The 57,671-nt window shown below is 61.8% G+C and carries 46 protein-coding genes; 20 read left to right on the forward strand and 26 right to left on the reverse strand.

Annotated elements, in window-relative coordinates; translation table 11 throughout:
- Window positions 1–115: 115 nt before the first annotated feature.
- The 3 genes from ehuB to ehuR form a co-directional block, all read right to left on the reverse strand.
- A complete protein-coding gene (gene ehuB, locus NKH21_RS15260) occupies window positions 116–967 on the reverse strand; it encodes an ectoine/hydroxyectoine ABC transporter substrate-binding protein EhuB (protein ID WP_352865927.1) in 852 nt (283 codons plus the stop codon).
- 65 nt (window positions 968–1,032) lie between these two features.
- Window positions 1,033–1,818 carry an ectoine/hydroxyectoine ABC transporter ATP-binding protein EhuA gene (ehuA, locus tag NKH21_RS15265; RefSeq protein WP_352661856.1) on the reverse strand — a complete coding sequence of 262 codons (786 nt, stop codon included), beginning with the start codon at window positions 1,816–1,818 and terminating at the stop codon, window positions 1,033–1,035.
- Between the two features lie 122 nt (window positions 1,819–1,940).
- Window positions 1,941–3,326 (reverse strand): MocR-like ectoine utilization transcription factor EhuR, encoded by a 1,386-nt coding sequence (ehuR, locus tag NKH21_RS15270; RefSeq protein ID WP_352661859.1) that lies wholly within the window; start codon window positions 3,324–3,326, stop codon window positions 1,941–1,943.
- An 82-nt stretch (window positions 3,327–3,408) separates the two neighbouring features.
- On the opposite strand from ehuR, the gene NKH21_RS15275 reads away from it, so the two are divergent.
- The 4 genes from NKH21_RS15275 to NKH21_RS15290 all read left to right on the forward strand — a co-directional run bounded on the left by NKH21_RS15275 (window position 3,409) and on the right by NKH21_RS15290 (window position 8,046).
- Entirely contained in the window at window positions 3,409–3,900 is a 492-nt protein-coding gene (locus NKH21_RS15275) for an Lrp/AsnC family transcriptional regulator (protein ID WP_352467670.1), read from the forward strand.
- Window positions 3,901–4,027: 127 nt separating this feature from the next.
- Window positions 4,028–5,521, forward strand: coding sequence for an NAD-dependent succinate-semialdehyde dehydrogenase (locus tag NKH21_RS15280; RefSeq protein ID WP_352865929.1), 1,494 nt, complete (start codon window positions 4,028–4,030; stop codon window positions 5,519–5,521).
- Between the two features lie 35 nt (window positions 5,522–5,556).
- Entirely contained in the window at window positions 5,557–6,936 is a 1,380-nt protein-coding gene (locus NKH21_RS15285) for an aspartate aminotransferase family protein (protein ID WP_352865931.1), read from the forward strand.
- Window positions 6,937–6,945: 9 nt separating this feature from the next.
- Window positions 6,946–8,046: an alcohol dehydrogenase family protein gene (locus tag NKH21_RS15290; protein ID WP_352865933.1), complete on the forward strand. Its 1,101-nt coding sequence runs from the start codon at window positions 6,946–6,948 to the stop codon at window positions 8,044–8,046.
- 5 nt (window positions 8,047–8,051) lie between these two features.
- Here NKH21_RS15290 and NKH21_RS15295 read toward each other — a convergent pair whose 3' ends face one another.
- The gene (locus tag NKH21_RS15295; RefSeq protein WP_352865936.1) at window positions 8,052–9,428 is read right to left on the reverse strand and encodes an aspartate aminotransferase family protein; all 1,377 of its coding nucleotides are present in this window, start codon (window positions 9,426–9,428) and stop codon (window positions 8,052–8,054) included.
- 166 nt (window positions 9,429–9,594) lie between these two features.
- On the opposite strand from NKH21_RS15295, the gene NKH21_RS15300 reads away from it, so the two are divergent.
- A complete protein-coding gene (locus tag NKH21_RS15300) occupies window positions 9,595–10,713 on the forward strand; it encodes an NAD(P)/FAD-dependent oxidoreductase (RefSeq protein WP_352865938.1) in 1,119 nt (372 codons plus the stop codon).
- Window positions 10,714–10,934: 221 nt separating this feature from the next.
- A complete protein-coding gene (gene ftsZ, locus NKH21_RS15305) occupies window positions 10,935–11,942 on the forward strand; it encodes a cell division protein FtsZ (RefSeq protein ID WP_352489868.1) in 1,008 nt (335 codons plus the stop codon).
- Window positions 11,943–11,985: 43 nt separating this feature from the next.
- Here the strand turns inward: ftsZ and NKH21_RS15310 are convergent, their stop codons facing one another.
- From NKH21_RS15310 to NKH21_RS15345, 8 genes are all read right to left on the reverse strand, one after another.
- The gene (locus NKH21_RS15310) at window positions 11,986–13,002 is read right to left on the reverse strand and encodes a phosphotransferase family protein (protein ID WP_352662377.1); all 1,017 of its coding nucleotides are present in this window, start codon (window positions 13,000–13,002) and stop codon (window positions 11,986–11,988) included.
- Window positions 13,003–13,009: 7 nt separating this feature from the next.
- Complete coding sequence (locus NKH21_RS15315; RefSeq protein WP_352662380.1) at window positions 13,010–14,251, reverse strand: acyl-CoA dehydrogenase family protein; 1,242 nt, start codon at window positions 14,249–14,251, stop codon at window positions 13,010–13,012.
- A gap of 262 nt (window positions 14,252–14,513) precedes the next feature.
- Complete coding sequence (locus tag NKH21_RS15320) at window positions 14,514–15,884, reverse strand: alpha-glucosidase/alpha-galactosidase (RefSeq protein ID WP_352661878.1); 1,371 nt, start codon at window positions 15,882–15,884, stop codon at window positions 14,514–14,516.
- A 21-nt stretch (window positions 15,885–15,905) separates the two neighbouring features.
- Complete coding sequence (locus NKH21_RS15325) at window positions 15,906–17,573, reverse strand: ABC transporter ATP-binding protein (RefSeq protein ID WP_352662383.1); 1,668 nt, start codon at window positions 17,571–17,573, stop codon at window positions 15,906–15,908.
- Window positions 17,574–17,583: 10 nt separating this feature from the next.
- Window positions 17,584–18,717 (reverse strand): ABC transporter permease, encoded by a 1,134-nt coding sequence (locus tag NKH21_RS15330; RefSeq protein ID WP_352661881.1) that lies wholly within the window; start codon window positions 18,715–18,717, stop codon window positions 17,584–17,586.
- A gap of 1 nt (window position 18,718) precedes the next feature.
- Window positions 18,719–19,726, reverse strand: coding sequence for an ABC transporter permease (locus NKH21_RS15335; RefSeq protein WP_352661884.1), 1,008 nt, complete (start codon window positions 19,724–19,726; stop codon window positions 18,719–18,721).
- A 104-nt stretch (window positions 19,727–19,830) separates the two neighbouring features.
- Window positions 19,831–21,915 (reverse strand): ABC transporter substrate-binding protein, encoded by a 2,085-nt coding sequence (locus NKH21_RS15340; protein WP_352865942.1) that lies wholly within the window; start codon window positions 21,913–21,915, stop codon window positions 19,831–19,833.
- Between the two features lie 118 nt (window positions 21,916–22,033).
- Window positions 22,034–23,500, reverse strand: a complete 1,467-nt coding sequence (locus tag NKH21_RS15345) for an alpha-glucosidase/alpha-galactosidase (RefSeq protein ID WP_352865944.1) — start codon at window positions 23,498–23,500, stop codon at window positions 22,034–22,036.
- Between the two features lie 200 nt (window positions 23,501–23,700).
- Here NKH21_RS15345 and NKH21_RS15350 point away from each other — a divergent pair, with 200 nt between their 5' ends.
- The 5 genes from NKH21_RS15350 (at window position 23,701) to NKH21_RS15370 (ending at window position 28,923) form a co-directional block, all read left to right on the forward strand.
- Window positions 23,701–24,576, forward strand: a complete 876-nt coding sequence (locus NKH21_RS15350) for an AraC family ligand binding domain-containing protein (RefSeq protein ID WP_502903354.1) — start codon at window positions 23,701–23,703, stop codon at window positions 24,574–24,576.
- A gap of 507 nt (window positions 24,577–25,083) precedes the next feature.
- Window positions 25,084–25,521: a CBS domain-containing protein gene (locus NKH21_RS15355; protein ID WP_352662389.1), complete on the forward strand. Its 438-nt coding sequence runs from the start codon at window positions 25,084–25,086 to the stop codon at window positions 25,519–25,521.
- Window positions 25,522–25,635: 114 nt separating this feature from the next.
- On the forward strand, window positions 25,636–26,562 hold the full coding sequence (locus NKH21_RS15360) for an NADP-dependent oxidoreductase (RefSeq protein WP_352661893.1): 927 nt from the start codon (window positions 25,636–25,638) through the stop codon (window positions 26,560–26,562).
- A gap of 361 nt (window positions 26,563–26,923) precedes the next feature.
- A complete protein-coding gene (locus NKH21_RS15365) occupies window positions 26,924–28,615 on the forward strand; it encodes an FAD-dependent oxidoreductase (protein WP_352661896.1) in 1,692 nt (563 codons plus the stop codon).
- Window positions 28,612–28,923, forward strand: coding sequence for a UBP-type zinc finger domain-containing protein (locus NKH21_RS15370; protein WP_352661899.1), 312 nt, complete (start codon window positions 28,612–28,614; stop codon window positions 28,921–28,923). Before NKH21_RS15365 ends, NKH21_RS15370 begins: the two co-directional genes overlap by 4 nt.
- Window positions 28,924–28,942: 19 nt before the next feature.
- Here the strand turns inward: NKH21_RS15370 and NKH21_RS15375 are convergent, their stop codons facing one another.
- From NKH21_RS15375 to NKH21_RS15385, 3 genes are all read right to left on the reverse strand, one after another.
- Window positions 28,943–30,112, reverse strand: a complete 1,170-nt coding sequence (locus NKH21_RS15375) for a GNAT family N-acetyltransferase (protein ID WP_352661902.1) — start codon at window positions 30,110–30,112, stop codon at window positions 28,943–28,945.
- On the reverse strand, window positions 30,109–31,104 hold the full coding sequence (locus NKH21_RS15380) for a sterol desaturase family protein (protein WP_352865948.1): 996 nt from the start codon (window positions 31,102–31,104) through the stop codon (window positions 30,109–30,111). The genes NKH21_RS15375 and NKH21_RS15380 overlap by 4 nt, the downstream gene beginning before the upstream one ends.
- 236 nt (window positions 31,105–31,340) lie before the next feature.
- Entirely contained in the window at window positions 31,341–33,269 is a 1,929-nt protein-coding gene (locus tag NKH21_RS15385) for a heparinase II/III family protein (RefSeq protein ID WP_352865950.1), read from the reverse strand.
- Window positions 33,270–33,385: 116 nt separating this feature from the next.
- On the opposite strand from NKH21_RS15385, the gene NKH21_RS15390 reads away from it, so the two are divergent.
- Together NKH21_RS15390 and asnB are read left to right on the forward strand one after the other, a co-directional pair.
- Window positions 33,386–34,627 (forward strand): glycoside hydrolase family 5 protein, encoded by a 1,242-nt coding sequence (locus tag NKH21_RS15390; protein ID WP_352661911.1) that lies wholly within the window; start codon window positions 33,386–33,388, stop codon window positions 34,625–34,627.
- Window positions 34,628–34,793: 166 nt separating this feature from the next.
- Complete coding sequence (gene asnB, locus NKH21_RS15395) at window positions 34,794–36,719, forward strand: asparagine synthase (glutamine-hydrolyzing) (protein WP_352865953.1); 1,926 nt, start codon at window positions 34,794–34,796, stop codon at window positions 36,717–36,719.
- On the opposite strand, the gene NKH21_RS15400 is transcribed toward asnB, so the two are convergent.
- A complete protein-coding gene (locus tag NKH21_RS15400) occupies window positions 36,693–37,811 on the reverse strand; it encodes a glycosyltransferase family 4 protein (protein WP_352661917.1) in 1,119 nt (372 codons plus the stop codon). The two genes, asnB and NKH21_RS15400, sit on opposite strands and share 27 nt — an antisense overlap.
- 169 nt (window positions 37,812–37,980) lie before the next feature.
- Here NKH21_RS15400 and NKH21_RS15405 point away from each other — a divergent pair, with 169 nt between their 5' ends.
- The gene (locus NKH21_RS15405; protein ID WP_352661920.1) at window positions 37,981–39,420 is read left to right on the forward strand and encodes a lipopolysaccharide biosynthesis protein; all 1,440 of its coding nucleotides are present in this window, start codon (window positions 37,981–37,983) and stop codon (window positions 39,418–39,420) included.
- A gap of 44 nt (window positions 39,421–39,464) precedes the next feature.
- Here NKH21_RS15405 and NKH21_RS15410 read toward each other — a convergent pair whose 3' ends face one another.
- From NKH21_RS15410 to wecB, 3 genes are read right to left on the reverse strand one after another with little or no spacing between them, the layout of a single operon-like run.
- Window positions 39,465–40,268, reverse strand: coding sequence for a WecB/TagA/CpsF family glycosyltransferase (locus tag NKH21_RS15410; RefSeq protein WP_352661923.1), 804 nt, complete (start codon window positions 40,266–40,268; stop codon window positions 39,465–39,467).
- Window positions 40,265–41,596: a UDP-N-acetyl-D-mannosamine dehydrogenase gene (gene wecC / locus NKH21_RS15415; RefSeq protein WP_352541698.1), complete on the reverse strand. Its 1,332-nt coding sequence runs from the start codon at window positions 41,594–41,596 to the stop codon at window positions 40,265–40,267. The genes NKH21_RS15410 and wecC overlap by 4 nt, the downstream gene beginning before the upstream one ends.
- Window positions 41,589–42,743 carry a non-hydrolyzing UDP-N-acetylglucosamine 2-epimerase gene (wecB, locus tag NKH21_RS15420; protein WP_352661926.1) on the reverse strand — a complete coding sequence of 385 codons (1,155 nt, stop codon included), beginning with the start codon at window positions 42,741–42,743 and terminating at the stop codon, window positions 41,589–41,591. Before wecB ends, wecC begins: the two co-directional genes overlap by 8 nt.
- Window positions 42,744–42,944: 201 nt before the next feature.
- On the opposite strand from wecB, the gene NKH21_RS15425 reads away from it, so the two are divergent.
- Window positions 42,945–44,387, forward strand: coding sequence for a glucosamine inositolphosphorylceramide transferase family protein (locus NKH21_RS15425; RefSeq protein WP_352661929.1), 1,443 nt, complete (start codon window positions 42,945–42,947; stop codon window positions 44,385–44,387).
- A gap of 18 nt (window positions 44,388–44,405) precedes the next feature.
- Here NKH21_RS15425 and NKH21_RS15430 read toward each other — a convergent pair whose 3' ends face one another.
- On the reverse strand, window positions 44,406–45,683 hold the full coding sequence (locus tag NKH21_RS15430) for a VpsF family polysaccharide biosynthesis protein (RefSeq protein WP_352661932.1): 1,278 nt from the start codon (window positions 45,681–45,683) through the stop codon (window positions 44,406–44,408).
- A gap of 339 nt (window positions 45,684–46,022) precedes the next feature.
- On the opposite strand from NKH21_RS15430, the gene NKH21_RS15435 reads away from it, so the two are divergent.
- Both NKH21_RS15435 and NKH21_RS15440 read left to right on the forward strand, forming a co-directional pair.
- Complete coding sequence (locus tag NKH21_RS15435) at window positions 46,023–47,405, forward strand: GumC family protein (protein ID WP_352865959.1); 1,383 nt, start codon at window positions 46,023–46,025, stop codon at window positions 47,403–47,405.
- Window positions 47,406–47,415: 10 nt separating this feature from the next.
- Complete coding sequence (locus tag NKH21_RS15440) at window positions 47,416–48,522, forward strand: glycosyltransferase (protein ID WP_352661938.1); 1,107 nt, start codon at window positions 47,416–47,418, stop codon at window positions 48,520–48,522.
- 93 nt (window positions 48,523–48,615) lie between these two features.
- On the opposite strand, the gene NKH21_RS15445 is transcribed toward NKH21_RS15440, so the two are convergent.
- Window positions 48,616–49,476, reverse strand: coding sequence for an alpha/beta hydrolase (locus tag NKH21_RS15445; protein WP_352661941.1), 861 nt, complete (start codon window positions 49,474–49,476; stop codon window positions 48,616–48,618).
- Window positions 49,477–49,714: 238 nt separating this feature from the next.
- Between NKH21_RS15445 and minC the strand changes: the two genes are divergently transcribed.
- Genes minC through minE form a run of 3 tightly spaced genes read left to right on the forward strand, consistent with a single transcriptional unit; the run spans window position 49,715 to window position 51,539 of the window.
- The gene (minC, locus tag NKH21_RS15450; protein ID WP_352661944.1) at window positions 49,715–50,434 is read left to right on the forward strand and encodes a septum site-determining protein MinC; all 720 of its coding nucleotides are present in this window, start codon (window positions 49,715–49,717) and stop codon (window positions 50,432–50,434) included.
- A 20-nt stretch (window positions 50,435–50,454) separates the two neighbouring features.
- Entirely contained in the window at window positions 50,455–51,270 is an 816-nt protein-coding gene (gene minD, locus NKH21_RS15455) for a septum site-determining protein MinD (protein WP_352661947.1), read from the forward strand.
- Complete coding sequence (gene minE, locus NKH21_RS15460) at window positions 51,267–51,539, forward strand: cell division topological specificity factor MinE (RefSeq protein ID WP_352661950.1); 273 nt, start codon at window positions 51,267–51,269, stop codon at window positions 51,537–51,539. Before minD ends, minE begins: the two co-directional genes overlap by 4 nt.
- Window positions 51,540–51,721: 182 nt before the next feature.
- Here the strand turns inward: minE and NKH21_RS15465 are convergent, their stop codons facing one another.
- From NKH21_RS15465 to arfA, 5 genes are all read right to left on the reverse strand, one after another.
- Window positions 51,722–53,041, reverse strand: coding sequence for an ABC transporter substrate-binding protein (locus NKH21_RS15465; protein WP_352661953.1), 1,320 nt, complete (start codon window positions 53,039–53,041; stop codon window positions 51,722–51,724).
- A gap of 95 nt (window positions 53,042–53,136) precedes the next feature.
- Window positions 53,137–53,985 (reverse strand): carbohydrate ABC transporter permease, encoded by an 849-nt coding sequence (locus NKH21_RS15470; protein ID WP_292653774.1) that lies wholly within the window; start codon window positions 53,983–53,985, stop codon window positions 53,137–53,139.
- Window positions 53,982–54,899 (reverse strand): carbohydrate ABC transporter permease, encoded by a 918-nt coding sequence (locus NKH21_RS15475; RefSeq protein WP_502903356.1) that lies wholly within the window; start codon window positions 54,897–54,899, stop codon window positions 53,982–53,984. The genes NKH21_RS15470 and NKH21_RS15475 overlap by 4 nt, the downstream gene beginning before the upstream one ends.
- A gap of 19 nt (window positions 54,900–54,918) precedes the next feature.
- Complete coding sequence (locus NKH21_RS15480; protein WP_352661959.1) at window positions 54,919–56,010, reverse strand: ABC transporter ATP-binding protein; 1,092 nt, start codon at window positions 56,008–56,010, stop codon at window positions 54,919–54,921.
- Window positions 56,011–56,059: 49 nt separating this feature from the next.
- Window positions 56,060–57,571, reverse strand: a complete 1,512-nt coding sequence (gene arfA / locus NKH21_RS15485) for an arabinosylfuranosidase ArfA (protein ID WP_352661962.1) — start codon at window positions 57,569–57,571, stop codon at window positions 56,060–56,062.
- Window positions 57,572–57,671 lie beyond the last annotated feature (100 nt).

The following is a 57,671-nucleotide window of genomic DNA, read 5'->3' on the forward strand; positions in this document are numbered from 1 at the left end:
AAGTTCCCATCAGCCATCGCATCAAGAAATGCGCCTGGAACGACGACTATCTCATCAATGCCATCACTCATATGCGATAGCCCTGCCGTGAACGGGGAGAAGGCAAAAGAGGCGCCTACTTCGCCGAGCAGAGCTTGTCGCGGCTCGTCGACATTGCCGCCGCCGCCGAGAAGCCGTAAGGCTCGATGATCTTGGCGAACTCGCCGGACTTCTTCAGTTTCGCCAGCTCGACATCATAGGCGTCGCGCAGCGCTTCGTCGCCCTTCTTGAAGGCCGCGCCGTCGCAATAGACCGGCGCACCGACCACCGGCGCGATAACTTCGAGGTTCGGATCATTGGCTTTCTTGACCAGGTCGTTGATCGACAGCACGGGCAGCGAATAGGCATCGATGCGGCCGTCCTGCAGCATCTTCAGGCCGCTCTGGCCGTCCGGCACGACGATGACGCGCTCGCGCGGCACACCTGCGGTAAGCGCCAGCTTTTCCTCGGTGCCGCCACCCGGTGCGCCGATCGTCGCGCTGGTGTCCTTGGCGACGTCCTCGTAGCTCTTGAAGCGCTTCGGGTTGCCCTTCTTCACCAGCATCGCCTCGGCGTCGCACAGCACCGGCTCCGAATAGGCGACCGCAGCACAACGTTCCGGCTTCATGAACAGGCCGGCGGTGACGACGTCGAAACGGCCGGCCTGCAGGCCGGGGATCATGGCACCATATTCCGAGATCGAGGCGAGGATGTCGTTGACGCCAAGGCGTTTGAAGATTTCACGGGCAACGTCAGGCGCCGCACCCGAAACCTTGCCGTCGGCAGCGACCGCCGTATAGGGCGGCTCGTTGGCGATGGCGACGCGGGCAAAGCCTTGCGCCTTGAGCTCTTCGAGCTTGCTGTCGTCGGCCGAACCGGGCGTCGAGGCGGCCAGTACCGCCGTCAGCGCAACACCGGCGACGCCGGCCAAAATGGCAAATTTCTTCATTGTTCCCAACTCCTTGTTTGTCGGTCTTCTTGGCTTGCTTGAGGCGTCGCCGCCTCGCATGGCAGTCAGACCCGATGTCCGGCCGCAATGATCTTCTTCAGGAAACCTTGCGTGCGCTCCTGTTTGGGATGGCGGAAAATCTCGTCGGGCTTGCCCTCCTCGACTATTCTGCCGCGATCGAAGAACAGCACCCGGTCGGCGAAGTCATGGGCGAAACCCATCTCGTGGGTGACCAGCAGCATGGTCATGTCGGTCTCGGCGGCGAGCTTGCGCATGACGTTGAGCACCTCGTCGACGAGTTCCGGGTCGAGCGCCGAGGTGACCTCGTCGAACAGCATGATCTTCGGCGACAGCGCCAGCGCCCGGGCAATCGCGACGCGCTGCTTCTGTCCGCCGGAAAGCTGCGCCGGCATCGCTTTGGCCTTGTCGACCATGCCGACCATGTCGAGCAGCTCCATCGCCCGCTTCTCGGCGGCGGCCCGCGGCACTGCTTTGGTCAGCATCGGTGCGAGCGTCACATTGTCGATGACGCATTTGTGCGGAAACAGATTGAACAGCTGGAAGACCATGCCGATCTTCTGGCGCATCTTTGCCAAATGCCGTTCATCGGCCGTCAGCAGGCGGCCGTTGCGCTCCATGTGGTACAGCTGTTCGCCGTCGACCTGGATGTGGCCGCTGTCGATACGCTCTAGCGTCATCAGGATGCGCAGGATCGTCGTTTTGCCGGAACCCGACGGGCCGATCAGTGCCAGCTTCTCGCCGGGCATGACCTGCATCGAGAGGCCGTCCAGCACCTTGAAGGTGCCGAAGCTTTTCGAAATGCCGTCGATATTGATGATGGGCGCCGACAATGAATTTCCCGTGCTGGAGAAGCGATGCCTTTAACGATGCGGATCGCGGCAAATCATGTCAATCAGGAAAATAATATCATGACAATATTTCGGACTCCGCACAATTTCCCGCCATTTGTCGCCTAGATCGCAAGCAGGAGATGCTCGGGATCGCCGAGCAGCAGCTTGGTGACAACGCCGAGACCGGCACGCAGTTCCCCCTCCGTAGTCGAGCCAAGCGAAATCCGTACAGCTGGATGCCAAGGCGTCTGCGAAATGCGGAACGACGTACCGGGCGCGATCGCCACGCCCTGCAGGCGGGCCTGGGAAACAAAGCTTTCCTCGCCGCGGTCATCCGGCAGTTGCAGCCAGACATGCAGCCCGTCGCGATGAGCCCGATAGTCCACTCCGGCGAGCACCTCGGCGGCGATGTCCAGACGCCGCCGCAAAGCCACGCGCTGCCATCGCACGAGTTCCATCGCGGTGCCGTCGGTCACCCATTTGGTGGCGATCTCGGCCACCAGCGGCGTCGCCATCCAGTTCGAGACGAGGTGGCGGTTGGCCACCGCGGCGACATAACGATCGGGCGCCGCGAGATAGCCGATGCGCAGGCCCGGCACCACGATCTTGGTGAAGGAGGTGACGTAGAGCGTGCGCTCGGGTGCAAACGCCGCGACCGGCGGCGGCCGGTCCTCGACCAACGGGCCGAGGACGTCGTTTTCGATAATGGCGATATCATGCCTGCGCGCAACGGCAGCAATCTGTTCGCGCCGGGCGGCGTCCATCAGAGTGGCCGTAGGGTTGATCACCGACGGCTGGACGAACACAGCGCGGATGTCGGACAGCCGGCAGGCCTCGTCGAGGGCTTCCGGGATCAGCCCATTGTCGTCGATCGGCAAACCCTCGAGGTTGAAGCCGAGATAGCGCGCCAGCGGGACCAGCGTGTGGTGGCCGATCGCCTCGGTGGCGACGGTCGAACCCGGCGGCGCCACGCTCATCAGCGCCACCGTCATGCCGGCCGTTGCGCCGTTGGTCAGGCTGATGTTCTGCGGCGACGCGTCGAGGCCGCAGAGGCGTAGCCACTCGACACCTACCGCGCGGTGGCGCGGGAACACCATGTTCGGCCTGAACGACAGTGCCGAACTCGACGGCAGGTTTTCGGCGAGCCAGCCCAGCGCCTGCCTCAGCCGATCCAGATGCATCGGTTCGCAGACCGGCTTCAGGATGGAGAGGTCGATGACCTCGCCCAGCCGCTCCGGCAGATAGGGCGGCTCCGGCTCGCGGCCCTGTGTCTGCACGAAGCTGCCGCGGCCGACCTCGCCGGACACCAGCCCGCGGCGGATCAGCTCCTCATAGGCGCGGCTGACCGTCTGCACGGAAAGTTTCAGATCGTCGGCGAGCTGCCGGTGCGTCGGCAAACGAGCGCCATTGGCCAGGCGCCCGTCATGGATGGCGCGCGCGAACTGGTCGGCGAGCGATTGGTAGGCCGGCCGCCGGATAAGAGCGGGATCTGGTCGCCAAAATGTCATGACTTATTAGAGATCGAAATCAGTGCAATTGACAATCGAAATAATGCGCCGTCATGGTGTCCGGCACTGGAAGTGGACGATCATGGCTGCAGCGAAACTCGATCCGATCGATCTCAAAATCCTCGACGCCATCCAGCGCGACGGGCGCATCACCAAGCTGGCGCTGGCCGAGAAAGTCGGCCTGTCGCCGACGCCGTGCTGGATGCGGCTGCGCAAGCTGGAAAAGGCCGGCATCGTCTCGGGCTACCATGCCAGGATCGCCATGCGCGCCATCGCGCCGGTTGCCACCGTGCTGATGGAGGTGACGCTTGCCAGCCACCGCCAGGCCGATTTCGACCGTTTCGAGCGCGTCATCCGCGACATCCGCGAGATCGTCGCATGCTGGTCTGTCGGCGGCGGCGTCGATTACCTGCTGAAGGTGATGGCGCGCGACATCGACGCCTATCAGCGGCTGGTCGACACTCTGCTCGAACGCGAGATCGGCATCGACCGCTATTTCACCTACATCGTCACCAAGACGGTGAAGGAAGAGAGTGTGCTGCCGGTGGCGGATCTGTTGCCGGCATCTTCCTGATACCGGAGAGATCGTCTGGCTGGGCAGGGCAATAGAGACATTCTCTCTACGTGCAGGCACGCAAACAGCCTCTCTGTTTGCGCGGCAGAGATAGTCTTGCAGCATCACCCGAACCGGGAGCCCGATGATGTCCGCACATTTTGCCCGCTCGCACCGCCATGAAGCGCTTGATCGCCTTGCCGACCGGCGGCTGCTGCGCGAACTCGCCTATGTCGCTGGCCACTGGACGGCGAGCGAGACCGCGGAGAGTTTCGAGGTGACCGATCCGGCCACCGGATCCACCGTCGCTTTTGTTGCTGCCCTCGATGCCCGGCAGACGACATTGGCGATCGATGCGGCATCGCGCGCCTTTCCTGCCTGGCGCGCATTGCTGCCGCAGGAACGTTCGAAAATCTTGCGCAAATGGTTCGATCTGATCGGCGCCGCCAAAAATGACCTGGCCCTGCTGATGACGCTCGAACAAGGCAAGCCGCTGAAGGAGTCGCTCGGCGAGATCGACTACGCAGCCTCTTTTGTCGAGTGGTATGCCGAGGAGGCAAAACGCCTCAACGCCGAATGCGTCACCAGTCATCTGCCAAACGCCGAGATGATGGTGCGGCGCGAGCCGCTCGGCGTCGTCGGCGTCGTCACGCCGTGGAATTTTCCAGCGGCCATGCTGACCCGCAAGGCGGCTGCCGCGCTTGCCGCCGGTTGCACCATTGTCGCGCATCCTTCCTCGGAAACGCCGCTGTCCGCACTGGCGCTGGCCGAGCTCGGCGAGCGCGCCGGCGTGCCGGCAGGCGTGTTCAACGTCCTCACCGGCAAGGCTTCGACCATCGTTGGGCGGATGTGCGAAGATCCGCGCGTCCGCGCCATGAGCTTCACCGGCTCGACCGAGATCGGCAGGTTGATCGCCGCGCAGAGTGCGCCGACGATGAAGCGTCTGGTGATGGAACTCGGCGGTCATGCGCCGCTGATCGTCTTCGCCGACGCAGATCTCGACAAGGCTGTGGCCATTGCGGTCGACGCCAAATTCGCGACCTCCGGCCAGGACTGCCTCGCCGCCAACCGCATCTATGTCCAGCGTCCGCTATACGATCGGTTCTGCGCTGCTTTCGCCAGACGCGTCGAGGCATTGCGGGCCGGCAATGGCCTCGCTGACGACACCGAAATCGGACCCTTGATGCACGAACGCGCTGTCAAGAAGGTCGAGGAGCAGGTGGCCGATGCGCTCGCCAAAGGCGCGCGTTGCCTGACCGGCGGCAAGCGTCATCTGGCCGGGCCGCTGTTTTACCAGCCGACCCTGCTAGCCGATGTTGACGACGACGCCCTGATCATGCGCGAGGAGACCTTCGGTCCGGTCGCCGCCGTGACGCCCTTCGACAGCGAAGACGAAGTCGCCGCCCGCGCCAATGCCACCGAATACGGCCTCGTCGCCTATGTCGTGACTGAGAATGGCGGTAGGCAATTGCGCATGGGCCGGGCGCTCGACTATGGCATGGTCGCCATCAACCGCGTCAAGATCACCGGCGCGCCGGTCCCGTTCGGCGGCGTCAAGCAGTCCGGCATTGGCCGCGAGGGCTCGCGTCATGGGCTCGAAGCCTTTACCGATCTCAAATATCTCTGCCTCGACGTTGCGTAAGCCGCGCCCGACACATTTTCCTCAGGAGTAGAAAAATGCTCGACCAGTCAAACGAACTCGCCGCCTGGGATCGCGATCACTTCTTCCATCCCTCGACCCATATGGGAACGCATGCGCGTGGCGAGAGCCCGACGCGTGTGATCGCCGGCGGCGAAGGCGTCACCATCTGGGACAACAACGGGCGCAAGAGCATCGATGCCTTCGCCGGGCTCTATTGCGTCAATGTCGGTTATGGCCGCCAGAAGATCGCCGACGCCATCGCCGCGCAGGCCAAGAACCTCGCCTATTACCACGCCTATGTCGGCCACGGCACCGAGGCGTCGATCACGCTCTCCAAGATGATCATCGACCGCGCGCCGCAAGGCATGTCGAGGGTCTATTTCGGGCTCTCCGGTTCCGACGCCAACGAAACCAATATCAAGCTGATCTGGTACTACAACAACGTGCTCGGCCGGCCCGAGAAGAAGAAGATCATCTCGCGCTGGCGCGGTTATCACGGCTCCGGGATCATGACCGGATCGCTGACCGGCCTCGACCTGTTCCACAACGCCTTCGACCTGCCGCGTGCGCCTGTCCTGCACACCGAGGCGCCCTACTATTTCCGCCGCGCCGACCGCTCGCTGAGCGAAGAGCAATTTTCGCAATACTGCGCCGACAAGCTCGAGGAGATGATCCTCGCCGAAGGGCCGGAAACGGTCGCCGCTTTCATCGGCGAGCCGATCCTCGGCACCGGCGGCATCGTGCCGCCGCCGGCCGGCTACTGGGAGAAGATCCAGGCGGTGCTGAAGAAGTACGACGTGCTGCTGGTCGCCGACGAGGTCGTCACCGGCTTCGGCCGATTGGGTACCATGTTTGGCTCCGACCACTACGGCATCAAGCCCGACCTGATCACCATCGCCAAGGGCCTGACCTCGGCATATGCGCCGCTCTCCGGCGTCATCGTCTCCGACAAGGTCTGGCAGGTGCTCGTCCAAGGCTCCGACAAGCTTGGCTCGCTCGGCCATGGCTGGACCTATTCGGCGCATCCGATCTGCGTGGCCGCCGGCGTCGCCAACCTGGAACTGATAGACGAGATGGATCTGGTCAGGAACGCCGGCGAGACCGGCGCCTATTTCCGCGCCGAGCTGACGAAGGCCGTCGGCGGCCACAAACACGTCGGCGAGGTGCGCGGCGATGGCATGCTGGCGGCAATCGAGTTCGTCGCCGACCGGGACGACCGCGTGTTCTTCGACGCCTCGCAAAAGATCGGGCCGCAGATCGCGACCGCACTTGCGGCAAGCGGCGTCATCGGCCGCGCCATGCCGCAGGGCGACATTCTCGGTTTCGCGCCGCCGCTCTGCCTGACGCGGGAAGAGGCCGACATCGTCGTCTCCAAGACGGCCGATGCGGTGAAGAGCGTGTTTGCCAACGTCTGAAGAACCGACATGAATGCCATGACCAAGACCATCCCCGCCACCATGGCCGCCGTGCAGTTGATCGGGCACGGTGGGCCGGAAAAGCTCGTCTATCGCACCGACGTCAAAGTACCCTCGCCCGCCCCGGGCGAAGTGCTGGTCAAGGTCACCGCTTGCGGGATGAACAACACCGATGTCTGGGTGCGCCAGGGCGCCTACGGCACTGAGGAGGATGCAGCCGCCGTGTCGACATGGCGGCGGCAAGGCAACACACTGACCTTCCCGCGTATCCAGGGCACCGACACGGTCGGCAACATCGTCGCCGTCGGCGACGGCGTGTCGCCGGCCCGCATCGGCGAACGGGTGATGGTCGATTTCTCCATCTACAATCGTGACGACGATTCATTGGCCGACATCGACTATATGGGCCACGGCCGCGACGGCGGCTATGCCGAATACCAGGCCGTGCCGGCCGAGAATGCCCATGTCGTCAGCACCGACCTGACCGACGTCGAACTTGCCACATTCTGCTGCGCCTATCTCACCGGCGAGCAGATGTTGGAACGCGCCGCATTGAAAGCCGGCGAGCGTGTGCTGGTCACCGGCGCCTCGGGCGGCGTCGGCTCAGGCATCGTGCAGCTGGCGCGGGCACGCGGCGCCATTCCCTATGCCATTGCCGGCAAGGGCAAGGAACAGGCGGTGCGTGATATCGGCGCCGAGGCGGTGATCACCCGTGGCGTTGCCGATCTGCCGGCCGCCGTCAGCGCTGCGACCGAGGGCCAGCCGATCGACGTGGTGGCCGATCTGGTCGGCGGCGCGATCTTCAACGACCTCCTGCGGATCTTGAGGCCGGAAGGCCGCTACACCACGGCTGGTGCAATTGCCGGCCCGGTCGTGCAGCTGGATCTGCGCACCATGTATCTGAAACAGCTGCAACTGCATGGCTCAAGCCAGGGCACGCGGGCGGACTTCCGCCGCATCGTGCGCTACATCGAGGAGAAGAAGATCCGGCCGCTGGTCGGCGGCGTCTACAAGCTGTCCGATTTCCATCGCGCCCAGGCCGATTTCATGGCCAAGGACTTCGTCGGCAAGCTGGTCGTCGTGCCGGACGCGGTCGGGGTCGCTAAATAGCGCGATCAGCTTGGCGATCGGACCTGCTTGACGGCAGCCTCGAGCGACCGTTCAAACGCGTCGATCACCTGGTCGACCTGCGGCTCGGTGATAATCAGCGGCGGGCAGAAAGCCAGCGCATCGCCCATATTGCGCGAGATGACGCCGTTCTGCTGCATGAACCCGTTGACGAGCCCGCCCAGCGCCCCGACCGTGCCCCACGGCGCCTTGTTTGGCTTGTCGCCGACCAGTTCGACCGCCGCGATCAGGCCGATGCCGCGCACCTCGCCGACAAGCGGGTGCGAAGCGAGCGTGCGCAGCCGCTTCTGCATATGCGCACCGACCGTGCGCGCATTGCCGACGAGATCGCGCTCCTCGATCAGCTTCAGGTTCTCGAGCGCGACCGCTGCCGCAACAGGATGGCCGCCGCCGGTAAAGCCGTGGCCGAAGGTGCCGATACGATTGCTTTCGTCGGCGATCGGCTCGAAGACCTTCTCGTTGATCAGCAGGGCCGAGATCGGCAAATAGGAGGAAGAGATCTGCTTTGACAGCACCATGATGTCGGGCCTGATACCGAAGGCCTGCGAGCCGAACATCTCACCTGTTCGGCCAAAGCCGCAGATCACCTCGTCGGCGACGAGCAGGATGTCGTATCTCGACAGCACCGCCTGTATCTTCTCCCAGTAGCCGGCCGGCGGAACGATGACGCCGCCGGCACCCATGATCGGTTCGCCGAAGAAGGCGGCGATCGTTCCCGGTCCTTCGGCGAGGATCAGCTTTTCCAGCTCGTCGGCGAGCCGGCTCGAAAACTGCTCTTCGCTTTCACCCGGCAGCGCCTCGCGCCAATGGTGCGGCGTCGAGGTGTGCAGCACATTGGCGATCGGCAGATCGAAGGAGATGTGGTTGTTGGGCAGGCCGGTCAGGCTCGCCGAGGCGATGGTGACGCCGTGATAGCCCTTCTTGCGGCTGATGATCTTCTTGCGCGCCGGCTGGCCGAGCGCATTCGACCTGTACCAGATCATCTTCATGGCCGTATCGTTCGCCTCGGAGCCGGAATTGGTGAAATACGCCTTGCTCATCGGCACCGGCGCCATCTGCACCAGTCTCTCGGCGAGATCGATCAGCGGCGAATGCGATTTGGAGCCGAAGTCGTGATAGTAAGGCAGCTTCGACATTTGCCGTACTGCCGCATCGACCAGCCGCTTCTCCGAAAAACCGACCGCGACGCTCCAAAGCCCGGCCATCGCCTCGATATAGCGGTTGCCAGCAAGGTCCTCGACATAGATGCCGTCGCCCTTCTCGATAATGAGCGGCCCCGACTCCTGATGCTTGCGCGCATTCGTATAGCCATGCATGTGAAAGCTTATGTCGCGGGCTTCGGGAGAATTCGGTCGTGCGTCCATGACGGCTCCTGTGCTGCACGCGGAACAGTCCTGCCGCCGGTTCGGCTCGGCAGGTCCCCGTGCATTATGCCGTTTGATGCATCTTTCTCGAACGGTATAGTGTCAAGCGCTTTCGACAGGGCCAGCGGATGGATGGACGCATGAAGAACTTCGGCTTGACCTGACCGTGGACCACGTCGACTGTATTGTCGCCGGCGCCGGCGTTGTTGGCCTGGCGATCGCGCGAGAGATGGCGCAGCGCGGCATCGATACGCTGGTCCTGGAAGCCGAGAGCGCTATCGGCACCGGGACAAGTTCGCGCAATTCCGAGGTCATCCATGCCGGCCTCCATTATCCGGTTGGATCGCTGAAGGCCCGGTTCTGCGTGGCCGGCCGGGAAAGACTCTATCGCTATTGCGAGGAGCGGGCGATCCCGCATTCGCGCTGCGGCAAGCTCATCGTTGCCACAAGTGCCGAACAGGAGCCGGTGCTCGCCTCAATCCGCGCCAATGCACGCACTTGCGGCGCCGGCGACCTGGTGCCGTTGCGCGAAGCCGAGGCGCATGCGCTGGAGCCCAGCCTCAAGTGTACGGCGGCGTTGCTGTCACCCGCCACCGGGATCATCGACAGCCATGCCCTGATGCTTGCCTTGCTGGCTGATGCCGAGGCGCACGGGGCGGCACTCAGCCTCAACACCCGCGTCGTCTCCGGCCGCATCGAAGCGGGCCGCGTCGTGCTCGAGACGGTGGACGCTGCCGGCGGCGAGCACTTCGAGATCGCCACTCCGCGCTTCGTCAATGCCGCCGGGCTTGGCGCTGCAGCACTTGCCGGTTCGCTTGAAGGGCTCAATCAGCAATTCGTGCCAAAGCTCCATTATGCCAAGGGCAATTATTTTTCGGTGGTCGGCCAGACGCCCTTCTCGCGATTGGTCTATCCGGTGCCCGAACCCGGCGGGCTCGGTGTTCATCTAACGCTCGATCTCGACGGCGTCACCCGCTTCGGGCCGGACGTCGAATGGACCGATCAACTCGACTATCGCGTCGACCCAGCTCGTGGCGAGCGCTTCTACAGCGAGATCCGCAAATACTGGCCGGACCTGACCGATGGCAGCCTGCAGCCCGCTTACAGTGGCATCCGGCCAAAACTGTCCGGTCCCGGTGAGGCCAATGCCGACTTCGTCATCCAGGACGTGGCGGTGCACGGCGTGGATAGCCTGGTCAACCTGTTCGGCATCGAAAGCCCCGGTCTGACCTCCTGCCTGGCGATTGCCGACCATGTCGCGCGGCGCCTCGCGCCGAAGTTGTAGCGTGCGGCGCCCCGCGCCACGATCTGCATTGTATCAGGGCGCATTGCGTGAACTTTCAGACACAAGTCGCCTATGAGGCACATCGCGCACTTGCAGCCCGCTCCGCGCTCTGATTCCCTGCATTCTGGGCTGTCCTGATTCGCACTGCCCGGTTCAAAGTTTTCGCAGTGCGCCCGGGACAAGCTTCCAGCGACCACTCGGCGTATCCAGGGAGAACGGCAATGAACACCGCGGCGAGGCCGGTAATCTCGGAAATGAGGCCCAAGATCACCGTCGTCGGGGTCGGCGGCGGTGGCGGCAACGCCGTCAACAACATGATCGCCGAAGGCCTGCAGGGCGCGGAATTCATCGTCGCCAACACCGATGCCCAGGCCCTTGCCATGTCGAAGGCAACGAGGCTGATCCAGTTGGGCGCTCATATCACCGAAGGTCTGGGCGCCGGGTCCCTGCCCGAGGTCGGCCGTGCCGCGGCCGTGGAATCCATCGACGAGATCATGGATCACCTTGCTGGAACGCATATGTGCTTCGTGACCGCCGGCATGGGAGGCGGAACCGGCACCGGTGCCGCGCCTGTTATAGCGCAGGCGGCGCGGGCAGCCGGAATACTGACCGTCGCCGTCGTTACCAAGCCATTTGTCTTCGAAGGCAGGCGCCGCATGTACGCTGCCGATGAGGGCATCGAGCGCCTGCGCGAAAGCGCCGATACTGTCATCGTCATCCCCAACCAGAACCTGTTCAGAATCGCCGACGCCAGAACCACGTTCGCCGACGCCTTCGCCATGGCCGATCGGGTCCTCTATGCGGGCGTCGGCTGCATTACCGATCTGATCGTGAAGGAAGGCCTGATCAATCTCGACTTCGCCGATGTAAAGTCGGTGATGCGCGACATGGGCCGCGCCATGATGGGGACCGGCGAGGCAGCCGGAGAAGGCCGCGCCAAGAAGGCGGCGGAAGCGGCAATCGCCAACCCGCTGCTAGATGAAGCTTCGATGATGGGCGCCAAGGGCGTCCTTGTCTCGATATCGGGCGGCATGGACATGACGCTGTTCGAGGTCGACGAAGCCGCTACCCGCATCCGCGAGGAGGTCGACAACGATGCCGACATCATCGTCGGCGCCATCTTCGACAAGGCACTCGCCGGAAAATTCAGGGTGTCGGTCGTGGCGACCGGTTTGCGGCGTGGCCTGGAGATTCCCCTGCTGGCGGAACCGGAAGTTCGCATGAACTGAACGCGTATCGCTGCAACTCGCTCAGCCGGCTGCCAGCCTCGCGTCACCAGGGCCGCGCGCCGTCGATGACTTCCATGGCACGTACAGCGAAACGGCCGGCCAGCGGTGCCACATCCGCCGCATCGGCCGCAACCGCGCTGCCGGCAAGCACGCGGTCGGCGATGCCGACGAAGATCACCGCAAAGCGGAACATGGCAAACGCCAGATGGAACCGCTGCAGCGGCGCCGTCGGCACGGCGTGGGCGAAGTAATGATCGAGGAATTCGCGTTGTGTCGGAATCCCGAGCGCTGCCTGATCAAGGCCGAGGATGCCGCCATATTCGTCTGATGAGGAATGCCAGGGCATCGAACAAAAACCGAGATCGGCAAGCGGATGGCCGAGGGTCGATAACTCCCAATCGAGTATGCCGATCACCTCGGGCCGCTCGGGATGGAAGATCAGATTGCCGAGACGGAAATCGCCATGCGCGATCGAGACGTGGCCGTCATCCGGCGGAAGATGTCGCGGCAGCCATTCGGCGACGGCTTCGAGCGCGGCAATGCGTTCGCTCGGCGATTCCCGCAACTGTCTGGTCCAGCGCGCGATCTGTCGTTCAAAGTAATTTCCGGGACGGCCATAATCGCCGAGCCCGACCTCTTCCGGCAGGACGGCGTGCAACTTCGCCAGCGCCTCGGCCATGCCGAAATAAATGCCGCGCCGCTCGTCCCGCGCCAGTCCCGGCAACGAGCCGTCGTGGAACACCCGGCCGCCGAGCCGCTGCATCAGATAGAACGGCGTGCCGAGCGGCTCGTCGCCGTCGTGAAAGAGCACCGGCCGCGGCACCGGCACCTTTGTCGACGCTAGCGCCTCGATCACCCGGTACTCGCGATCGACGGCATGGGCGCCGCGCAGGATCGGTCCCGGGGGTTTCTTGCGCAGCACCATGCGGCGGCCGCCATAGTCGACGAAATAGGTCGGATTGGATTGGCCGCCGACGATCCGCTCAAGCGACATCTGGCCATCGCCAAAATGCGCTCTCAGAAAATCCTCCAGGCGTACTGGATCGAAATCCATCCTCATTGCCGGCTCAGCGGTTCCCGCCGCCACCTGTTTCGTCTTGCGTGCCGGCTTCGACATGCCAGCGCCAGAAGCCTGTACCTTCCTCGTTGAGAAAGCGGTTGAGCACCATCTTGTGGACCTCGTCGGCGCCGTCGACCAGGCGAGCCTGGCGGGCGTAGCGGTAGATCCATTCGAGTACAGTGTCTTTCGAATAGCCGCGGGCGCCGTTGATCTGGATCGCCACGTCGGCGGCGTCATGCAGCACGTTGGCGACCTGGATCTTGGCCATGGAGACCTCCTTGCGGGCAAAGCCGCCGCGGTCGAGTTCCCAGGCCGCCTTCATCACCAGCAGCCGCCCGATCTCGATGCGCATGGAAAGGTCGCCGAGCATCAGCTGGATACTCTCGCGGCCGGCCAAAAGCTGCCCGAAACCGCTGCGCTCGGCGGCATAGGCGCGCGCGATTTCGATGCAGCGCTTGGCAAGACCGAGCCAGCGCATGCAATGGGTGAGCCGCGCCGGACCGAGCCGGACCTGTGTAACCATAAGGCCGCTGCCTTCACCGGCAAGCACGTCCTCGACCGGGACTTCAAGGCCGTCGAATTCCAGCTCGCAATGGCCGCCATGTTCTTCCGGTCCCATGATCTCGATGCGCCGCAGGATCCGCCAACCCGGCTGGTCCTTGTGGAACAGCAAGGCCGAAAGGCCGTGACGCGGATTGTCCGAAGTGCGCGCTATGAGAATGAAATGGCTCGCCTCTTGCGCCCCGGTGATGAACCATTTGCGGCCTTTGACGACGTATCTGTCGCCGCGCCGTTCGGCTCTGGTCGAGATCATCGATGGGTCGGAGCCGCCCCCCGGATGCGGTTCCGTCATTGCAAAAGCCGAGCGCACCTTTCCCTCGACGATCGGCTTCAGCCATCTTTGTTTCTGCTCCGGCGTCCCCAGCCGTTCCAGCACCATCATGTTGCCGTCATCGGGGGCCGCGGAATTGAATACGACCGGACCGAAGATCGAGCGGTTCATCTCTTCATAGCAGACGGCCATATCCACCTTGGAAAGGCCGGCCCCGCCGGTCTCGGGTTTCAGCTGCAGGCACCACAGGCCGGCTGCTTTCGCCTTGCCCCGCAGCGTTTCGAGCAGCGGCAGCGCAATATTGCCATGGCCGTCATAACAAGCCTTGTCTGCCTCGAGCGGCAGGATCTCGCGCTCGACGAAGTCGGCGATCCGGCTGCGGAAGGCCTCGGTGCGGACGGAAATGTCGAAATTCATGGCGCTCACAAGGATGAAACGAGATGCCGCCATCGGCTCAGATGGTCGCGCCGGTAGTGTAACTGCCGTCGTTGACTGGGAGCAACAGCAGTGCGCCGGGCCCTCATTTCGCAGTGCAAAGCCGCCCGGATCGATATGAATCGATGCCTGCGGGCGTGCTACCGATCCCGGTCGTTCCTACGGATTTTGACCCGGCCACTTCTTCGGATTGAAGGTGGGAGAGCGCACTGGCCCAGGCCCGAAGGGGACGCCATTCCTATGCTCAGGCCGCCCGAACGCTGCGCGCTCCACGCGCCCAGGCCGGCAGCCAATCGCCATGCGCAACCAGCAAATCATCGACCAGCGACCATATCTGGTCGAGGTCGAGCTCAGCCGCCGTATGCGGGTCCATCATCGCCGCGTGATAGATGTGCTCGCGGTTCTCGGTCATCAGCGCCTGGACCGTCAGCTCCTGGACGTTGATATTGGTGCGGATCAGCGCGGTGAGCTGCACCGGCAGGTCGCCGATGAACGTGGGTTGAATGCCGGAGGCGTCGACGAGGCATGGTACCTCGGCCGCGCAATTATATGGCAATGACGTGATGCAGCCATTGTTGCGGACGTTGCCGTAGATCACCGACGGCTCGCCGGTCCAGACCGAGTTCATGATCGAGGACGCATATTCCTTCGACTGCTCCACTTCGATCTTGTCAGCCGAGCGATAGGCTTCCGCTTGCCCCTTCCAGCGTTCGATCTGCTCGATGCAGCGCTTCGGGTATTCGTCGAGCGGGATACCAAATTTCTCGATCAGATCTTCGCGCCCGTCCTTGATGAAATAGGGCGTGTATTCCGCGAAATGTTCGGAGCTCTCGGTGACGAAGTAACCGAGGCGCTTCAGCATCTCGTAGCGCACTCTGTTTGGGCAGCGCGGGTTCCACCCCGGCTTCGGCGCCCGCCCTTCGCTGTAGGCGCGCAGCAGATCCGGATAGAGGTTGCGGTAGGAGCCGTCCGGCTGGCGATGCTCGAACTTCAGGTAGAAGGCCATGTGGTTGATGCCGGCCGAGCGGTAGCGAATCTCCTCGTAGGGAATGTCGAGATCATGCGCCAGTTCCATCGCCGTGCCTTGCACCGAATGGCAGAGGCCGACCTGCTTGATATCGGGATATTTCTCCGCGATGGCCCAGGTGTTGATCGCCATCGGGTTGACATATTGCAGCATGATCGCCTGCGGGCAGACGGCGAGCATGTCCTCGCAGATCTTCCAGAGATGCGGCACGGTTCTCAAGCCTCGCATGATGCCGCCGACACCGAGCGTATCGGCGATGGTCTGGCGCAGCCCGTATTTCTTCGGAACTTCGAAATCGGTCACCGTGCAGGGCTCGTAGCCGCCGATCTGGAAGGCGACGACGACGAAATCGGCGCCCGCCAGCGCCTTGCGCTGGTCCGAATAGGTTTCGGCTTTGGCCTTGACGCCAAGCGTCGAGATCAGCTTGCCGACGACGATTGCGCTTTCCTCGAGCCGTTGCGGATTGATGTCCATCAGCGCGATCGTCGAGCCGGATAAAGCCGGACGCTGCAATATGTCGCCGACGATGTTCCTCATGAACACCGTCGAGCCAGCTCCGATGAAAGCGACCTTGGGATTTCTTGCCACAACGACCTCCGGCATAAGCAATCAGGCTACCTCGAAAGCGGCTTTGACCAGCCGTTCGGTGTAAGCGGTTTTGGGATGGGACAGGACTTCGTCGACCGGCCCCTCTTCGACGATCTTGCCGTGCTGCATGACGATGACGCGATGGCACAGCGCCCGCACGACCTTGAGATCGTGCGAGATGAAGATGTAGCTCAGGCCCCGTTCGCGCTGCAGCTTGCGCAGCAATTCGATGATCTGCGCCTGGACCGAGAGATCCAGCGCCGATGTCGGCTCGTCGAGTACGATGAATTCTGGTTCGAGCGCGACGGCGCGGGCAATTGCGATACGCTGGCGCTGGCCGCCGGAAAACTCGTGCGGGAAGCGCGACAGGATATCGCCGGGCATGCCGGCGCTGATCAGCGCCTCGCGCACCCGCTCGATCCGATCGTTCCTGGTGGCGCCGATGCGGTTGACGACCAGCCCTTCCTCGATGATTTGGCCGATCGTCATGCGCGGGTTGAGCGACGAGAACGGATCCTGGAAGACGACCTGCATGCGCGACCGCAACGGCCGCATTTGCGCGCGCGAACAGCCATGGATCGGCTGGCCATCGAAATAGATCTCGCCGCTGTCCGTGGTGTTGAGCCTGAGCAACGCCTCGCCGAAGGTAGTCTTGCCCGATCCGGATTCGCCAACGAGACCCAGCGTCTCGTGCCGCCGAAGGGTCAGGCTGAGGCTGTCGACGGCGACGAGTTCGCGCAGGTCCGGCCTCATGAACGTGCCATGCCGCAGCATGAAAGAGACGCGCACATTCCTAGCTTCAAGAATGACGTCGGCGCCTTCCGGCAACGGATTGGCCTGGCCGCGCGGCTCGGAGGCAAGCAGATGACAGGTGTAGGGATGCTGCGGATCGGCAAACAGCTTCTCCGTCACATTGTGCTCGCGCATCTCGCCATGCTGCATGACGTAGACATAGTCGGAGAACTGCCGCACCACGGTCAGGTCGTGCGTGATCAGGATCACCGCCATGCGCAGTTTCTTCTGCAGGTTGCGGATGAGATTGAGGATCTGCGCCTGAACCGTAACGTCGAGCGCCGTCGTCGGCTCGTCGGCGATCAGCACATCGGGATCGTTGGCCAGCGCCATGGCGATCATCACACGCTGGCGCTGACCGCCGGAAAGCTGGTGCGGGTATTGCTTCAGCCGCGCCTTGGGTTCAGGAATCTGCACCTGTTGCAGCAGCTCGAGCGCTCTTGCTTCGGCCTGCCTGCGGCTCATCTTGCGATGCACCCGTATCGCCTCGACGATCTGGCTGCCGATCGTGTAGATCGGGTTGAGCGAACTCATCGGCTCCTGAAAGATCATCGAGATGCGGTCGCCCCGCAGTTTGCGCCGCGCACGCTCGGAAAATTTCAGGATGTTCGCCCCATTGTATTCGACGGTCGATTTCGGCGACACGACCGCGCGCTTCGACAACAGCCCCATGACGGTGCGCGCCGTCACCGACTTGCCCGATCCGGATTCGCCGACAATGGCGATCGTCTCGCCGCGATAGAGCTGGAAGGAGATGTCCTTGACGGCTTCGACCATGCCGTGCTCGACCTTGAAATCGACGGCAATGTTGCGGGCATCGATGACCGGGTTTTCCGAACGGCCGTCATGGTCGAGCCGGACAGGCGGTGCGAAGGATTTGACGAGCGCGTGTTGCATCATGTCACGCTCAATAAGGATCGACCGCATCGCGAAGTCCATCGCCAAGCGCGTTGAACGCGAAGACGGTGACAAGCACGAAGCCGACCGGTGAGAGGATCCAGGGATAGGTGCCGATGACCGAATAGGTCGCGGTGTCCTGCAGCATCAGGCCCCAGGAGATCAGCGGCGGCTTCACTGCGAAGCCGAGAAAACCGAGGAAGGATTCGAGCAGGACCACGCTGGGGATTGCCAACGTGACCGCAACGATCACGTGGCTCATCACATTTGGAAAAATGTGTTGCATGATGATGCGGCCATCTGTGGCGCCGACCGCCATCGCCGCACGAACGTAGTCGATCCGCGCCAGTGCCAAGGTCTTGCCGCGCACTTCGCGCGACATCTGCGCCCAGCCGAGTGCCGACATGACAACGATTACGAAGGCCAGGAAGACATTCGTCGGCGCCGTCACCGGAACCAGCGAGGTCAGCGCCAGATAAAGCGGCAATTGCGGAAATGCGAGCACCAGTTCGACGAAGCGCTGGACCCAGACATCGAATGTGCCGCCGAAATAGCCCGACACCATGCCGACCGTCGTGCCGATCACGGTGACGATGAAGACCACGGTCAATGCGATCATCAACGAGATGCGCGAACCATAGATCGCACGCGCCAGCACATCGCGGCCGAATTTGTCGGTGCCAAGGAAGTGGACCGGCTGGCCGTCGGTCGAGCCGAAGAAGTGCCGGTTCGCGGGAAGCAGGCCGAGCAGTCTGTACTCCGCTCCCTTGACGAAGAAGCCGAGCAGCCGCGGATGGTCGTAGTCCGGTCCGACGACGGGTTGGAAGGTAACCGGGTCGAGGTCTTCCGAATCCGTCAGGGCATAGACGCGTGGCTGGAAGACGAAGTTGCCGTCCTTGTCATGGAAGCTCATCATCTGCGGCGGGGCAAAGCCGACATCGGTCACCTTGGGATCCATCGGTGCGAAGAAGTCGGCAAAGACCGCCAGCAGCACCAGAAACGCGACCAGGATGAGCCCGGCCATGCCGGTCCAGGACCGTTTCAGGCGGCGCCAGACGAGTGCGATGTAGCTCTCATTGCCGCGCGGCTTGATCTTGGCCGATTCCTCGGCAAGTGGCGGCAGCGAGGGCTCGAACGCAAGCATCTCAGGACCCTGCATATTGGCGTACACGCGGGTCGAGCATGACGAGCAGCATGTCGGCGATGATGTTGCCGACGATCAGCGTTGCCGACAGCACCATCATGAAGGTCGCCGTGACATAGACGTCGCCGACCGCCATCGAGCCAACGATCGCCGGGCCGACGGTCGGCAGGGCAAAGATGATCGCGGTCTCAATCTCGCCGGTCAGCATATAAGGCAGCACCACACCCTGATACATGACCAGCGGATGCAGCGCATTGGGCACGGCATGACGCATGACCACCGCACCGCCGCTGAGGCCCTTGGCGCGAGCGGTTTCGACATATTGCGCGTTCAGCGTGTCGAGCAGATTGCCGCGCATCACCCGCATGTTGTAGGCGAGCCCGCCGAAGGTGGCGATTGCGACAACCGGCCAGACATGCCGGACGAGATCGACGAACTTCGCCCAGGACCACGGCGCCCCCCCAAATTGCGGCGAAAAGAAGCTGCCGATCTCGGAGACGTTGAACTGGAAGACCAGCAGATAGACGATGATCAGCGCCATCAGGAAGCGCGGTACCGTCATTCCGAGAAAGGAAATCGCTGATAGCGTACTGTCGATCCAGCTGTACTGCCGGGTCGCCGCCCAGATACCAAAGCCGATGCCCAGCACCGAAGCCAACAGGTGGCAGACAAGCGCAAGCAGCAGCGTGCGCGGCAGCCGCTCGCCTACCACGTCGGCGACGGGCTTGTTGTAATACAGGCTGTGGCCGAAATCGCCGCGGGTGACGATGCCGGCGATCCAGTTCAGGTATTGGAGCGGAACCGGCTTATCGAGGCCATGCTCCACGCTGTAAGCCTTCGCCTGGGCGTCGGCCTCGGCAAAGGAGGCTCCACCCTGGTTGATAAGCTGCAAGCGAATGTAATCGGCATAGTTACCCGGCGGTGCCTGGATGATCGCGAAGGTAACCACGCTCAAAATGGCGAGAACCGGTATTGCGGATGCTATGCGCATAAGCAGAAATCGCAGCATCGACCGTTCTTCTCCTCGCTCAGGTTCTCAGTTATGCCTCACCGCTGGCTTTGTCCCGGCCGCGCCAGCAGCGCGGCCGGTAATTTTCAAGTCAGGGAGGAAACTCAGTTCGTCGGACCCCTGTCGCCGGGCTTTCCGGGAAGCTGTTCGGGAAACAGTTCATATTTCTGCTGCTTGTCGGCAGCAACAAAGACCCGCTCGCGGACGATCGAATCCTCGGCCCAGTTGAACATGAAGATCGGCGTGCCCTGCGGAATGTTCGAAAAGCGCTTGTTGATGATCAGAGCGCCGGGATATTCGGTCAGACCGACATTGTAGACGTGCTCGGTCGAGATCTTCTGGAACTGTTTCATCAGGCTGGCGCGCTGGTCATTGTCTGACGAGGAAACAAACTTGTTGACGATGTCGACAAGGTCCTTCTCGAACGGCATCAGATCGACCTGGCCGTTTTCCGGAGCGCGGTGGTTCCAGCTAGTGCGTGGGCCGACCGGCGCCAGTTGCTCGGTGTTCTGCACGACCGAGGTGAGCTCTGTTTCGTTGCGCCTTATCAGCCAGTCGAAGCGACCGGAGTAATTGGCCTGATCGCGCTGGGTACCGTTCAACCCGTTCAGGACAACGCGAATACCTAACTTCTCCATCTGACCGACGACGCCCTCCGCGAGGCTCTTGTCGGTGGTGTAGTCGTTGTTGACCAGCATCACGATCTCGACATTCTTGCCGCCGGCGGTGCCGGCAGGAAAATTGACGAAGCCGTCGCCGTCCGTGTCCTTCAGGCCTGCCTTGGCGAGTTCCGCCTTGGCGCCTTCGAGATCGAAGGGGTAGTAGACCGTCGACTTCCGGTCGTAGAAGCTCGTGCCCGAGGAGAAGCCGCCTGGATAGATGGCAGTGAACGGACCCTTGACCAGCGAGTCGCCGAGCGCCTTGCGGTCGAGCGCCATGGTGACGCCCTTGCGGAAATCCTCGTTGCGGTTCAGCTCGCGTATCGCCTGTCCGCGCTCGTCGGGGTTGCCCCAGCCATTGGCCGAGAAATTCATGCGCAGATTATAGCCGATCAACCGCGGGCCGAAGGCAAGCCGTGCCGGTGCGTCCTTTTGCGCCGCGCGCTTCAGCGAGGCGACGAAGTTCTCCGGCTGCTCCAGATTGGAGAAGTCGCCCGCCCCCGAGACCGCCTGAACGTCGCGATCGGCCCAGGTCGACAATTTGTAGTGCAGTTCATTGAGATACGGCAGCTGGTTGCCCTTCTCGTCGACCTTCCAATAGTACGGATTGCGCCGCAGGACGATGATGTCGTCGGGGCGGTATGCCACCGGCACCCAGGCACCCATCACCGGCATGTTCATATATTCCGGCGGGAAGGCGTTCTTGAACTGCTCGTAGGTGTTCTTCGAATATTTCGGATGCTGCGGCTTAAGGATATGCGACGGGCCGGGGCAAAAGGTGCCGTAAGCCATGGCGTAGAGATATTGCTTCGGAAAGGCGTCCTTGAAGGTCCACTCGACGGTGTAGTCGTCGATTTTCTTCAACGTCGTGCCGACGCCGAAGGTCTCCTGCGTCGCGCCGTTCAGCGGCGAGACATTAGGGTCGATCACCTCGTCGTCCCAGTAGAACATCACATCGTCGGCGTTGAACGGAACGCCGTCAGACCATTTCGCGCCCTCGACCAGATGCATCGTCAGCGTGTGGCCGTCCTTCGACCAGTCCCAGCTCTTGGCGAGGTTAGGCAGCGGCTCCGTGTCCTTGGCCTCGACCTGGAAAAGCGGTGCGGTGCGCGTCAGGCATTCGGAAAGGCCGATGTCGATACCGCCCCAGCCTTGCGTCTGGCCCGCGCCGTAGTTCCAGCCCTCCGGTCGGCCGCCGATGACATGGCGCATCGTATCGCCGTAGACGCCGATGCCGTCCGGCATGTTGCCGGTCTTGAAGACCAGCGGCTCCTTCGGCAGCCGGTCCTTGACGGGCGGCAGCTTGCCTGCCTTGACGTATTTGTCGGTAACCCAATCGGGCTCGTGGTATTCCGGAAGTGCCTTGAACTCCAGGATCGAGTCGCGCGCGACGTATTTGATCTTTCCCTCGGCGGGAAATTGCGCGGGCACCGGCGGCACGGTCGGCTCGGATGCATACGCGTTCAGCGCCGAGGCCGAGACGCTAAGCGCCAGCCCGGCGAGAATGCCAATGTTTCGAAAATTCCTCATCGTCTCTCCTCCCTGTTGTTCAGGAGCGCGTTGACGCTGCTCCATCTCTCCTCGAACAATGTACAGACGGGTGCGGAAAATCCTCCCGAAAGCTCGCCGCGATCCGTCCTGGCGAAATTCAGACGGCCTGCTTGAGAGCCGTTTTTTCCGCACGTAGTTCCTCGATCGAACGCACGTCGCGCCGCGCCGCACCCGCCCATTCGCGGGTCTTGACCCTGGATTTCGAAAGCCGTTCCTTCGCGGCCGGCACCGCATCGGCATATTGAGGCAGCCAGCGGGCCTGGGCGACGACCATCTCGTCCACCATTTGCCAAACCTCTTCCGGCGTCGAAACCGCGCCGACCAGCGGGTCGTGCAGGACCGCGAGCTTAAGCAGGTCGATATCGCCGGAGATTGCAGCATGAACCGACATGCGCTGGACGTTGATCGAGGAAATGCAGGTGGCAGCGCAGGCCTCCGGCAGCGTGATGCCGGCCGCCATGTTGATGCCGAAGCGATCGACGAAGCCGGGCGACTCGATGATGGCGTCCTGTGGCAGGTTGGTGATGATGCCGTTGTTCTTGACGTTGAAATGGCCGCGATAAACGCGGTTCGTCTCCAGCGCCTCGAGAATATGGCTGGCATGCTCGTTGGAGCGCTTGGCGGGATCGATCGGCCTGGCGGCGGATTCCAGAAATTGCGGGAACTCGGTTTCGAACCAGTTGCGTGTTTCGGTCGAATAACGAAGGTAGCCGCCGGTCTCGCCGTGGATCCAGTCGGACATGTCGATCCAGCGGGTGATTTCGTCCGGCCGCTTGCGATACCAGGGCAGGTATTCGGAAAGGTGGCCGTTGCTTTCAGTCGAATAGACGCCGAAGCGCTTCAGGACGTCGATGCGCAGCTTTTCCTGCTGCGAATAGACCGGATGCGCCTCGAAGGCGGCAACCAGCTCGTCCTTGCCGATCTTGCGGCCGTTGAGACGCAGGTCGATGAACCAGGTCTGGTGATTGATGCCGGAGCAGACGTAGTCGAGCTCGGTGCGCGACTTGGCGCCGAGCACTTCGGCGATCTGGTCGGCGCCATGCTGGACGCCGTGGCAGAGGCCGACGGTATCGACCCTGCCATATTCGATCGCCGCCCAGGTGTTCATGGCCATCGGATTGGCGTAGTTCAGGAATTTCGCCCCAGGCTCGGCGACTTCGAGGATATCCTTGCAGAAATCGAGGATCACCGGAATGTTGCGCTGGCCATAGAGGATGCCGCCGGCGCAGATCGTGTCGCCGACGCACTGGTCGATGCCATACTTCAACGGAATGCGGATGTCGTCCGCATAGGCTTCGAGACCGCCGACGCGAACGCAGCTGATGATGTAGCGGGCACCCTCGAGGGCAGCACGGCGGTCGGTCGTTGCCGTAACCTTGGTCGGCAGCCTGTTGAATTCGACGACCCTGTCGAGGATCGACTTGATCATCTGGAGGTTGCGCTCGCTGAGATCGGTCAATGCGAATTCAACATCCCTGAATTCAGGAACGCACAAAATGTCGGTGAAGAGCTTCTTGGTGAACCCGACGCTTCCCGCACCGATGATAGCGATCTTGAAACTCATCAGTCCTCACCTCGACCTGATCAAACGCTAGGGCAAAGGCGGCGAAAAGAAGCCTGGCCCGCCTGCCACGCTATGCAGGCTGGAATCCGGCACTTCCTCCCATCCGCTCTTTGACCGCGGTTTCTTTTGCTTTTCTCGAGGGATTATGCGCCTTATTCGGCACGCGACCAGAGAAGGATTATGCTTTTAGGGGTAATTTTGTGCTGCGGAACTTGATCGACATCGGCCCGGCGGGCAGGACGGTATCCCTGCCGCGCGGGCGCCAGCGCCTACACACCATGCCGACAAGCACCGGCTATGAAGTGCGCGAGAACGAGGTCTACGACTGGGATGGGCGCAAGCGCGGCCAGACGCCGTTTACCGTGCTCCAGCATTCGATCAGCGGCACCGGCCGATTGCGCTACGAGAACCGGAACTACCGCCTGCAAAAGGGCGACACTTTGCTGGTTCTCGTGCCGCACAACCACCGTTACTGGCTGGCCAGGGGCGAGCGCTGGGAGTTCTTCTGGATATCGATGAACGGCGAGGAGGCACTGCGCATCCACAAGTCGATCCTTGCTGCCGTCGGTCCGGTACTGCGGCTGCAGCCCTCGACGATCGATCATCTCGCCGATTGCAGCGTGCGCCTGATCACGGGCGCGGTCTCGCCGGGAGCCGCCTCGGCAGTCGCCTATGAAGCAGCCATGGCGCTCTACGACGATGTCTTCGGCTCGCATGCCGTCACCGACGACAAGAGCGCCATGCAGCCGGTCATCGATCACATCAAGGCCAATCTCGACAGGCCGCTCCGCGTTGCCGATCTCGCCGAGATCAGCGGCCTGAGCCGCGCGCATTTCTCGCGCTGCTTCGCCGAGAGCGAGGGACTTCCGCCCGCCGAATTCGTGCTGCAGCAGCGACTGCAGCGCGCGGCGAAGTTGCTGACGAAGGCCGATTTCCTGCCGGTCAAGGAAGTCGCCATCATGTGCGGCTTCGAGGATGCCAATTATTTTTCGAAGGTCTTCCGCCGCCTCTACGGCATCAACCCGACGCAGTTCCGCACTAACGGAATGTATGCCAGCCTGGGAACCGCCCGATAGCCCGATGGATTGGCACCGCGCTTGGCATCGGGTGCGGGAACGCTTTTGCTCCCCCTTGGTTTAGCACAAGAGAGCCTTGATCGCCGCTGCGGCAACCCAGTCTTGGCGGAGATCAGTCACAGATGTCAGGGGAGTGATCGATGAACAATCCCGATCCGAACAACCCGAATCCACTGCCGGACAATCCCAATCCTGAGCCGGCCCGGCCGCCTGCCCCGCCGGAGACGCCGCCGGGAGAACCTCCAGGCGTACCCCCTCCCTCGCCGGATCCAATTCCAACGCCGGACCAGGAGCCGATCGGAGTTCCTCCTGGCACGCCTTCCGAAATTCCTTCGGAACCGACCTTTCCCGGGCCGACCGCCTGAAGGGGCGGTCGGGTGGAAGATGGCAAGGGTGATTCCGGCGAAGCGCTCGAAACGGGTCCTGCCATGGAACGTTTTGCGCTGGCGCTCATTCACCCTTCCATCACGGAATTCGGCGGCGGGCCTGCAACCAGCGGAGGTCAAAATGAAAGTTGGCAACTGCATGACAAAGGACGTCGAGATCGCCAATCCGCAGCAAACCCTGCGCGATGCGGCAGAAATGATGGGGCGCCTCGACGCCGGCGCGATGCCGGTGGGCGAGAACGACCGGCTTGTCGGCATGGTAACCGATCGCGACATCGCAATCCGTGGCGTCGCCCAAGGCAAGACACCTGACGCCAAGGTACGGGAAGTGATGAGCACCGAGGTCAGGTATTGCTTCGAAGACGAAGACGCGGAGGATGTTCTGCGCAACATGGCTGACCTGAAAGTGCGCCGGTTGCCGGTGCTAAACCGCGACAAGCGCCTCGTCGGCATCGTTTCGCTGGGCGACCTCGCCACCAACAGCGAGACGGCGACAGCAGGTGAAGCGCTAAGCGGCATCTCGCAACCCGGCGGCGAGCATTCGCAAACGATACACTGACCGCGCAACCCCGGCCGGCCTTTGCTACGACCGAACCGCCGGCTGGATAGACGCCGGCCTGCCGGCGAAACTGTTCAGAGGCAAACTGGACTGCAACCCGACGAGGAGCGAGCCATGATTACTATGAAGGCCGTCCGTATCCACGATTTTGGCGGACCGGAGGTTCTTTCGCTGGATGCGGTTCCGTTGCCTCAGCCGCATGACGACGAGGTCACGCTCAAGGTCTACGCGGCAAGCGTCAATCCCGTCGACTACAAGGTTCGCGAGGGATCTTCGGGCGCGGATCTGCCCGTCACGCTCGGCCGCGACGTATCCGGCGTGGTGGAACTGTGCGGCACGCGGGCCCATACGCTGAAGAAGGGCGATCCGCTATATGCCATGCTCGGCAACGACCGCGGCGGCAACGCCGAATATGTCGTCGTCAAGGCAACGGAGGCGGCGGCGAAGCCGCAACGCTTAAGCCACACAGAAGCGGCCGCCGTGCCGCTTGCGGGCCTTACCGCGTGGCAAGGCCTGTTCGATCACGGCGGCCTCAAATCCGGGCACCGGGTCCTCATCCATGGCGGCGCCGGCGGCGTCGGTCATCTGGCGGTGCAGTTTGCAAAGGCCGCGGGCGCCTTCGTCGCGACGACCGTTTCCGCGCAGGATTTCAATTTCGTCCGCGCGCTTGGCGCCGACCAGGCGGTCGATTACAAGAACCAGCGCTTCGAGGAAGTTGTCGAGGACGTCGACCTCGTCTTCGACCTGGTAGGGGGTGAAACACAGGACCGCTCGTGGGACGTGCTCAAGCCTGGCGGGACGCTCGTCTCAACGCTTTCCGAACCATCAGCGGAGAAGGCCCGCCTGCATCGGGCTCGCGGCGTTTCCTATTTGACCAAGCCGAACGCGGCGCAGCTTGCCGAAATCAGCCGCCTCATCGACGCCGGGAAGGTCAGGCCGTTCGTGCAGGCAATCTATCCTCTCGAGGAAGTCGCCAAGGCCGAGGAACGGCTCGAAAAGCAGCACACGCGCGGCAAGATCGTGCTTCAGGTAGCCGCCTGAGCACTCGCCGAACAACAGGCCGCAGGCCAGTTTGCGGAGTGCTCGGACACAGGCCGTTTTCTGCAGCCCAGAAGCCCGGCGGCCGAGAGTTTGACACAGGACGGCGCGCCGGGCCTGGCCGGCTTACACGGGTGCCGGCTGAAGCAGCATGCGCCGGGTTTGCCGGGATGCGCAAATCAAACAAATCAAGGAGATGCAACGGATTGTGAGGCACGTCGCGACGACATCGTCGCACGCGCCGCCGTCAGTTAACTGCGAAGCGCAGGGCACAGCGTTTGCCGACAGGCGGGCTAGGTTTCTACCGGCCGCAAGCCGCAAAAAACCCCTTCAAACCGTCGGACACCGGCGATAGGTTCGAACCATGTCTCAATCCGCTAGTCCGATCTCCATTGCCCGTCACGATCAGATGTTTCCAGCGCTGGCTGAGGCGGACCTGGACCGCATGGGCCGTTTCGGCGAAGCCGTGTCCTATGCCACAGGCGAACGGATCGTCAAAGCCGGCGAGCTGGCACCCGGTCTGATCGTGGTCCTGTCCGGCAAGGTGGATATTATCCAGGGCGGCAGCTTCGGCCGGCGCGAAACAATCGTCACGCATGGTGCGGGCAATTTCGTCGGCGAGTTGGCGCAGCTTTCAGCCCGGCCCTCACTAGTGGATGTGGAGGCGATCGAGCCGGTCGAGGCGCTCGTCATCCCCTCACAAAGGCTGCGGGACCTGATGGTACAGGAAGCAAACCTCGGCGAGCGCATCATGCGGGCGCTGATCCTGCGCCGTGTCGGCCTGCTCGAGAGCGGCACAGCCGGACCGATCATTGTCGGACCGGTCGACAGCGGCGACGTGTTGCGGCTGCAAGGTTTTCTGGCCCGCAGCGGTCAGCCGCACCGGGTTCTCGATTCGGCTGCCGATCCCTGCGCCAGGACGCTGATCGAACGCTTCCATGTCGATATCCACCATTTGCCGATCGTGCTCTGTCCGAACGGCAAGCTGCTGCTCAATCCCGGAGAGAACGAGCTTGCCCGCTGCATCGGCCTGGTGAGGCCGATCGACTCCAGCAAGCTGTACGACGTAGCCATTGTCGGCGCCGGACCGGCCGGCCTTGCGGCGGCCGTCTATGCGGCTTCCGAAGGGTTGTCGACGATCGTGCTCGATTGCCGTGCCTTTGGCGGACAGGCGGGCGCCTCCTCGCGCATCGAGAACTATCTCGGTTTCCCGACCGGCATTTCGGGGATGGCGCTGATGGCGCGCGCCTACAATCAGGCGCAGAAATTCGGCGTCGAGATGGTGATACCGGACGAGGCGAAGCTGCTGGGCAGTGCAAGCGACACGTCCGGCGCCCATTACACGCTCGCTGTCGGCAGCGGGGAGACCGTGCGGGCACGGTCGGTGGTGATCGCCAGCGGAGCGCGCTATCGCCGGCTTGACATGGCAAACCTGGCGCAATTCGAGGGAACCTCCGTGCATTACTGGGCTTCGCCGATCGAAGCGCGGCTTTGCGCCGGACAAGATGTGGCCCTGGTCGGCGCCGGCAATTCGGCTGGCCAGGCTGCCGTCTACCTGGCGGCGCATGTGAAGAAGGTATGGCTGCTGGCGCGCGGCAGCAGCCTGGATACGAGCATGTCGCGTTATCTGGTGGAGCGCGTCAGGGCACAGCCGAACATCGAAGTGCTGGCTGAGACGCAGATCACGGCGCTGGAAGGCGACGACGGCAATCTTGGCAAAGTGCGCTGGCGCAACCGCGACACCGAGACTTCGCGTCCAATCCGCCACCTCTTCCTGTTCATCGGTGCCGACCCCAACACCGATTGGCTGGCGCAATGCGGCGTGGCGTTGGACGCGAAGGGCTTCGTTCGCACGGGTCCGGATATTGGCCAGGAACGTGGTGCGCTGGAGACGAACCGCGGCGGGGTGTTCGCGATCGGCGACGTGCGCTCGGGCTCGATCAAGCGCGTCGCGGCTGCTGTCGGTGAAGGCGCCCAGGTGGTTGCGGCGCTGCATGCATATCTCGCGCGAAACGGCAGTCTCGCCGTGGCGCCACAACTGATCAGGAGCGTATGATGGCAGACGAATGCAGGCACGTCGGGGATATTCGCGACGTGACCCCGAGCGCGCTCGGTTGCGAGGAATGCCTGAAGAGCGGTTCGCAGTGGGTGCATCTGCGGCTCTGCCGCACATGCGGCCATGTCGGCTGCTGCGACGACTCGCCCAACCGCCATGCCACCAAGCATTTTCGGGCAACCGGCCATCCTGTCATCGAAGGCTACGATCCGCCGGAAGGCTGGGGGTGGTGCTACATCGACGAGATCTTCCTCGACCTCGGCGACCGCACCACGCCGCAAAACGGTCCGATACCGGGCTTCATTTGAGCTTTTTGCGAGCGGGCCGCTAATCCAAGGCTGCTTCGGCTTGAGTGGGCGTACCACGTCCCTCTGGTGCTGCCGATGAACGCTCGCGCATGTGCCTGACGGTCTGAAGGACACGATCGGCAAGAGATGCAAGCACACCCTGTGCCGTGCGCGTCCCGATGACGGATTCCAGCGTAACCGCCTGCGTCGAGAATTTGTGTTTGAACGACTCTGCGCCACAGAGGAAATCGACAGTGCTCAAGCCGTGATCGATTGACCACTTCACGTAATCCATCAACAGGATCACACCCGGCGACGCCCGGCCGAAATCCGGATCGAACGTCGTCACGAAGGCCATCATCACGTCGTGCTGAACGAAGTTGATCGACACAGCGACCATCACGCCATTGCATTCGAGGACGAAGATATGCAGCACGCCGGCGCGCGCCAGCGCATCGACGAGCGCGGCGAGTACCGGCACGCCCTCTTCGAAGAGGTCTGACTCACGCATGCGCTCGGTCAGCCATTTCCGCTTCAAGGCCGCGAGGCGTTCCAGTACCGGTTGCAGCGGCTCGTCGGGCGCAAGCAGGCGAAATCTCACCTCTCCGGTTTCTTCCAGCGCTTTGATGCCGCGCCGATAGTTCTGGCGCGTCTTTTTCGACTGGTCCGCCAACCATGCCGCTCCGCTTTCCCATTGTCCGGCAACGCGATAGCTGACTTCCGTTCGGTGAAAGTGACGGAGCCTGATGCCGGCGGAAGCTCCCGGCGTGAAAATTTTGCGGGCCGCCGCATCCGGCGAGAGACGACTGATCAAGGCCAGATCGAAGCCACCTGCATCGCAGAGTTGGGTCCATAGCTCCTGCAGCGCCGACAACGAGCATTCCGGAGCGACGAGAATATCCCCATAGTCGGTATAGCTGCCGGCCGCCCATTCGAGAAACCGCAGCCCCCTGCGCCTGCCGATCGCCAGCGGAACGACAGCGACGAGTCTCTCGCCCTTCCAGACCAGGCCGATCCGCAACGCGCGCTGGTCACGGCGTTGTACGGTACTCCACCATGCCGAAATCCAGGGATGGCTTTGAAAGATCAGCCCGTCGGTACGATGCCAAAGCTCCATCCAAGCGGCTTCGACCGCAGCCAGGCGATCCGCCGAACGGACGATTTCCAGGCGCTCCGCGCCTAGGACGTCGATGGAAACAGCGGTGTTCATGAAGGAGAACTGTCCTGTGGCTGCGCGACCACATTGGGCCGTCTGTGAAACAGTCGCATGACATGCCTTGCCATCTTCTTGAGCGGCAGGATGTAGAGCCCAAAGAGCGACTGGTAATCGCGCACATCGCGATCGACCAGGCCAAATTTCAGGTCTTCATCCGGCTCCGGGACAAATTGCGTTCCGAACAGACGATCCCAGAACGAAAAAAGCAGGCCGAAATTCTTATCGTAGTGACGCGGGTCGATGCTGTGATGCACCTGGTGCCAGTGCGGACACAGGATGATGTTGTTCAACGGGCCGAACGATATTTTGAGATGCGTATGGCGAACAAAGTCCATCATCAGGATGTTGCGGATGACGTAGACGTTGATGCCGAAGATAGCGACCTCTACCGGATCGAGTGCGATCAGGCTCCAGATACCGAAGCAGATGCCCGGGATGACGCCATCCCACATACGGTTCATCAGATCGTCCAGCGGATGAACCCGGTCCTTGGTGATCCCCACCATCACTTCGGCCGAATGATGTACCTTGTGCAATTCCCACAGGAACGGGAAACGGTGCTGGGCGACGTGGTAGAGGTAGTATGAAATATCATAGGCGACCAACATGGTTGCGGTGAAGATGACGATCGTCACTGGTCCCGCCGGGCCGCCTAGAAGCGGCGCGTGGATGTTAAGGAACCAGCCAATTGCCTCGCGTGTGCCATAGCCCACCGCGACGACGAAGGTGACGCCGGCAGGAATAAGCAGGAAAGGCATTATCGCCCGTTTCGTGATCCAGAACAGGGCGTCGGCTCGCGCCGACGGGTGCAGGATGACTTCCTGTGGGAAGGCGAAGTCGAAAAAGTCCCTGAGGGACTTATGTTCGGCAGTTCGCCAGTAGGCGATCACCGCGCTGCCCAGAGCGGTGAGGAGAAGCAGGCCGAGCGTGGTCAGATTGACGTTCGAAAGCTTTTCCACAATCGCTCGGGCAAATTCGGGAAACATCGTTGCAGCGGCTCCTGGTCGTAAGAAGGCAGTCTGGGGTCGCAAGAAGGCGATCTGGCGAATAGCAAAGCACAAAATCCCGCCAAACCCGCTACGCCGCCTGCAACCAGTGGCTGTTGCGGACGCAGCGGGCAAAGCAGGCTGGATGGTGCGAGACTAGCAGATCAACGGTAACGAAACCGCTAAATGTCCAAACGTAATTAATGTCGAATACGGCTGGAACTCGCCCGGCAACTCTACGTTGGCGACGGTTTTTGCCATTGCGGCTGATGAATTGGGGCAAGATGGATATTGATCCCGGCTTCGCCCACTTCACCGTGCCAGGCGAGGCGTTCGGCTTGCTGCCTGGTGCCAAAACGCAGTGAAACCCAACCGCCTTGCCCTGGCATGTCACCGCCGGCGCCGATATCGAGCGCAGCATCGGGAAAGCGGATGGCCAACAGCGCCTCGTCGTCGCGCAACACCGTGACCGTGTTTTCGTGCCGGTCGGCATGGAGGCCGGCGGCCAGTTGGAAGACGATCTCGGACTGGCGCCTGCCGCCGAGCAGTTGGTCGGTGATGAGGATGCCATCGGTCTGGCGTGCCAAGGTGCGCTGATGCACGACGCCGAAGCGGCTTCTATAGCCGTCATGCCGGGCGCTCAGCCTCCAGTGCGTCCCCGGCTTGCTCTCCACCAGCGCTGCGACTGCCTTGTGCGACCAGTTGAAACTTCCAGCGATGGTGCTTTGGCTCTTGCCCTCGATGTTCAGCGTGTTGTGCGCCGGTGTGGAGCGGAACCAGTCGCGCCATGCGCCTCCCGAACCGTAGAGCCAGGTGCCGGGATCGACCAGCACCGGCTCACCGTCGATGCACAGGGTGAGCGACAGCGCGTCGGCATGGCCGTGGGCCGCTATCGAGAGATAGCCGAGCGGTCCATGGTCGAACGTCAGTTCGATATTGCGGCCATTCATTGCTCCGCGCCAGACGGAGAGCCCGCCTTGCGTGAACGTCTGCAAGCCATGCGCCGCGGGCGTCGGGCCCGACGGCGCACCAAAGAAAAGCGAACGAAAATCGTCGGGCTCCGGCGCGTTGCCCGGCGTCCCCAGTAAGCCGTGGATGGCGGCCGCGACCGATCGGATATAGTTCGGCTCGTCGCCCAGCTTCAGCACATGGCCCTCATCGTCGTCGCCGAAGCGGGCGGCTTTCTGTGGCAGCCAGCCGACGAAATTGGCGAAGGCGCCCAGACGCGCTTCGACGGCCGAGGGAAACGGCATTCCCGCCTGGCGTGCCGCGGCGGCGCACAGCAAGATGAGTTCGGCGCTGAAAGCTGCATAGGTCGGCGTTTGCTCGGCACCGGCGCCGTCGGCAAGAATCTGCTTGTGCGTCTCATTCAAAAGGGCGCTGCGGGCAATTTCGGATTCGGCCCCGAGCGCCAGGCCAACCAGATATTCGCCAGCCAACTCTGCGACAAGATGGTTGTTGGCGGAGGAATATCGCGACGGAAACCGCGGCAGCCAATAGGAGCTTGCCGCGAGTATCTCACCAGCTTTCCGCAGCGTCGCCGGGTCAAGCCGGTCACCGATAAGGTCCAGGGTGATGATCAGGCTGATGGCTCGCAGCGCTACTTCGATGCCGGAAGCCCAGCCAATGCCTCGGAACGGCGGATTGGCGGAATGCCAGCTGCCGATTGCCGCCTCGATGGCATTCCGGGATCGATTGTCCTCGCTGAGGAGCAGGTATGCAGCCAGTACTGGCAATTGCTGCAGCCGGTTGATCTCCCAGGCATATTTTATATCGCCAAGGTCGCCGCCATCGCGAAAATCGATATCGAAGGTATGAGCCTCGGGGCCAGGCCAAAGCCTGCCGGTCACCGGATCAAGACGCCAAAGCTCAGCAGGAAACAAAAGATCTGGCTCACGCTTTGGCCATGTCCGCCCGAGTGCCGAAAACCGGCCGTGAAGTATCTCTTGCGCGGCCGCCGCTATGGCTTGCCGTTGAGCGTCGGTCGCTGCCAGCGCAGCATGGCGAAATCCGGGCAGCACTGGGTGCAACTGCGGCGATGGATAGCGCTCCCACCCATCATCGCGGCGGCGCGACGCGATCCTTCGACGTTGCTCGCCCAGCCGGTGCAACACCTCGGCCGGTCCCATGCTGCGCAATCGGTTGATGTACCAGCCGATTCTCATGCACGCCCCGTCAACGTTTCGGTCCTTGTATACCATGCCGTCGAAAAGCTGCGGGCCGGCAATCTTCTTTCCCGTTCGTTGCGGTTAATATCTCCCGCGAGCATGCGGAGGGAGCGATGCAAAAAGCGGTGTATGTTGTTGCCTGGGTGCTCGCCTTGCTTGTGGCTGCCGACGCAGCGCCCATCCCTCTCAAGCGCGGCGTTGGCGTGCATCAGTGGCTCAACTGGTCGCCGGTGGACAAAGATGGAACCTACGTTTGGCCGCCCTATCGCAGCGAAAAGGAGTGGCTTGCGGAAAGCAGGCCGCTCACCGACTGGCCGGCCGGGGAGGTGTTTGCCCACATCCGATCGATGGGCTTCGACTTCGTCCGGCTGAGCGTCGATCCCGGCCCGCTGCTTGCCAGCGGGGACGCCAAGCGGCAGCAGGCGCTGGACATACTTGCCGCCGCCGTCGAGCGGATCACGTCGACTGGCCTCAAGGTGGTTTTCGACCTGCATGGCGTCACTCAGGTTCCAGACTACAGCATGGAGATGATCTATGGCGGCGCCGACAGCGAGGGTGTCGCCCGCTATCGTCAAATGGTTGTGGCGGTCGCCGCCATGCTGGTCAAGATAGGCACCGACAAAGTCGCCCTCGAACCTTACAACGAGCCCGCATACTACCCTTGCGATGCGAGCGGCAGCGATGACTGGCAACGGATCATGGCAGGGACCGTCCACGACATTCGAGCGGTCAGCAGCGAACTTACCATCGTTGCAACCGGCGCCTGCGGCGGCAGCATTGCCGGATTGGTCAACCTCAGCCCCGGCTTTGATGACCCAAACCTCTATTACAGCTTCCATATGTATGAGCCGCACAGCTTCACTCACCAGCGGCCCGATGACACAATCAGCTTTGCTTCGGGACTTCCCTGGCCGGCCGACAGCAGTACACCCGAAGTGGTGACCGAAACCCTTAGAGCACGGATGGAAGCTGCCGGCTTGAGCAGAGTCGAGCAGATGATGAACATGGCCACCGAGCGCCAAGCAATCGCGAAATATTTCGAGCAGAACTGGGGCCAGAGCCAACTGGAGGCGAGCTTTCGCCAGGCTGTCGACTGGGCTGAAGCCCATGGCATTCCCAGCCGGCGGCTCTTCATGGGCGAATTCGGTGCTATCCTCATGTCCGCGGACGGCCGCATGGGCGCTTTCGAGGCCGACCGTTCGCGCTATCTCAAGGCAGTGCGCCGAGAGTCCGAACGCTTTGCGATCCCATGGTCTGTCTGGGAGTTCTCCAATCCCTATGGGATGAGCCTCATCCCGGCCGATGGCGCCCCGGTACCCGACCCGGAGATGCTGCAGGCATTGGGCCTGCCATAAGTGCCGCCAGTCCCCTCACCAGCGAACAGCCGGTGGCAACCCCTGACCGCCGGGCCCGATCGAGGAACGGGCCTGTTGCAGCTTTCTCCCGGTTGGGTTGTGTTGGCACGAAGTGTTTAACACATTTGTTGTACTGGAGTGGAGGAATGCGCGCCTAGGGGGAACAATGTGTGGAATTGCCGGATGGATCGGTCGAAGGGCCGATAATCCACAAGAGCAGGCCGCCAGAATGTCAAACGCATTGCGGCATCGCGGTCCCGATGCCGAAGGCACCGAGATATTGGACCTGAATACCGGCGAGCAACAACTGGCATTGGTCCATCGCCGCCTGGCGATTATTGACTTGGCGCCTGAGTCGAATCAACCGATGCAGATTGAGGACGGTCGTCTCAAAATAATTTTCAACGGCGAGATATATAACTACATCGAGCTTCGCCAGGAACTGATCGGCCTTGGCCATCATTTTCGAACGCGCTCCGATACCGAGGTGCTGCTCCGAGCCTACGATCAATGGCACTTGTCCATGTTCGACCGGCTGAGCGGCATGTTCGCCTTTGCACTCTGGGATGCTCAGAGGCAGGAATTGATCCTCGCCCGGGATCCTTTCGGGGAAAAGCCGCTTTACCTCATGCAAAGCGAAAAACTGCTGCTGTTTGCCTCGGAGATCAGCGCATTGTTGTCGTCGCAGCAAGATGCGCAGCAACTCGATCTGGATGCCGTGCACGAGTATCTGAGCTGGCGTTATGTGCCGGGACCACGCACGCTTTTTAAACAGATCCGCAAGCTCAATCCCGGAAGCTATGCTGTTTGGTCGCAAGGGGTAGTCAAGGAAACGCGCTACTATACGCCTCCGGACCAGGCGGCCCTGACCAAGCGAATCGACGGAAAAACCGCCAAGCGGCGATTTCTGGAACTGCTCGACCATTCCGTCGAGATCAGGATGCGCAGCGACGCACCTTTTGGGGCCTTCCTCTCCGGAGGACTCGACTCCTCGGCTATCGTCGCCCTGATGGCGAGGCACAGCGCCACACCTATTCGCACGTTTTCCGTCGGGTTCGACGACGCAGCCTATAGCGAACTTGCATTCGCCCGGCGCGTTGCGGATCATTTCAAGACCGATCATTGCGAACTTGTCATCCAGCCAGGCGATCTGATGGATCACCTGCCGGCGATGGTTCGCCAACGCGGCGCACCTGTTTCGCAAAGCAGCGATATTCCAATTTACCTGATGTCGGAGCGCGCCTCCCAGGACGTCAAGATGGTGCTCAGCGGAGAAGGAGCCGACGAGATTCTCGGCGGCTATCCCAAGCATCGCGCGGAATCACTGGCCGGGATCTACCAGTCGCTTGTTCCAGCCTCGCTGCACGACAACGTCCTTTCCCCTTTGGTACGCGCCATGCCGGGCGCGTCGGCCAAGGTCGATACGTTTGCCCGCACCGCGGGCGACAGGGACTTTGCCGCCCGGATGGTCTCCTGGTTTGGAGCCGTTTCGGCGCAGCAGCGCGCTTGGCTGATCGGTGCGTCCGCAAATCGCCGTTATGAGCGCAACGACTTTCCGTTCTCGTCAAGCGCCACGGCTTCCCATCTTCGCCGCGTGCTGTTTTTCGATCAGACATCGTGGCTGCCCGACAATCTCCTGGAACGAGGCGACCACATGATGATGGCCGGTTCAATCGAAGGAAGAATGCCGTTCCTCGATCGCGACCTGGTTTCATTCGTCAGCAAATTGCCCGATCGCTACAGGCTGGGTTGGTTGCACAGCAAGCAGATCCTGCGCGACAGCATGGCCAATATCCTCCCGGAGGAAATTCTCAGCCGCCGCAAGGTCGGGTTCAAGGTACCGGTCGCCGAATGGTTTCGCGGATCGATGAGGAACTACGTGCATGACCATCTTTGCTCGCCTCACTCCGTCATTCGCAGCTATCTGAGTCCGAAGCAGCTTGATCAAATCGTCTCGGAACACACCACGCGTGCCGCCGACCACGAAAAGCTGATATGGGCGCTGTTGAATTTGGAGATATTCCACCGCGAATTCAGGCTGGAAGCGCCGCCGCGATCGTCGGCCTCAGCGCTTGACCGGTTGACGGCTTGACGCCGCCGACCGCCAAACATCGCAGATTGCGCCGACAAACGGGGCGAGTTCAAGCCGTTCCCGATGCACGGCCATGGCACCGGCACCAAGCCTTGCCCTCAGTGCCGGGTTTTCCGCAAGGCGGCTCAGCGCCTCGGTCAACGCTGTAACATCGCCTGGCGGCACCAGCAGCCCGGATTGCCCGTCGGTGATTATGTCTTCGACGGCGCCAACCGGGGTCGCCACCACCGCCAAACCGGCTGCCATGCCTTCGATCACCGACATCGGCAGATTTTCGGCGAAGGAGGGAAGAACCAGAATATCGGCCGAAGAAATCAGCGATGCGACATCGTCAGGTCCCACCCAACCCGGAAAGGCGATCCGGTCTGCAATCCCCAGCGCGGCTGATTTTGTCCGAGCCGCCTCGACTTCGCCATCGCCGGCAATCGTCGCGCGCCAATTCTTGGCAGGGCTCATGCGGTGCAGTGCCTCCAGCAATTGCGGTACGCCCTTGCGGTCGCCGATCCGGCCCAGGAACAGGATATGCACATGGTCGCCGCCGCCGACATGCGCCAGCGACGGGACTTCGGTCGCATTGGGCACGATCACGATATTGCCGGCAGCGCCCGGCGCCCGGCTGGCGACGAAATCGCGCCAAAGCCTGCCCAAGACGATCACCCGATCGGCATGCTCGAACAGAGCTTTGATACGGCGGCTTACGAAACCGCGGTCGGCTTTCCAGAATGTCTGATACTGCGCCCCGTGCAAATGCAGGACATAAGGTATCGACAGCAGCCGTGCACAGGCGGCGATCACCATCTTGCGGTAGGTGCTGCCGGAAACTGAGATGTTGATATGAATGACATCGGCGCGTCCAGCCAGACGCGCCTTAAGCATCCGTAAGCAAAAGCCGAGCATATAGAAGATCGAAAGTCCGACATGCCCCGGGCCACGACTGGCAAGGAAGCACACATCGATGTCGGCGATTTCTTGCCGTTCGAACTCCTGCTTCAGCGCCCCCATGATGCGGTCGATGCCGCCCTGCCCCGAAACGCCCGACGGCGTCGCGACCAGGACATGTATTTTTCGATCGGATATGAGGCGCTGCAACATGATGGTACTCTAAATAACACAGACCGGGTAACTGCAAAGCAAACGTTCCCGATAAGGTTTACGGCAAATCTTTTAGTTCAAACTGAATCTGTTCACCCTTCGCCGTCATCGCGCTGGATTTTCCGCCAGTCGGCGGCTAGTCGAAGGTGAGTTTTCCAGGGACACGCCCTTGCTGCTTCGTTCCACGCTCATTTATGCCCCGGCGATCCTGCTGACGCGAATTTCAGCGCTGCTCCTGCTGGTCGTCGTGACGCGTCTGATCGACCAGACCGAGTACGGCCTGCTCACCTTGGTGGTGACCGTCGGTGAAATGACCGACATTGCCGTCACCAACTGGCTGCGCATCGCCTTGCTCAGGCTTGGGGGCAAGGGCGAAGTCAGCCGCGGCAGCCTGATGCTGGCCGGGCAGGTGTTGCTTGCCACTACGGCCCTGGCGCTGGTCATATCGGTAGGCGCGTCGGCGGTGATCGTGCCGGAACGCTGGGTCGAGTTCGCGATCGCGGTCTGCGGCTATCTGGTCGCCGGATCCATCAGCCGCTTCGCGTTGACGGTGCTGCAGATGCAGCAGCGCCATTCGGTCTATTCGATGCTAGAAGCCCTGCGTGCCCTGCTGCAACTCGCATTGCCGATCGGCGCCATCCTTGTCTTCCAGGATAGCTTTCTGACGGTATCGCTGGGCTCGAGCCTCGGCGCCTTGATTGCCGGCATCGTGGCGGGCATCATGGCATCGCGACGGCTCGTTACCGGTCCGCCGCGTTTCACCCACAGGGACTTCTTTGCGCTCGGTGTACCGCTGATCATCATGGCGCTGGTTGGCTTCGGGCTCAACAGCGCGGAGCGTCTGTTCCTCAAGATCTATTACGATGCCAGCGCTGTGGCGATCTTCGCAGCAGCCTATGCGCTGGCCCGCCAGCCGATCGACATGGTCGCCAACGCCATCAACATGGGCGCCTTTCCGGAGGTGGTCAGCCGGTTCGACGAGGATGGGCCCGCGGCGTCGGGCCGGCTGCTGTCGCAACTGATGGCGCTGATGATGCGGCTTTGCCTGCCGATTGCAGCGATGCTGGTCGCGCTCAGCAGCGATATCACCGCGCTCATGCTGCCTTCGCAATACCACGGCCGCTTTGGCCTGCTGTTTCCGATCATTGCCTTCAGCGTGCTGTGCGCCAACCTCACCAGCTTCGTCTATGGCGTCGTGGTGCACGCGCACAAGCGGCCGTGGCTGCTGATCATCGCCAATCTCTTCGGTTCGGTGGCAACAATCGCATTGTCCCTGCTGTTGATTCCCCCGATGGCGGAGATCGGCGCCGCTTTGGCGCTAGCGGGCGGCTCGGTGGTGGGCTCCATAACCTGCATTATCATCAGCGAGCGGCTCACACCGGTGCCGGTGCCGTGGCGCGACATCGGTGTTTCGGTGATCATCTCGCTCAGCACGGGGCTGGCCGCCAAGCTTGCCAGCATGGTGGTGGGCGACTTGCCGGCGATCTTCTCGCTTGTCGCCGGCGGCACTGCCGGTGCTGCGGTTTTCTTCGGGCTGACCTCGTTGTTCCACCCTGTGGCAGCGACGCAATTCGTCGCCCAGCTGCGCGCGCGGCTACGGATCGCGTAGGGCCGAAGTCCAAGGCCAACGGCCCTATTTGTGGGAAAGCGAACTTATAAACCGGCGTTTCGGCGCCAGCGACGCTCCCAGAACTCCCGGCACAGCAGCCCGGCATAGGCAGTGTTGGTGTCGTAGTAGCGGCGCCACAAGCGTCGCGGCTCCTGGACGACGCGGAACAGCCACTCCAGGCCGGCCGCTTGTATCAGCTTCGGCGCACGGGCAACCTTGCCGCCATAGACGTCGAAACTGCCGCCCACGCCCATCACGAAGCTTGAGGCGAGTTCACCGCGGTAGCGTTTGAGAAAGCGTTCCTTGCGCGGTGTCGGCATGGCCACCAGCAGGCAGTCGGCGTCCGAGGCGTTGATCGCCGCGACGATCCCGGCCTCGTCCTCCGGCTTGAAATAGCCGTTGCGCATTCCCGCTATACTGAGACTCGGATGGTCTTTGGCAAGTCTCGCTACAACCGCGTCGAGAACGTGCTGTTCGGCCCCCAGCAGATACGGCCTAAATCCACGCTTTGCGCAGAGGCTTAGCAGATTGATCATGATGTCGACGCCCGCCACCCGCTCGGGCAGCGCGACACCGCACAGACGTGCACCCCAAAGCACGCCGATGCCGTCGACATTGACAACGTCCGCCCCGGCCACGTCCTCGCGTAGTTCGGCATTCTGGCGCATGGTCACCAGCTTGGCGACGTTCACGACCACATGATGCAGCGGCCGCCGCAGGGTCATCGCCTCGTCGGCGATGGCCAGCGTCTCTGCCATGGTCAGCGCATGGATAGGTGCGCCAAGGAACTCCCGGCGCCGTGACGCCAACAGGGAATGCTGCGCCCATGCCGGGGCGTGCGCGTTCATGCGGCCTGCTCCCTTGCAAGCGTCACTTGTGCGACCTCTGGTTTCTTGCCTTCGATGCGGGCGTCCGGCTTGCGTGCCTTGCGCCACGTCCACAGGCCCCTCGTATCGACGAGCTTCTTGTCCTTGAGCGCCTCGGGGTCGACCAGATTGAACTGCCGATGGTCGACCAGGAGGACGACGATATCGGATTTGTCGATGGCCGAAAGTGCGTCGGTGAACACGATGCCCCTGCCCTCGAGCTCATGCGGCAGCGCATTTGTGTTGGGTTCAGCCGCAATGATCTTCACATTCGGGATATCGGACAGAAGCTTCACCACCTCGACGGCCGGGCTCTCGCGCAAATCGTCGATGTTGGCTTTGAAGCTGAGGCCAAGACAGGCGATCGTCTGTTTGCGGGAGGGGTCGAGCAAGGCCTCGATATCCCTGACCACCGACATGGGCCGCTCGGAATTGATCCGGCGTGCCGAAGCCATCAGCCGTGTGCTGTTGGGTGCAGCGTCGATGATAAAATATGGATCAACCGCAATGCAGTGACCGCCAACGCCCGGACTCGGCTGAAGGATATTCACGCGAGGGTGCCGATTGGCGAGGTCGATCACTTCCCATACGTTGAGCGAGAGATCCTGACATACTGCGGCAAGCTCGTTGGCAAAGGCGATATTGACGTCGCGGAACGCGTTCTCAGTCAATTTCACCAGCTCAGCACTTTCGGCCGTTGTCATGAACAGGTCGCCGGTGACGAAGGTCGAATAGAGTGCCGCGGTCCGTTCCGACGATTTGCGGGACAATCCGCCGATCGAGCGATCGTTGTTGATCAGCTCGGTCAGCACCTTTCCCGGCAGCACGCGCTCGGGCGAATAGGCAACCAGCACATCGGCGTCTTCGCCATGCTGGACAGGAAATTTGAGATCGGGCCGCAACTCGGCAAGCAGGCCGGTCATGATACGCGTGGTTCCCACCGGCGACGTCGATTCCAACACCACAAGGTCTCCCCGCTTCAGCACCGGGGCGATGCTTCGTGCCGCCGCGAGCACGTAGGTCACGTCCGGCTTATGATCGTGGGTCATCGGGGTCGGCACGGCGATGATATAGGCGTCCGCCGGCTGCGGCGTGCTGTAGGCCATGAGCTTGCCGTTCGCCACGACCTTCTGGATCAGACCGTCAAGGTCCGGCTCGACGATGTGGATTTCGCCGCGATTGACCTTCTCGACCACCGCTCCGTTGACATCGACGCCAATGACGTTGAGCCCGCGGCTGGCGAAAATGGCGCAGGTCGGCAGGCCGATATAGCCCATGCCGATTACGGAAACGGTTTTGATTTCAGCCATGGTGCAGCAGTTCCTCAACAATCCGGTTACTGGCCCGGCCATCGCCATATGGGTTGTGTCGTTCCGCCATGCCGCGATAGGCAGCCTGATCGTCGAGCAGGCGATTGGCGTTTAACAGGATTTTCTCGACATCGGTGCCGACAAGACGGGCGGTGCCGGCCACGATCCCCTCGGGTCGCTCGGTATTTTCGCGCATCACCAGCACCGGCTTGCCGAGCGAAGGCGCTTCTTCCTGCACGCCGCCGCTATCGGTAAGCACCAGATAGCTCTGCTTCTGCAGGTACAGGAACGGTAGATAGTCCTGCGGCTCGACCAGATGGACGTTCGGCACGCCTTCCAGCTCTGCGTTGACCACCGAGCGCACATTGGGGTTTGGATGGACAGGGTAGACGATCTGCACGTCTCCGCGCGCCGCCAATCCCTTCAACGCCGTACAGATGCGCTGGATGCCGCCGTCGAAATTCTCGCGGCGATGGCCGGTGACGAGGATCATTTTCTTGGAAGGGTCGAGGAAGGGGAAGCGGGCAGCGAGCTTCGCGTTCATCAGCCTGTCGGCATCGATCGCGCTTGAAAAATGCAACAGCGTGTCGATCACCGTGTTACCGGTCACGAAGATGGTGCTTTCGGCCTTTCCTTCGGCGATGAGATTGTCGCGTGCCTGAACGGTCGGCGCAAAATGCCAGGTGGCGATGTCGCCGGCAATCTTGCGGTTCAGTTCTTCAGGAAACGGCGAGTTGATGTTGTGGCTGCGCAATCCTGCTTCGACATGAGCGACCGGGATACGCTTGTAGAAGGCAGCCAGGGCCGCGGCCATTGCCGTGGTGGTGTCGCCCTGCACCATGACGATATCGGGCTTCGCCTTGTCCAGCACCTCGGCCATGCCCAGGAGCACGCGCGAGGTCACGTCGAACAGCGACTGGCCGGGTTGCATGATGTTGAGATCGTGGTGCACAGGCAGACCGGTCAGCTCGACAACCTGGTCGACCATTTCACGATGCTGGGCGGTGATGCATATTTCGGTGATGAAGCCTGGATGAGCAAGGGCGGCGCGCGCCACTGGAAAGCATTTGAGTGCCTCCGGCCTCGTGCCGAACACGATCAGCAGTTTCTGCCTGGAGGGCAGTTTTGGACGTGAAAGGACGTTCATTGCTGATCCTGGTTGCCTGCAGCCTTCGGGACATGCCGACTATTGCCCGCAAGAGCCATAATAGCGCCGGGAAGCGCCTTCGTGATCTCAATTCTTAATATATGATTAATAACCAAGGCCGCGTTCTCCCGGCTTAACTCTTGTGAAAGGTTGGGCTGACAAGTAGTCTATGGCGGTAGTCTTGAAAAAGAATATATTGGATTGACTAATATTTTAATCATCGGCCACGCCGACGCATCCCGGCGCTGGGAGAATGAGCTTCTGGCGCGGTTGAGTGCGGCTGGACATGCGGTTTCGAGTTGCCGCGCGGCGGCGCCTGAACCCAATGCGCGCGGGATGGATAATGTGCTGGCGCTCGAGGGCCGGCGCTTCGGCCCCTCACTGGCAAGCCGTTCCGGGCCGCTGCCGTCAGGCGATACCGGTCCAGTCGATCTTATAGTCGATCTCACCGCTACCGCCGCACGACGGGGCACGCCTGTCCTGACGCTCGAATTTTGCGGCCATAGCAGCTTTGCCGCGGGCATGACCGAGATGCTGGCGAGCGGGCGTTTGCCAGAACTCACCGCGCGCCTCGACGGCGTTGCCGTCGCCAGGGCGCGGCCGATGATCAGCGATCGGCTCTGGCTGTCCCGAACCAGCAATGACCTGCTCGCCGGCGCCATCTCCCTGATTGCCCAATGTGTCGCCCGCTTTTCGACGGGCAAACTTGCGCCGATTGCCGAGAGCCCGGCGCCGCCCCTGAAGAAAGGCGGTTTTGTCAGGTATTATCTGCCCTTTTTCGGCAGGGGATTGCTCGACCGCGCCGTGCAAAAACTGCGACGTGGCCGGCGCCCCTTCTATTGGCAGGTCGCTTACCGGCTGATCGACGGTCCAGGTGTCGCCGAAACCGGACAGCTGGATGGCAAGCCGTTCACCGTGCTTGCCGATGACGGGCAGCGATTCTACGCCGACCCGTTCGTTCTCGAGCGCGACGGCCGTCACTATCTTTTTGTCGAGGAGTTTCCCTACGCCACCGGCCGCGGCGTGATTTCTGTCGCCGAACTTAGCACCGACGGCACTTTCAGCGTGCCGAAACTGGTGCTGGAGGAAGCGCATCACCTGTCATATCCGCAGGTGTTCGCTCACTCCGGCGAGATTTTCATGATCCCTGAAAGCGCTGCGGCGCGAGAACTGGTGCTCTACCGTGCGGTGCAGTTTCCGGATCACTGGGTGCGCGATACGGTGCTGATGACGGACAGGGATTTCAACGACGCTACGCTGCTCGAATCCGACGGCCGCTTCTGGCTGTTGGGGACCGAGCGGTTCGGTCACGGCAGCGCGTCCGACACGATGGCCGTCTATTCCGCTCCGGCGCTGCGTGGGCCCTGGGCTGCGCACGCGCTCAATCCGGTCGCAGTCGATCACTCCGCCACTCGACCGGGCGGCGCTTTTATCCGCCAGGGCGACGCTTTGCTGCTACCGGTGCAAAACGGCTTGAGAGCCTATGGCGGTGGTCTGGGCTTGATGCGACTGGATCGGCTTGATAATTTCGACGTCCGTTTCGAACTGCCCCAGCCAATCGATCCCGGGCCGGCATGGGCTCGGTCCGGCATTCACACGCTCAATCGCGCGGGCCGTGTCGAGGTTGTGGATAGCGCCGGCTGACCGGTTTGGGGTCCGGGCTTAACGGATCTCAGTCGGCTTCAATGCAGCGACCGAAGACTGGTCCCTGTAGGCAAGCAGCAACACCACGATGATCGTCATGTCCGGCGTTTTTGACGAAAGCGCGTTGTTCGACAGCGCGGCAAGCAAGAACGTTATGGTGCCGATCCATGCGGGCAGCGGCGCCCCGCGCAGCAGCCGGAAGACAAACCAGAATATCAGCGCTGTAAACAGCAGGGCTATGGGCAGGCCGAAGAGCAAGATAATTACCACAGGCGCGCTTTCGATGTAGGGCAGATGCAGCTTCTGCCTGACGATCGCCAGCAGGTCGTCAACGTTCATGCCGAACAGGATGTCGTTCCAGCTGACTAGTCCGAATACCTGGTAAATGGTCACCCGGGCCATGAAGTTTTCGTCGAAGATGGTGTTGCTGAATCGATTCAGCAGACCGCCCGCAAACAGTACAGCTACGAGCACCGCGCCACCGGCGACGGTGAACATCAGTACGAAAAATTTGGCCTGCCGCTCGTATTTGAGCGATAGGCCCGGCCAGGGCACGAACAGTAGCAGAATGAGGATTTCCGCCGTGGCGAGCATCAGCGCAGCGCGAGCGCCTGACGCAGCGCAACCGATGAATAACAGGAAGATCGCCATCACCCGCATCCAGATGCGCCAGTGCGTCAGCGGCACGAATCCAATGCTTGTGGCGCAGAGCGCGCCCAGTGCCAGCGGATGGGACGACAGGCCAGTTGGCCTGAATTGCAGTTCGTTCAAGCCATAGGGCAACAACCGATGTTGAGTCACCGCCTCGATGGTGCCGATGACAGCGCTCAGGACCGCCATTCCAAGCACGACGTCTCCCAACGCCCGCCGCACCTCTGCATTCAATGCCAGCATCAACAGGCCTGTGGCGCCGGCCACCAGATAGGTATCGATGATGAAGCCGGAGGAGCCCGCACGGCCGGTAACGAACAGATAAGGCACCAGCGCGAACATCAGCACCGAATAGCGGATCAACGCCTTGAATATTCCAATTTCATCGCCGTGCAGCAGAAACGGTCGGCTGAAAAGAACGACAGGAAGCAGCAGGATGATCGCATAGGTGCCGAAATGCAGCTTTTCGTAGAACGAGCCTCCCTGGGCCGTATAGTCGACGACCATGTTCATCACCTGCGGCGACACCGTAAAGCGAAGCAGGAGCGCGAACGCCGCGCACAGGAAAAACAGCAGCGACAGCGCGTTCTGACGGCGCGCTCGGCTGGACAACACTCGTTCCGAAGCGGCAGCGGGATAGCTCATGGCCCATCCAAATGGCGATATTCGAACGGCATTCTGGGCAACGAAATCCCTTCAACGTCCGCCGGACGGACGGGGTGTATGAACAGTAAAATGGGCCAACTTGGAAAATAAGATGTTAACGATGTTTCTGTAGAGCAGGCCAAGCGTAATGATTTAACAAGGGTTGTCACCATGTCTGCCGGTTCCGGCACACCCCCTATCCCCGCGACGGCTTCCAACAACAGTGCATTCGAGCGTATCGCCAATGCACGGCGCAGGGCAATGCTGCAACAGCGTGGCCCGGTCGCGGCGCCAAGCTCCGCGCCGGTGACGCCGCAAGCTCCAGAGCCAGTCGCGACGGTGACACTGGACAAGATCGGCGATTTCCTCGAGCTCGATTTTCGACGCCTGTTCGTCTGGCTGCGGGCCGGCCTCGCCCTGGCGTTGATGCTGGCGGTAATCGGCGGCATTGTCGGCGGTGCTTATGCGTTGCTCAGTAAACAGCGTTACACCGTCACGACGGAGGTCCTCATCAACCCATCCAATTTGCAGGTTGTGGAAAACGACCTCTACTCGCAACCGGGTCAGGTCGATAGCCAGTTGCTCAGCACGCGCAGCAAGCAGCGCATCCTGACCTCGGGCAACGTGCTTTCCCGTGTGGTGGACGAACTGAATCTGACTCACGATCCGGAGTTTTTCGATCCGGACCGGAGCACATCCTCGTCCGGCGCTGTGGCGAAGCCCGACCCGAGGCTCATCGCCTTGAAGAACCTGGCGGATCGGGTAGACGCCATCGCGGACCCGACCTCGTTTGTCACAACCCTCTCGGTATCTGCGGAAACCACCGCCAAGGCGATCCTGATCTCGCAGGCCATAGTCAAAAACTTCCAGGAAGAATTGGCCAAGGCCGAAGCTGCCGGCGCCAGCCGTGCCGCGGCTGCCCTTGACAGCCGGCTTGGCCAACTCAAGAGCGACGTGCAGGCTGCCGAAGAGAAGGTCGAGAGCTACAGGCGCAGCCACAACCTGTCGTCCAGCAACGGCCAACTCGTCAGTTCGCAGACGCTGACGCAGCTCAATGGCGAAATCGTCGATGCGCAATCGCGCGTCATCGCCGCGCAGGCAAGCTATGACGCCCTGGTTGCCTCCGGTATCAATGGAGCCAATCCCGACCCCACGGTTTCGGAGGCACTCGCAGCGCTGCGCGACAGGTCAAACAGCCTGCGGCAGCAGATCGACTCACAGTCAATGACCTTCGGTCCGCGCCACCCGACGATTGTGAGACTCAGGACGGAACTCGAGACCGTCAACTCGCAACTCCGGGCCGAGTTCTCCCGCACCGTCGGCACGGCAAAGGCCAGCCTGGACAAGGCCAGGGCCTCGTTGGCTTCTCTCAACGCCAGGATGAACGATCTGAAAAGCAATGTTTTCACCGACAGCGAGTCCGAAGTCGCCCTGCGTGAACTTGAACGCGATGCCGCCTCCAAGAGAGCCGTCTATGAGAGCTTCCTGTCACGTGCGCGCCAAATCAGCGAGCGCGAGCAGATCGACACCACAAACGTACAGGTGATTTCGACCGCGGTGCCGCCACCAGGGCGCTCATGGCCACCGCGCCCTTCCCTGGTGGCAGGCGCAGGAGCGTTCGCAGGCTTTGCCCTGGGCATGCTGCTGGCCATCGGCATGGGCATCATCCGCGACATGCGCCGGCCGCCGAACCGATCAGGCCTTGCCGCCAGCCGAGCCTGAAGCACAGGGCATGGCGAAGCGCATCGTTTTCCACATCGCCAGCCTGAGGGGCGGCGGCGCCGAACGTGTCTTCGTCCTGATGGCAAATGAACTGGCGTCGCGTGGCCACGAGGTCACGCTTTTTACCTGGAACGCGGAAGGCCCTAACGCCGCGCTGCGCTCCGCCGCCGTGCATCTGGTCGACTTCGGCCTTCTCTTGCGCGGCGAGGGTTACGCCAAGTCGGCGACGCTGAAAGGCATAGTGCGAAGCGCAAATTTGTTCCGCCACCTTGACCCTGATGCGGTCTATAGCGCCCCGGAATTCGCCAATCTGGTGATGGCGCTGTCACTCATGCTGGCTAGAAGCCGGGCAAAATTCTTTCCAAGCTTCCACGCCGCCGCCTCGCTGCCTGCCAGCGGCCTCGGCGCGAGGCTGGCGATCTGGCTTTCCGCGCTGGTTGCAGCGCGTACAACCAAAGCCATCGCCGTTTCGGCGGGTGTCGGCCGTGACATCATCGCCCGCGGTTTCCCCGAATCCAGGGTCGTCGTCATCAACAACCCGCTGTCGCCGGCTGAATCACCGCAGGGGATTTCCTATGCCTGGCAGGCAGCGTTGGCGGCAATGGGCGATGGCCCGGTCATCGCCACCGCCGGGCGCCTGGTGCCGGTCAAGGACCACCGGACTTTGCTGCGGGCCTTCGCTGCCCTGCGTGCCCGCCGCCCTGCCCGGCTTGTCATCTTCGGCGAAGGTCCGCTGGCTGCCGAATTGCACGCCTATGCCGAAGAGACCGGCATCGGCGCGCACGTGCTCTTTGCCGGCTACGTCAACGATCCCGCAGCCTGCTATGCCGCAACCGATCTGTTCGTCCTTACATCCACCAGCGAAGGCTTTGGCAACGTGTTGGTCGAGGCCATGGCTGCAGGTGTCCCCATAATCTCTACCGATGCTCCGCATGGCCCGCGCGAAATACTCGGTGACGGCCGCTTCGGCACCTTGGTGCCGGTCGGTGACGCCGCGGCCCTGGCGAAGGCGATGGCCGAGATGCTGGACCACCCCACCCCTGCTGCCGTGCTGAAAAGCAGGGCGGCGGATTTCGCAGTCGAAAAGATTGGCGATCAGTACGAAGCGTTGCTCTAGTTGTCGGTCACGGCAGCAGGGTCGCGGTTGGATGCGATCTACGTGGTCGAGTGTTGATCGCCGCAAAATCTTCACGGGCCGGGGCGCAACGATTCATGGTGAGGCGTTCCGTCGTTCCTTGAGCTGTTGGGCGAGGAAATCCTTGACCGAATCGAGAACCGCATCCCGTTCATGAGATATGCCTGGCAGCAAATCGAAGCGCACGCGCGCACCCGCCTCCTCGAACGATCGACACAATGCCATGAGGCGTTCCGGCCGTGTTAGCCCCGCATCGTTGGCGCCCGGCATCCAATGGGTGCTGCCTTGGACATGAGTGATTTCCCAAGTCTCCAGGTCAGCGTCGCCGACGATCATCTGGAAAGGCACTTTTGCCAGCGCTGCGGCATCGAAGGTGGTGCCGAACTTCTCCGGCAGATCGCGAATGCCCACCCACCAGTCACGCGTCGGATCGAGCAAGGTCACCGAGCCTGGCGCACCGATTGAGGCCGCCCAGAGCCTGTCGGGATGCAGGATAGCAAAACGATGCGTGAAATGCCCGCCGCCGGAAAATCCGAACATGGCAAAGCGGCTCCAATCCTGACTGTATTTGGCGCTGACCTCCTCAACCATGGCGAGCAGCACCTGATCGTAGCGTATGTTGCCCTCGAGGATATATTTGTACCCGCTGCGGGCATCATCGCCGAGAACGCCGATGGGAAACAGCGGACACAAAACGGCGCAGCCGTTCCAGCGTCCGAACTCGGAAAACGCGTCGCGGAATCCAAGAAAAGAGGTGCGGCCGGTGCCATGGATGGCGACCATCAGATCGACTTTGGCCCCTTCCCCCACTGCGGGAGGGACATACAGGCAATAATGAAAGCGCGGGTCTGATTTGGAAGCAAAGATGGCGGTCGCGCCAAGGTCATAGGTAGCGCGACCGCGATCCGCGACAGACCCCCTCGCAACGCTTGTCAAATCGATAACTCCTTAATACGCCCGGCATTCCGGCAACAATATACCGGTCGGCCGACCTCGTGAACTGGAGACGCCTCCAGGCAGCCGCGAGGAGGACCTCGTCGTGCACCGGAAGCAGGGCGCAGGCGGGACGATCGGAGGCAAAAAGAATGCCTCCGCCAACGCCTCGGGAAGCCGCCATTAACTTTTCGTTAACCATGCCCGGCTAGCCTTAACCAATCAGTAAGGACTCGCCTCTGTGACCTGCGTCGCTCCCATCCAAAACAAGTCCATACGCTTTCGAGCGCGCTCGTTCGTAGCCTTCACCCTCACCCCTGAGGCCCCGTTAGGGGAATGGCTGCAAAGCCTCGATCACTGGACCGAAAACTCTCCCGGCTTCTTTGCCGGCCGTCCAGTCGTGCTCGATCTGAATATGCTCAAGCCCGAGGTGGGCGAGATGCGGGATCTGGTCTCACAGCTCGCGGAGCGCGGGATTCGCATTTACGCGATCGAGGCCGATGGTAATGTTGCTCTCGATGCCGATCTGCCGCCGCTCCTCGTTGGCGCCAAGGAGGCCACCGCTGATGCGCTTTACGTGCAGCCGGACCCGAAGGCCGCCGCTGAGGCCAAGACGGAAGAGCCGCAGGCGCCGAACTCATTGATGATCAAGGCACCGATCCGCTCCGGCCAGTCGATCTTTCACCCCGATGGCGATGTGGTCATTGTCGGCTCTGTCAGTTCCGGATCCGAGATCATCGCCGGAGGATCGATCCACGTCTACGGCACGCTGCGTGGACGTGCGTTCGCCGGCGCCACGGGAAATTCCGCGGCTCGCATCTTTTGCCGGAAAAACGAAGCCGAACTTCTGGCGGTAGACGGCTGGTACCGCACCGCCGAGGAAATGGACGCCTCCTCGCGAGGAAGGCCGGTACAGGCCTTTCTCGAGGACGGCGCACTTTGCGTCGCACCGCTCAACTAACAACATTGGAGGCACAAATTATGGGCAAGGTAGTGGTTGTCACATCCGGCAAGGGGGGTGTCGGCAAGACGACCTCGACGGCCGCTCTCGGCGCCGCGGTCGCGAAAACCGGCAAGCGAGTGGCCCTCGTCGATTTCGACGTCGGCCTGCGCAACCTCGATCTGATCATGGGTGCCGAGCGGCGCGTTGTTTTCGATATCGTCAACGTCATTCAGGGAACCGCCAAACTCTCGCAGGCGCTGATCCGTGACAAACGACTCGAAACGCTGTTCCTGCTGCCCGCCTCGCAAACGCGCGACAAGGATGCCCTCACCGAGGACGGCGTCGCCGATGTCATCGACAAGCTGCGATCGGTTTTCGACTACGTCTTCTGCGACAGCCCGGCCGGCATAGAGCGGGGCGCGCAACTTGCCATGCGCTTTGCCGACGAGGCGGTAATCGTCACCAACCCGGAGGTGAGCTCGGTCCGCGATTCCGATCGCATCATCGGCCTGCTCGACTCCAGGACGATGAAAGCCGAGCAAGGTGAATCGATTGCCAAACACGTGCTCGTCACGCGCTACGACGCTGCGCGCGCTGCCCGCGGCGAGATGCTCAGCATCGATGACGTGCTCGAGATTCTGTCGACGCCTCTGCTGGGAATAATTCCCGAGAGCCAGGACGTGCTGCGCGCATCCAATGTGGGCGCGCCGGTTACGCTCAGCGAAAACACCAACCCCGCCGCACGCGCCTATATCGACGCGGCACGAAGACTCGAGGGCGAGGACCTGCCGGTCATTCTGCCTTTCGAGCGGAGGGGCCTTCTCGACCGGCTGTTGGGAAGGAGGGCAGCATGAACCTGCTCGATATCTTCAAGCGCCGCGGCAGCGCGCCGGTGGCGCGCGAGCGCTTGCAACTGCTGTTGGCTTACGAGCGCCGCAGCCGCAACCAGCCCGATCTCGTCTCCGTGTTGCGCGAGGAGATCATGGCGGTGATCGCCCGGCATGTTCAGGTCGACCAGAATTTCCTGCAGGTGAGCATGGATCACGGCGAAACGACGTCGAGATTGGAGATCGACATCCAGATCCCCAACAAGGTCGCAATGCCCATGGCCGCGGCATTCTAACGGAATCTTCCAGGCAGGGCTTGCGTCGGCTGCTGCCGAGGTTGCGGCGCCGTGGTTGGCGTGCTTGAGCCGGTTGCCACCGGCAAGTCGCGCAACTCGAGGATAATAACCATTTCCTCACCAAAACCCCGCGGCCGTTTCCAGCCGCGGGGCGCTTTGGGAGGGCCTTTCGAAACCCGTGATCAGATGTTGGCGAGCAATTCGTTGACGCGGCTTTCCATGTCGGCAAGGGCGGTGTCGACGTCCTTCTGGCCACTGATTGCTGCGCTCATCTCTTCGCCGATGATGTCCTGGATCGCAAACTGACGCTGTACGGCGGACGGCAGCGGCTTGCCGAGGTCGGCGACCGCAGAGATCGTGTTGCGATGCGGCAGGGCCTTGAAGGCGTCCGAGGTGATGACGGCCTTATAGGCCGGCAGGTGGCCGGTACGCGACCATTCGAAGTCGTTGTCGGCGAAGAATTTCAGGAATTTGCCGATGGCCGCGACCTGTTCAGGCGTGCGGTCTTTCTGCGAAACGGCCCAGGTGTGGCCGTCGGCATACTGCGCGTGGGTGCCGCCAAACAGCTGCGGATACGGATAGACCGCATAGCCGCCCTTGTTGAGCGCCGTTCCCTTGGTCTCGGACTGGGCGTTGTAGTCGCCCACCACCCAGGTGCCGTTGAGGTGGACGCCACCCTCGCCGGCAAGGAAGGCGTTGATCGAGCCGCCATAGTCGAGATCCTTGGTGGTGTAACCCTTATCGAAGATCGCCTTGTACAGCTCGACGACCTTCTTGGCTTCCGGTGTATTCAACTTCACATGCTTCGGATCGGCGAAGAAATCGGAATCCTGCTGGAAAAGATAGGTGTAGAGGTTGCGTGTGTAGAGTGCAGTCTCATTGGCCAGGTTCTGGACGAAATAAGGCTTGCCCGTCTTCTGCTTGAACTGTTCGGCCTGGGCGAGCAGTTCCTCGGGCGACTTTGGAAAAATCGGCGTGCCATCGGCATTGACGAGGCCGGCTTGTTTGAAAAGATCCATGTTGACGTGATAGAGCATCGTCCAGCTGTCGATCGGCAGGCCATAGATCTTGCCGTCTTTGGTGGCGCCATTGTGCGCTGCGTCGGTGAAGGCGTCGGGTGTCACACCGACCGACTTCAAGAGATCGTCGAGCGGCATCAACAGGCCCTTCGACTGATAATCCGACAGTACGGATTCATGGATCGTGACGATGTCCGGAGCGTCACCTGAAGCGAACTGCGCGGTCAGCTGATCATAGCCGGGCCATTCCACGGTGGTGACGTTGACGTGAACATCGGGATTGTCGGCATTGAACTTGTTGATCAGCGAGGTGATGATGCCGCATTCGCCAACGGCCTTGGTGGGATCGGTGTTGGTGCCGAAATCGGCATCGCAGGCGCCGAAAAAGCGCTGCACGCTCAGTTCCGTGGCGGCGAAGCTTGGAGCTGCGAGCATCATTGCGCCCGCAGAAACTGCGGCAAACAGTATTTTCTTCAGTTTCATATCAGTTCCTCCTACTGAGTTTCCGCCGCTCCACCCTGGATTGGCTTTCGTGCTTCAATTGCTGCGCATTCCCCCCGGCCGTCAGGCAATCTTCGTTATCTCACCGCAGCGCCGGAGACCGCCGTGACGATGTATTTCTGGAAGAACAGGTAGACGATCAGGATCGGTGCACCGGCAAACACCGCCTGCGCCATCAGGAAGCCGATGCCTTCGGACTGGGCGAAATTGGTCTGGGTCGAGGCCATGCCGACCGTCAGCGTGAACATGTCCTTCCTCGTCGCCGAAATCAGCGGCCAGAAGTAATCGTTCCAGGCGCCGAGAAAGGTGAAGATGCCGAGCGTTGCCTGCGCAGGCAGCGTGAGCGGCAGAAGCACCTTCCAGAAAATCCTGAGCCGGCTGGCGTTATCGAGCATGGCGGCTTCGTCCAGCTCCTTCGGGATGGCCTTGAAATACTGGGTCATCAGGAAGACACCGAACGGAGCCGAAAGGCCCGGCAGGATGAGCCCTTGATAGGTGTTGTGGAACTTCAGCATGCTGAAGATCTGGTGGCGGGCGACGAGCACGGCCTGCTCCGGGACCGCCAGGCCGAACAGCACAATCACGAACAGCACGTCTCGGCCGGGGAAATTCAGCCGTGCAAAGCCGTAGCCGGCGAGCGACGACAGGATCAACGTGCCGAGCGTCAATCCGCCCGAGACGATGATGCTGTTGCGCACCCAGATGAACACCGACGAGGTGCCGACGGTGTTGATATAATTCTTCAGCGTATAAGGCGCGTGAAACACCGAATTCGGATCGGCCATCAACTCGGCATTGTCCTTGAGCGACAGGCCGATCACCCACAGAACCGGCGCGATCATGACGATCGAAAGCAGGATGACGAGGGCTAATAGCACATGGTCGCCAAATGCCCGTCCCTTGATGGAAGTGGCTGGAGCGCTCATGCCTGGTCTCCCCTGCTGCGTGTCACCAGGTACTGGGCCATGGCCGCAATCAGGATGAGGATGAACAGGATTTCCGATGCAGCGGCGCCCAGGCCGAGATCCCAGCGACGGAATGCGGTATCGTAGATGTAGAGCACGATCGGCTTGGTCAGGTTGTTCGGACCGCCGCGCGTCATCAGCCAGGCTTGGCCGAACAGCTGAAATTGCAGCACGATCTGGATGATGATCACCAGGATGAAGGTCCGCTTGATCGACGGCAGCGTGATCGAGCGTAGCGTTTGCCAGCGATTGGCATTGTCCAGGGCTGCCGCCTCATAAATATCCTGTGGAATCTGCTGCAGCGCCGAGAGAAAGAGCATCATCGGCAGGCCGATGCACCACCAGACGGTGGCAATGGCGATGCCGATCATCGCCAGGCTGGGATCGGAAATGAAGGCCGGTGCGGTCGCGCCGAACCATCCGTAGATCGTCGACAACAGGCCGACATTCGGAATGAAGACGATGCGCCAGATCAGCGTGACGATGGTGACCGACAGCACCGACGAGGAAAAGAACAGCGTCCGCAAAACCGCCGCAGTGCGCGTGCGGCGGTTGAGGCAAAGCGCCAGGAAAAGGCCGATCAGCGCCAGCGTCGGTACCGTCAGAAGCACGAAATAGAAGGTGTTCCAGATCGATTGCAGGAAAACCTTGTCGTGATACAGCCTGGCATAATTGCCGAGACCGACAAAATTTCCGGACGAGAACGTGTCGGCCTTGTGGAAACTCAGCCACATCCCCCAGAGCAGCGGGAAGAGCAGCAGCGTGGTGAAGAAGAACAAGAATGGCGCAACGAAAATGAAGTTTCGCCATTGCGGCGCATAGATGTCGGCAGTACGGGCTCTGACGCCGACAGCCAGCGTCGCGGTCGGGGACATCGCCAGCCGGTCAGCCATCTCAGGCCTCCCTCGCATGCCAGGCGCGGCCGGTCTCGTTGAACAGATGCGATTTCTGGCCGTCAAAGGCGAGCCCGATTCTGTCGCCGACGGCGACGCGGCTGTTGCCGGCATCCGAGCCGACGATCTGCTGGCCATCGCCCAGCCGCGCGTAGATCAGGGTGCGTTCGCCGAGCCGCTCGAGCACATCGACGACGCCGTCGGCATTGCCCTGCCCGGCGGCAACGATGCGCACGTCTTCAGAACGGATGCCGAAAGTGTACTTGCCGTCGGTCAATTGGCTGGAGGCGATCTCGGTCTGCACCGATATGCCGTCCGCAAAGCTGGCCGTGGCGTTCTTGCCCGATCTGTCGAGTGTCGCATCGACGAAGTTCATCGCCGGCGCGCCGACGAAACCCGCGACGAATTTGGTCGCCGGGCGCTCGTAGATCTCCATCGGGGTACCGATCTGGTCGATCTTGCGATTGTTCATGACGACAATGCGGTCGGCGAGCGTCATTGCCTCGACCTGGTCGTGGGTGACGAAGATCATCGTCGATTGCAGCCGCTGGTGAAGCTGGGCAAGCTCGATGCGGGTACGGGTGCGCAACGCCGCATCGAGATTGGAGAGCGGCTCGTCGAACAGAAAGGCCTTCGGCTCCTTGACGATCGCACGGCCGATGGCGACGCGCTGGCGCTGACCGCCGGAGAGCTGGCCCGGCTTGCGATCGAGCAGATGCGGCATTTCCAGGATGCGGGCGGCTTCATTGATGCGCGCCTCGATGACCTTGCCTGGTACGCCGATATTCGCAAGGCCGAAGGCCATGTTGTCGCGCACCGTCATATGCGGATAAAGCGCATAGGATTGGAACACCATCGCAATGCCGCGCTTGCCCGGCGGCAAATGATCGATGCGCTCGTTGTTGATGGCAATCTCGCCGCTATCGACAGCTTCGAGCCCGGCGATCATTCGAAGAAGCGTCGATTTTCCGCAGCCGGACGGGCCCAGGAACACGATGAATTCGCGTGCCCTTATGGAGAGCGACAGATGGTCCAGCACCGTCATGGCACCGAACTGCTTGCTCACGTTCCTGATCTCGATATCGGCCGTCACGTCGACGCTCCTCCTCAGCGTTTGCGCTTTCTCGATGATCCGCCTGAACTCAGAGCCTCAGGCGTATGACCTGGTAGGAATACGCCGGCAGCGACAGGCTCAGCTTGCCGCCGGCGAGCGAGGCGCCCTCACCTTTCCTGGGGCCGACATTGCCAGGGTTTTCGGCCGAATTGACGGCTTTCAGATCGGCGTGTGCCATCACCTGGTGATCGACGATCTCCGCCGCGCCGAAGCCGGTGAGGTCGACCACTGTTTCGATTGCCTCGCTCGAATGGCGGTTGACGGCGAAGAAGGTGACGTGGCCGGTTTGCCTGTCGTGCACGCCGGCAACGTCGACATAGGCGACGTCGCCCGCAACGCTGGATTTGTAGGTCGGGCTTTCCACCTTGAGATCCAGCGCATTGCCGCGGCCATAGTTAGAAGCAAACAGATAGGGATAAAAAATCGTCTGCCGCCATGCCGGGCCATTCGGAACGGTCATGATCGGCGCGATGACATTGATCAGTTGTGCCAGGCAGGCGATCTTGACGACATCGGAACGGCGGATGAAGGTGTTGAGGATCAGGCCGACCTGCAGCACATCCTCGAAATTATAGATGTCTTCGAGCAACGGCGGGGCGAACGGCCAGCCGTTGCTGCCGCCGAGTATCTTCCTGTCCTGCTCCTTGGAATGGTACCAGACGTTCCATTCGTCGAACGAGATGTAGACCTGCTTGTTGGAGCGCTTCTTGGCCTTGATATAGTCGATGACGCCGGCCACCGAGACAATGTAGTCGTCGAGCTTTTCGCTCATCGCGAGATAGTTCGGAGCGTCGTTGGCTTCGTTATCGAAATACATGTGCAGCGAGATGTAGTCGACCTCGTTGTAGGTATGGTCGAGAACCGTCGCTTCCCATTCAGGGTAGGTCGGCATCTTGGCATTCGAAGAGCCGCAGACCACCAGCTCGAGTGACTTGGAGAAGGCGCGCATGGCCTTGGCCGTCTCATGCGCCAGGCGGCCATACTCATCCGCGGTCTTGTGGCCGATCTGCCAGGGGCCATCCATTTCATTGCCGAGGCACCAGAGCTTGACGTCGAAGGGCTCCTTGCGGCCGTTGGCGATGCGCCTGTCGCTCCATTTGCTGCCGCCGGGATGGTTGGCGTACTCCAGCAGGTTGCGGGCTTCGTCTAGGCCGCGCGAGCCGAGATTGACGGCAAGCATCATCTCGGTGTTGGCGGAGGTGCACCAATCGGCAAATTCATGTAGGCCGACTTCGTTGCTTTCCGATGTGTGCCAGGCGAGGTCGAGGCGGACCGGGCGCTGTTCCTTGGGGCCAATGCCGTCTTCCCAATTGTAGGCCGAGACGAAATTGCCGCCGGGATAGCGGACGATCGGAACATTGAGTTCCCTGACGAGATCGATGACGTCCTGCCTCATGCCGTTGGCATCCGCTGTCGGATGGCCCGGCTCGTAGATGCCGGTGTAAACTGCTCGCCCCAGATGCTCGATGAAGGATCCGTAGAGCCTCGGATCGATTTCCGAGACAACATAATGCGGATGAGCCGTAACGGCTGCCTTCATGCATTCCTCCCATCGATATCACAAACGATGATTTAAATCATCTTGCCCGATATCAAAGCGGGATTGGCAGCCCTTCGTCAAGCCAAAATACCCAAATGTA

It is taken from the genome of Mesorhizobium sp. M1329, from assembly GCF_040318035.1.
Lineage (GTDB): Bacteria > Pseudomonadota > Alphaproteobacteria > Rhizobiales > Rhizobiaceae > Mesorhizobium.

Excerpts from the sequence above, each read along its gene's own strand:
- NKH21_RS15325 (WP_352662383.1), bottom strand. The coding sequence starts at position 17,573 with ATGCAACACGCGCTCGTCAAATCCTTCGCACCGCCTGTCCGGCTCGAC.
- NKH21_RS15430 (WP_352661932.1), bottom strand. The coding sequence starts at position 45,683 with ATGAGCTATCCCGCTGCCGCTTCGGAACGAGTGTTGTCCAGCCGAGCG.
- NKH21_RS15475 (WP_502903356.1), bottom strand. The coding sequence starts at position 54,899 with ATGTCCCCGACCGCGACGCTGGCTGTCGGCGTCAGAGCCCGTACTGCC.
- arfA (WP_352661962.1), bottom strand. The coding sequence starts at position 57,571 with ATGAAGGCAGCCGTTACGGCTCATCCGCATTATGTTGTCTCGGAAATC.
- NKH21_RS15390 (WP_352661911.1), top strand. The coding sequence starts at position 33,386 with ATGCAAAAAGCGGTGTATGTTGTTGCCTGGGTGCTCGCCTTGCTTGTG.
- minE (WP_352661950.1), top strand. The coding sequence starts at position 51,267 with ATGAACCTGCTCGATATCTTCAAGCGCCGCGGCAGCGCGCCGGTGGCG.
- minD (WP_352661947.1), top strand. The coding sequence starts at position 50,455 with ATGGGCAAGGTAGTGGTTGTCACATCCGGCAAGGGGGGTGTCGGCAAG.
- asnB (WP_352865953.1), top strand. The coding sequence starts at position 34,794 with ATGTGTGGAATTGCCGGATGGATCGGTCGAAGGGCCGATAATCCACAA.
- NKH21_RS15340 (WP_352865942.1), bottom strand. The coding sequence starts at position 21,915 with ATGAGGAATTTTCGAAACATTGGCATTCTCGCCGGGCTGGCGCTTAGC.
- NKH21_RS15385 (WP_352865950.1), bottom strand. The coding sequence starts at position 33,269 with ATGAGAATCGGCTGGTACATCAACCGATTGCGCAGCATGGGACCGGCC.
- ftsZ (WP_352489868.1), top strand. The coding sequence starts at position 10,935 with ATGAACACCGCGGCGAGGCCGGTAATCTCGGAAATGAGGCCCAAGATC.
- ehuB (WP_352865927.1), bottom strand. The coding sequence starts at position 967 with ATGAAGAAATTTGCCATTTTGGCCGGCGTCGCCGGTGTTGCGCTGACG.
- NKH21_RS15280 (WP_352865929.1), top strand. The coding sequence starts at position 4,028 with ATGTCCGCACATTTTGCCCGCTCGCACCGCCATGAAGCGCTTGATCGC.
- NKH21_RS15315 (WP_352662380.1), bottom strand. The coding sequence starts at position 14,251 with ATGAATTTCGACATTTCCGTCCGCACCGAGGCCTTCCGCAGCCGGATC.
- NKH21_RS15295 (WP_352865936.1), bottom strand. The coding sequence starts at position 9,428 with ATGGACGCACGACCGAATTCTCCCGAAGCCCGCGACATAAGCTTTCAC.
- wecB (WP_352661926.1), bottom strand. The coding sequence starts at position 42,743 with ATGAACGTCCTTTCACGTCCAAAACTGCCCTCCAGGCAGAAACTGCTG.
- NKH21_RS15375 (WP_352661902.1), bottom strand. The coding sequence starts at position 30,112 with ATGAACACCGCTGTTTCCATCGACGTCCTAGGCGCGGAGCGCCTGGAA.
- wecC (WP_352541698.1), bottom strand. The coding sequence starts at position 41,596 with ATGGCTGAAATCAAAACCGTTTCCGTAATCGGCATGGGCTATATCGGC.
- NKH21_RS15465 (WP_352661953.1), bottom strand. The coding sequence starts at position 53,041 with ATGAAACTGAAGAAAATACTGTTTGCCGCAGTTTCTGCGGGCGCAATG.
- NKH21_RS15335 (WP_352661884.1), bottom strand. The coding sequence starts at position 19,726 with ATGCTGCGATTTCTGCTTATGCGCATAGCATCCGCAATACCGGTTCTC.
- NKH21_RS15290 (WP_352865933.1), top strand. The coding sequence starts at position 6,946 with ATGAATGCCATGACCAAGACCATCCCCGCCACCATGGCCGCCGTGCAG.
- NKH21_RS15380 (WP_352865948.1), bottom strand. The coding sequence starts at position 31,104 with ATGTTTCCCGAATTTGCCCGAGCGATTGTGGAAAAGCTTTCGAACGTC.
- NKH21_RS15440 (WP_352661938.1), top strand. The coding sequence starts at position 47,416 with ATGGCGAAGCGCATCGTTTTCCACATCGCCAGCCTGAGGGGCGGCGGC.
- NKH21_RS15360 (WP_352661893.1), top strand. The coding sequence starts at position 25,636 with ATGATTACTATGAAGGCCGTCCGTATCCACGATTTTGGCGGACCGGAG.
- NKH21_RS15355 (WP_352662389.1), top strand. The coding sequence starts at position 25,084 with ATGAAAGTTGGCAACTGCATGACAAAGGACGTCGAGATCGCCAATCCG.
- NKH21_RS15470 (WP_292653774.1), bottom strand. The coding sequence starts at position 53,985 with ATGAGCGCTCCAGCCACTTCCATCAAGGGACGGGCATTTGGCGACCAT.
- NKH21_RS15365 (WP_352661896.1), top strand. The coding sequence starts at position 26,924 with ATGTCTCAATCCGCTAGTCCGATCTCCATTGCCCGTCACGATCAGATG.
- NKH21_RS15370 (WP_352661899.1), top strand. The coding sequence starts at position 28,612 with ATGATGGCAGACGAATGCAGGCACGTCGGGGATATTCGCGACGTGACC.
- NKH21_RS15275 (WP_352467670.1), top strand. The coding sequence starts at position 3,409 with ATGGCTGCAGCGAAACTCGATCCGATCGATCTCAAAATCCTCGACGCC.
- NKH21_RS15345 (WP_352865944.1), bottom strand. The coding sequence starts at position 23,500 with ATGAGTTTCAAGATCGCTATCATCGGTGCGGGAAGCGTCGGGTTCACC.
- NKH21_RS15330 (WP_352661881.1), bottom strand. The coding sequence starts at position 18,717 with ATGCTTGCGTTCGAGCCCTCGCTGCCGCCACTTGCCGAGGAATCGGCC.
- NKH21_RS15310 (WP_352662377.1), bottom strand. The coding sequence starts at position 13,002 with ATGAGGATGGATTTCGATCCAGTACGCCTGGAGGATTTTCTGAGAGCG.
- NKH21_RS15410 (WP_352661923.1), bottom strand. The coding sequence starts at position 40,268 with ATGAACGCGCACGCCCCGGCATGGGCGCAGCATTCCCTGTTGGCGTCA.
- ehuR (WP_352661859.1), bottom strand. The coding sequence starts at position 3,326 with ATGACATTTTGGCGACCAGATCCCGCTCTTATCCGGCGGCCGGCCTAC.
- NKH21_RS15400 (WP_352661917.1), bottom strand. The coding sequence starts at position 37,811 with ATGTTGCAGCGCCTCATATCCGATCGAAAAATACATGTCCTGGTCGCG.
- NKH21_RS15285 (WP_352865931.1), top strand. The coding sequence starts at position 5,557 with ATGCTCGACCAGTCAAACGAACTCGCCGCCTGGGATCGCGATCACTTC.